Here is a 57,671-nt window from a genome sequence, read left to right as displayed (position 1 = left end):
CGTCAGTAGCGTCGCGCCGCTTTGTTTAGCTTCTTCAATAGCCCCTAAGACTTTGCCCAGATGCTCTTTGGAGATCAGGGCACCGATTTGGGTGTCCATATCCATTGGGTTACCCACAATGAGCTTTTCAGTTCGTTCTTTTAACTGACTAACAAACGCATCGTAAATCGCTTCATGAACGTAAACACGTGTGCCATGGGTACACACTTCGCCTTGGGTATAGAAGTTTGCAACCATCGCAGCAGAAACCGCATTGTCTAGCTTGGCATCATCAAAGATCACCATCGGAGATTTGCCGCCCAGCTCCATCGTGACTTGTTTTAATGTCTTGGCACTATCCGCCATAACAAGTTTGCCTGTGCCCGATTCACCCGTGAATGAGACTTTTGCAATCTCCGGGTGTGCCGTTAGCATTTGTCCGACACGGTGGTCTCCCTGCAAAACGTTAAACACGCCATCTGGTAGACCTGCTTCAGAGAAAATTTCCGCTAGTTTTAAAGCAGTCAGCGGTGTTTCTTCCGACGGTTTAAAGATCATGGCATTACCTGCCGCCAAAGCTGGCGCCGATTTCCACATTGCAATCTGGATTGGGTAATTCCATGCACCAATGCCAGCACAAATGCCGAGTGGCTCACGACGTGTATAGAAAAACTGATTCTCACTCAGCGGTTGCTGCTCACCCTGCATTCCAGGTACTAGACCAGCAAAGTATTCGATAACATCGGCGCCTGTAACGATATCTACTTCAATCGCTTCCTGAAGCGGCTTACCTGTATCAGCTACTTCCAAGGCGGCTAACTCATCATTGCGCTCACGCAAGATTGCAACAGCTTTAAGGAGAATGCGGCTTCGCTCCATTGGAGTCATTGCAGACCAAACTTTAAAGCCTTGCTTGGCTGATTCGATCGCTCGCTCTAAGTCTTGAGGGCTCGCCTGACCAATAGTAGCGAGCGGCTCGCCATTGGCAGGGTTGTAAGTTATAAAGCTTTCACCCGATGTTGCGTTACATGCGCTGCCATCGATGTATAGTGATTTCATATCCATTTGATAGTTCTGACTTTTCGTTATTTTTGAGAATAGAAAGTAAGTTGTTTGTCCAGATAATCATTGATGATCAATCTGGCTTTATCGGCATCTATGCCATCTGGGTTCATTGTCCCGCGAAGCCATATCCCATCGATCAAGGCAGCGATACCATGAGCAATAATTTCCGCCTGATCTTTTTCAAACAGCGCTTTCAACTCAATTCTCAAGTGAGAGAGAAGTCGCTTTTCATTGACGCGTTGAAGGCGTTTGAGCTCAGGTTCGTGAACAGAATAGGACCAGAATGCTAGCCATGTTTTGGCCACTTTGTTTTCAGCTTGATAGCCCACAAAGTTGCCATCAATGATGGCGTTAATACGCTGTTGATGGGCATGTTTTGGTAGCTTACTCAAACGCTCGGTCACGGTAGTAGAAAGCTGGCGAAGTACCTCTCTCATGGTTTCATGAAGTAAACCCTGCTTTCCGCCAAAGTAGTGATTAACAATGCCCGTCGATACGCCTGCTTCTTTGCTAATCAGTGAAATACTCGCAGCGTGCAAGCCGACTTTATCAATCACTGCCATGGTGGCTTGAACCAGTTGAGGCTTCCTGATGTCTGGCATCCCTACCTTAGGCATTACCGCATTTCCTTTTTTAATTGAACGTTCAATTAAATATAAAATGCCTGAAAATTAGTTAGTACTCAAACTATTTTTCACAAAACCGATACATTAAACCTAAATTTTAGAGAATTTTGATTAATAATTCGATCGATCATTTTAGTCAAAACCAATCAATCCACAAAGCAGAAAACACATCCAACCCGCAGAACAGCCAACAATTAAAATCATAAATATCAATCACATAAGAAAATTCCAAATACTTAAACACTTAGGCACAAGGCTCTAATTAAACGCACAAAAATCACTCATCCAACGCTATGACTTTTGCTATTCTCCAATTTATTATTTAGAGCACTAAAGATAAGAATTCTTTCGTTCTGTAAAAATCAAGCTGGTGAAATAGGCATCAACTTGAAACTAGTCAATCAACATTTTATTTACTATTTTAAGAACAGTTTACTCATTACATGGGGCTGAAAAGGTATGAGGTTGTTTTTACTGGCTTTTGTTCCATTTCTTGCACAGGGTTCCTTAATCACCGTAAAAGGGACACAAGACGTATGGCCACCTTACTTTCAAGAAGCGCCAGACACAGGAAAGGCACAGCTAATTCTGATTGATATTTTTGAACATTCAGGTTTTCAACTCGACATTAAGCTGCAACCTTGGAATCGAGCCTTGAAGAGCGTGCGAACAATGGAGAACGACGTCATTTTGGGTGCGTGGAGAACAAGAGAAAGAGAGCGCTTTCTTTATTTCAGCCAACCTTACTACTGGAATGAAATAGTGGTACTGAGTCGACATAAAAACCGACTGCAGTATAGTGGTCATAAAAGTTTAACTGGGCTCACCATTGGTGTTCAGAGAGGCTACCGATACAGTGACGATTTTGAACAACTTACCAATTTCAAAAAGTATGAAGTCAGCAGCGCAGAAGAAGGCATCGAAAAGCTGATAAAACAACGCGTTGACGCCATATTAGTCGACAAGAACGTGCTGACCTACACATTAGAAAAGGCTCGGCTAAACCGCGGCCTTTTCCATATCAGCACGATTCATTTCAGTTGTATTCCTTTACATGTTGCGACAAGCAAAGAAAATAGCGCAGCCAGAAAGCACATAGATAAAATCAACATCACGCTATCAGAAAGACAGGTGACAAGCCCCTGCATGCAAGTGAGTCGTTGACTCAGCGCAAACGGCTTAATCTAACACTAAACTTCGTTGAATGTGAGAAGGCAATCTTCCAGAGTTATAGCGCCAATGAATCGCACCTAGTACAGAGACATCATAATATCTAGCGACCCAAGCTTTCCCTTTGATACTGTGTAGGAACGAGGTTGGTAACACTTCGACGTATGACCCAGGGTTGTAGTTTACAATCCCGGCCTTTTGGGCAATGGCCATAGACTCGTGAAAACTGTGCATCCCGCCTCCAATTAGATAGCCAACAATCGCCAGCATGTATTGTTTACATAGTTCAGCATTCCAAGTGTGCAAACCACCAAACGCGCACGCTGCTTGAAGCAATGTACCTGTTGTTCCCGAAATACCTGCCCCAAATAAGAGGTTACGAACATCAACATCATCATAGTAGCTATCCGCGGTAGCATGAGCTTCTCTATTAGGGTCTCGCTCAAACATATCGACACCTCGGTTGCGGCTCTGGGTAACGGTTCCGACAATATCCTGACTCGACGCAGGAACAATTCCCCCTACTGTGCTTGCTGGTGCTGCTGATCCAGATTTTTTACGACGGCCACGATAGCGGCTGTCATCAAACCAAGCTTCTCGAACTTTGTTAGCTAACACCGCGTATTTGACTTCTTCAGGCCCTTTGAGTTTTGGCAGAATTTTACGCCCAACCGCATCATGAATCGCGAGCTTCTGCTCCAGCGTTCCATTATCTAGTGCTAGGATCAGTTTTTCCCAAATGACCGAGGCGGAAATATCTTTGGCTTTTTCCTCACTGATTCGGCCAAATCCCATTCTTCCACCAGTAAAGAAATAATGACCAATCTGTGCTTTGACCATTTCAGTGACACCCTCAGAATCATTACGTTTATGAGCCTGAAGATACTGCTTAATACCAGTTGAAACCTTATTCACTGCATCTTCTGTATACTCTGCAACGTTCAGTGCCATTACACCAAGCACCGACTGGGCTTCTGCACGGCGTGCCTGGCTTATGTTTGTGTCATAAGGCTTTAATCGGAATTTTCCCTTACCCGCATTGAAGCCGGTGTGTTCACCTGTTTTGGCATAAACGACTTTAGAATCTAACGTTACTCCCCACGGTACATAGGATTCCTCTCGACTGCGTGGAAGCCTACCGTCCAGAGTCGTCTTTTTTATGTATCCACCTTCGCTATCGAAGTCTCGTACTAAAAATTCATACATGCTTTTTATTACTCCACTCTGGCATATCAATTTACCAATATACGAGTAGACCTTACCGACTGCCAAATGATTTCAGTCTTAAATCAATGATGAGAGATGCATTCAATAATTGGTTGAATTATTCGTGCTACTTACAGAGGCAACTATAGCTATGAGCTTACACCCTCCCTGAAAACCATAATAAAATTATAAAGTTAATAATTAGCACTCGGTATTTTGGGTATAGACTCACACCTCATCCCTTCTTGACATCACTCTGTCAAAACTTCAGCGCAGGTCGATAGGAAACTTGGCAACATTGCATATGGAACTCCATACCCAAAAACAATTGTTGTATAAGGACATAAAATGATAAAACACACTGCGTTGTTCGCAGCTATGTTGGTCGCAGGTTCTGTTGCGCCAACTCATGCAGAAACCGCACAAGTTGAAGCGTTGGCACCCCAATCTTGGGTCGTGACTGGATTTGTTTTCAAAAATGATGCATCTGAAAGTGACATTCAGAACGTTGAATCAAAATTGAATCACCAAGCTACTGTCTTGAATCATTTAAAAGGTTTTAAAAATTATACTGACCATGATCTTCTCTATACCCGCTACCAAGCGGCGGGCTACACATTTTTGGTGGGTCCGTTTCCTTCTGATTTTTCTTACATTAAGAGCTTCCAAAAACAAAATGCTAGCCTAGGCCTTATTGAACCGATAAAAGCAGGTGAGGAAGAGCTCGATATTAATGTGGAATCAATCCTATTGTCTCGTTCAGAAACACAACCCGGCGATGCCTATATCAACAGCTTCTGGGAGCACGGAATTACTGGCACTGGTTACACTGCGGCTGTGCTCGACAGTGGCACCGATATTGAGCACCCTGCATTTGTTGATAAAAATGTGTTGGTGATGGGGAGTGAAGGAATTAGCGGAGAAGATTATAACTGGCCAATGAAAAGAGAATGGCTAAAAACAGCAGGCAGTCGACATCTAAGGAGTACTCACGGCACCGCTGTAGCTGGCGCAATGGCAGGGAATTCTTCAATCAGCCCTCATGACGGTATCGCCAAAGACGCTGATGTGATTAGTGGCTATGCGGGTTCGGCCTCAGATACCCTCTTGCCAGACGGGGATGGCGAGTTCGCACAAATACTCAGGGAGCTAAAATCCGCTAATCTGACCATGTCGAGTTTGTCTTACTTAACAAACTATAATGCCGTATCACTTAATTACAGTTTTGGTAATGGGCGGATACTCGCACCTGTAGAACAAAGCTCACTAAACCAGTGGCAAACGTGGTCTTTTTGGGCAAGATACTTCGATGCGGTCAGTTACGAAAATGATTTTCTACTTTCAAAATCTGCCGGTAATGATGGCTCAAAGTACCCTGACGGTAGTAGTGCTGAAGCGCCACAACCTTATTCCATCAGTAAACCCGGAGATAACTATAACGGCTTAACAGTAGCCAACGTAGACACCACCTTAACAGATGGCCCAACTGAAAAGACGACAGATAGAAGCCAACATTCAATACGTGCAACAAGCAGCCGCGGGCCAACTACTGATGGTAGGCGTAAGCCAGATATCGCCGCTCCCGGTCATGACACTCGAACCGCAGCGCCAGATCCCAACGCATACACTTATGAAGGGCCTTACAAAGACCGATTTTTAGAGGACGAATACAAAGAATATGACGAAGATACAATTACACGACTTGCGACAGGAACAAGTCTCGCATCTCCGCACGTTGCTGGCGCCGCGGTACTTGTAAGACAAGCACTAGAAGAGTCAAACAACCGCCAATACCAAAAATTCTCTCCTTTGGTAAAAGCCGTGCTAATCAACAGTGCAGATAACAACTCACGCAATGTGTTATCTGAAGATCTTCCTCAGTACTGTGATTCTAATGGCAACTGGTGCCCTTCTCGCGGCTGGGGTTACATGGATTTGACTCAAGCATACAGTGAATACGAGAACACTAAACAATTTGAGCTGCGCCCGTGGTCTAGATCGAAATCATATCGAGTAGCCAGCAATGACAAGAACTTTAAGGCAACTCTAGTCTGGGAACACAAAAATTTCGATGATGCCAGTAAGTTACTCTCCGTCGATATGACTCTATATAAGGACAACAGCAGATATGAGATACAGTCAGACCACAGCGAAGGGATTCACAATGTCTTACAGGTCCAAACGAAGCGCCGAACAGATCTCTGCATTCAAATTGAAGCTAGCGAAAGTGGAACATTCACTCCCTACACAATGTCATTAGCATCAAATACAAGGTTGATACCTGTCCGGTCATGTGACTAGGTATCGTAGGTTATTTAAAACAGACAAAATGCCGAGCGTCAGAGTTCGGCATTTCGTTCATCAGAGCCAACAAAATGTCTAACCTTTAGTGAAGCATCAACTCATCATTTTCCATAACTTTGCTAACTAAGCCAGTCATCTGATATTTTGTACTAGTCAAAGATAATACCAACGATAGAAATTTAAGCACGATCGTTATTCCAGATTTGAACTCGTAGTTAAACAATCATAACGATCAAAGCCATTACTGCGGGAGCACATATTGCTGTAAAAATACCACACAATGCGAGAGCTAAAGAGCTATACGCTGCATCTTCATTTCTTTTATCTAAAGCTTGTGCAGTCCCCAATGCATGAGCAGCAGCCCCAATTGTAATGCCTCTCGCAATTTTCCCTTTAATCCTCAACAGATGAAAAATAGGGTAAGCGGTCATTGCTCCTATGAGACCAGCAAATAAAACAAGGACAGCACTGACAGCAGCATCGCCATCTAGTTGATAGGTTGTTGCCATCGCGATAGGGACTGTAACCGACTTAGTCAAGACACTAACCACTAATGGAATATCGGCACCGAGCGATAATGCTATGAGCCCTCCTGACAACATCGAGAATATTGCCCCAAGGAAGCATGCCCCAAGTATTAACCGAGCCTTTTTCTTTATTGTGCTTAGCTGAGAAAAGATTGGGTAAGCCATCACTACTATTGCCGGTTGCAACAAATAACCCAGTAGTCGATTATCTTCATAATACTCGGAATACGGAACATCCAATAAAAGTAAAACAGCAATAATGAATGAGACACCTAACAAAAGAGGATTAAGAAGTGGGTGCCCCAATTTCCTACATATCTGCTTAGCAGTTACATAGGTAATCAACGTCAAAATTAACCACATTAATCTTTATCTCGCTCAAAAGTATTGATTGAAATCGCCATAACCACGAGAGTCAGCATTGTTCCACCACACACGCTGGCTAACAGTATGCTCAAGTTAGACTCAATTAAGTCCCATTTGATCATTAATCCGACAGATACAGGTGTAATCAGTAATGGAATGTTTTTTACTAGCAAGTTACTAGTGAAGGATAGCCTAGCAGAGTCACATACCCCTGTAGCCAAGAAAGCTAGTAATACCATCATCCCAATAACGCCTTCAGGTATTGGTATACCACTAACTGAGGTAATGACATGACCGAGAAATAACGATATAGCTACCCAAACGATTGAATAAAGGATATTTTTCAAAACGACATTCCTGATGTTTGAATATTCGAAAGAGCAACTTTAACATCAATCCCACCCAAACTCATACGCAACATCATTAACTACCTAACAGGAATTACAAAAACCATATGCAATACAACTCACTCTGGACATATCCATCTTTTCCGACTCCAGTTTACACAGCTCGGGCTGCAGTTTTAGCTCAGATTTATCTCTGCTCGGTTTAATGATTCAATATACTGAGGTGTATTTGATAAAAAAACATAACCTGATTGCAAGATTGCGTTAAGTCCGTTAACTCCTACTCGTCTATCAAAAGCTCACACCACCACACGCTTTTTGGCCTTTAGATATCGCCACTTTACAATTTTCAGGCAAAAAAAAAGAGCCGCAAAATGCGGCTCTTGTTATTTTGAACTTTCCGAAGTGTTGAATTACTTCTCTTTACCGAAAACGTTGTTCTCTTGCTCTTGTACGCGGATGAAAGTCGTACGCTTGGTTAGCTCTTTAAGCTTTGCTGCGCCTACGTATGTACACGTTGAACGCACGCCACCAAGGATATCTGAGATAGTACCGTGAACACTGCCACGGAATGGCAATAGTACGGTTTTTCCTTCAGCTGCGCGGTACTTCGCAACACCGCCTGAGTGCTTGTCCATCGCTGACTGAGAAGACATGCCGTAGAACTTCATGAATGTCTCGCCATCTTTTTCGATAATTTCACCGCCTGACTCTTCATGACCAGCTAGCATACCGCCAAGCATAACGAAATCCGCACCGCCACCAAAAGCTTTAGCGACATCACCAGCACAAGAACAGCCACCGTCACCGATAATCATACCGCCTAAGCCGTGCGCAGCATCACCACATTCGATGATTGCAGAAAGCTGCGGATAACCAACACCAGTCTTAACGCGGGTAGTACATACAGAGCCTGGGCCGATACCTACCTTAACGATGTCTGCACCAGCTAGAATAAGCTCTTCACACATGTCGCCAGTCACAACGTTACCTGCAGAAATTACCTTGTCAGGGAATGCAGCACGTACTTTTTCTACGTATTCGACTAAATGCTCTGAGTAACCGTTGGCGATATCAATACAGATAAAGATAAGGTCATCACTCAGGTCCATGATGTCCTTTGTTTTTTGGAAATCAGCTTCTGAGGTGCCCGTTGAAACAAACACATTGTTCAGTGTGTTCTTGTCTGCTGATTTTACGAATTCAGCCCATTGCTCTACTGTGTAATGTTTATGGATAGCCGTCATTACGCCATGTTCAGCTAGCGCTTTCGCCATTGCGAAGCTGCCTACCGAGTCCATGTTTGCTGCAATTACTGGCGTGCCAGACCATTGACGACCGCTATGCTTAAATGTAAAATCGCGGGTTAATTCAACTTGAGAACGACTTTTAAGAGTAGAACGCTTCGGGCGAAATAGTACATCTTTAAAGCCTAACTTAAGTTCTTGTTCGATACGCATGATAAATTTTCCTGTAAGCAAATTTACGTGTCGTGCGTTTTCGGTAAACGTTGGCAGACGTTTTACTGAGTTTCGGACACAAAAAAACCGGAGCGTTGGCAGACGCTCCGGTTTTCAGCATTATAGGTCGTGATTTATTTCTCGCAAGACTGATAATTGCATTTTTTTTGTGATACCATTTTGAAGTCTTGCAAACCTAATTCCCTACCATACGCACCAAACCTCAAACAGTTCATAGTAAACAAAGACTTAACTACAATAGCCTCGATTATCAAAACCAGAAAGCAATCGTTTACCGAAACCGTTAACGTCGTTAATTTTTGTAAAACGTCTCTTAAAGGCATCTTAATATCTATTTTCCGTTAACCAAATGACGTATATGAGGAAGCAAATCACTTGCACAAAGTCCACGTTCGCCGTTTTTTTCAGCATCCACGTCAGCTGCCAGACTATGAACCATTACCCCTTTCACTGCCGAACTGGTTAAGCTTTCACCTTGAGCTAACAAACCAAGGATGACACCAGTGAGCACATCTCCCATTCCGGCGGTCGCCATTCCCGGATTTCCAGCGTTGCAAACATACGTTTGTTGACCATCGTAGATTAGCGTGCCTGCTCCTTTTAGCACGACGACTCCTCCGTACTTCTGCTGTAGCCTTTTTACTGCGAGGAATCGTTCAGACTCAATTTCACTGACTGAACAGTTAAGTAACCTCGCAGCTTCCCCCGGATGAGGCGTTAAAATTCGCTGCGCGTCTTTGTGGACATGGCTAGCGAGTAGATTCAGTGCATCAGCATCATATACCTTGGGGACTGGTTGTTGAGTTACCGAATGAAACATCTTCAGCGCGCTAGAATCAGTGCCAAGACCAGGGCCTATAGCAATGCAATCGCACCACTGTTCTAGCCTCTGCTCATTCACTAAACCCTCTTCCCATGACGACGCCATGACTTCAGGACAAACCGCCAAAGATGCCAGCGTATTTTCTGGATGTGTGAGCAATGCCGTGAGACCGGAACCACTCCTCAAGCATGCTTGAGCGGAAAGCAAAGCTGCACCGCCCATTCCTCTATTACCGCCAATGATTACGACTTTACCGTGTATGCCTTTATGTGAGGTTTTTAAACGCGGTACAAAAGGCTCACAATCGGATAAATTATTGAGAAGCAAAGCAGAAGGAGTATTTTGCTGATCAAAGATATCTTCTACGCCTAACCCGTTGAAGTGAATGACTCCGGTATAGTCGCGAGCTTGTCCAGTAAACAAGCCTTGTTTAAGCCCAATGAACGACACCGTGTGGTCGGCTTTTACGCACGCCCCCAATACCTGACCACTATTACTTGATAAACCAGAGGGTAGATCAACGGCAACAATTGGTGCGTTAACCCGATTTAACCTGTTAATGAGGTGGATTCCATCCGGTCTGACGGAACCACTCAACCCAGTTCCGAAAAGTGCATCGACAATGCAGTCATAATCGACCTCAGACGATAAGTCCGGTTCATTAGTATCGCCACCAGCAGCACAATAATCTTGATAAGCCGTTAAGGCATCACCTTTTAATTTTGTTTCCTCAACGACCTGCCAAAGTGTTACTTGCAGTCCAGCTTCCAACGCAAGTTTGCCGACAACATAGCCATCACCACCATTATTCCCACCACCACATACAATCAATACTTTTTGGCATTCCGGATACTGATGCATCATGACATCAAATACCGCCTGACCAGCACGAGTCATCAGCTCATACATGGGGATCGATTTGGCTCTCGCCGCATCAACCTCACCATTTTTGACTTGTTCTGCTGTGTAAAGAGGGGTTGGTGAAGGCATTGATTCTCCTAAGATAAAAATAAAGCCAGATAATTTCTGGCTTTATTGCTGAAGATTGACGTCGAACTATTTGTGCTGATTGAGTGATACCAGTGCTTCCGCAGTAGCATCCTGAATCGATAAAAACAGTGAACGAATTTCGCCTGTCGGCGTTCTCATTGGATTAAGTGTAATATTTTGGTACATGAATTCCGCCTGCTGAGTCACAGGTCGTACGTTTCGACACTTAAAAAGATATGGGCGCTGTTGCCACGTAATAAAGCTTCGACAACCTAAGTCATACACAGGTTTGGTTTTCAGTTTAAACCAATCTTCTGGGATCTCCGGAAACAGTTCAAATAGCGACTTATCTATCGCATCGTGAGCCTGAACGCCACTATGGTGAGTCATAAAGCCATTCCAGACCTGAACCTTGTATTCACGATCCACAACAATCAACCCTAGGTCAACATTTTGCACCATATCCACCATCCAGTGGAATTGCTCAAACTCTGCAGGAAGATTTATCATTAAAAGTCCTCCATCAAATAAGACAACTTGTTGTCGAGCAAAGGAAGGGACTCATCAACAAACATAAACAATAAATCGCATCGGATTGAGGTGCCATCGATGTTGTAGCTGACCTCAAATGTCATAGTCTTTTTAAACGACCCCGTTGTGGACTGAATCACTGAATCAATTGAAATATGCTGGCCCAAGAGCACGGGGGAGCTCTGGAAAAAACGGACTTCCGCTTGCTTACCTAAACCATTCAAAAATGAACCGACAAGAATATTTGAGACATCCATTAGAAGTTCCAGTTCTTCCAACTCCTCACTGTCTGCCGGAACCTTCATAAGCTTCTTAAGGTCGCAAACACTTGAATCACTCAACAGCACTAAAGCTTCACCAGCAATACCTTCACCACTGAACCCCTGACACACCCCTGAGACCTGATCATTTTCCGCTAAGTCACGCAGTGCCATGTGAAGCTCACTCACTTCAAAGATATTGACGTTCGGCAAGGGCAGATGAACAAATACATCAAAATGGCGAGCCAGAGCGTCGGCCGCACGGCCGATGGAAACGTTCGCCACCTCCATGTAAATATCGCGTCTGCGAAGTATGGGTAAATCGACAGTAACGGGCGTCACTATTTGCGGTTGGCTTGGTTTTTCAACCAATTCTTTCAGCACAGCGTTCAGAGCATCTTTATCAATCGGCTTTTGGATAAACGCTTTTGCACCGAGCGTCATCACTCGCTCTTTCGCTTTGGGTTGGATGTCACCAGACACTACGACAACTTGGATATCGATACCACGCGTGCCTATTTCTTCGAGGGTCCCAAAACCATCCAATTCTGGCATGGTTAAATCAAGGAACATTAATTTGAAATCATTTTGCTCTAACTGCTCTAAGGCATCCAAGCCATGAACAGCAAAAGTAATATCTGCATTCAATGAAGCAGGTAATGAACGCGCCATTTGCTTTCGAGCTAACGCGGAGTCGTCACAAATAAGGACAGGAAAAGACATGCATATACCTACTGCTATTCGTGTTGCTAATAATTTCAGTGTAACAGATAGTTAGCTCATCAGGCATGAATCTAAAGAGATTAAACGTATCTATTTTGAGAACTCCGAGCAGACACACTAATGCTGCCAAAAGACGCTGAACCTACTACCAACAAGTTAAACAAAACAACAACCAATAAAGCCTGAAATTATTCTTCTCCACTAGCTTTCAACTGAAACGAATCTTCATCAAAACCTTCATCTTTGTACTTAGAAGCAATCTCTTTGAAGGTACTTTCTATACTAAGAAAAACATCGACAATCACTGGCTCAAAATGCGTTCCAGAGCCCTCTGCGATAATTTCCACCGCCTCATCATGAGGAAATGCAGGCTTATAAACCCGCTCAGAAATCAATGCATCATATACATCAGCCAGCGCCATCAACCTCGCACTCAATGGGATATCTAACCCAGAAATACCCTCCGGATAACCGCTGCCATCCCATTTTTCCTGATGGCTATATGCGATTTCTTTGGCAATAGTTAGAAAGTCACATTTGAAGTCGATTGAGTCTTCAACGGTCATTAATACGGCTCGACCTAGCGTTGTGTGGTACTTCATTAAATCAAATTCTTCATCAGTCAATCGAGCAGGCTTGAGCAATACGCTGTCAGGGATACCTACTTTGCCAATATCATGAAGTGGTGCCGATTTGTACAACAGTTCAATCGCTTCTGGCGTCAAAGACTCCGTGTAATGACCTGTCCGTACCAACTCTTCCGCCAACGCTCTAACGTAGTGTTGTGTGCGGCGAATATGATTCCCTGTTTCGTTGTCACGCGTTTCGGCCAACGATGCCATTGCCCCAATCGTCGCATCTTGAAGCATTTCTAGCTCTCGAGTTCGCTTTCTAACTCGCTCTTCAAGCTCTTCATTTTGTTCTGCCAAGGCATCCATAGCTCCTCTCAGTCTCAAATGAGTATTGATGCGAGAGATAAGAATCGGTGGACTGATAGGCTTGAGAATGTAGTCAACGGCTCCGGCAGCAAAACCACGTTGTTCATCCTCTATTTGCGACTTAGCTGTCAAAAAAATCACCGGAATATCATGAGTTTCTGGGTCCGAAGTTAATCGTTCACAGACTTCATAGCCGTCCATTTCAGGCATCATGACATCCAGCAGAACAATATCAGGTTTCTTCTGCTTGCAAATATTTATCGCTTGAACGCCCCCCGTCGCGACCAATACGCGATGGTGAGGTTTAAGTAAGCCACTGAGTAACACTCGGTTCTCAGCATTATCATCGACAACTAAGACGCTGGTTAGGTGGTCATCCATTGTTCCCCCCAAACACTTTATCCATATCTAACGGATAAATGCTGGCTGCTTTTCTCAAGGCGACACTAGCAGACAAAAAATCACAATCGTGAATACACTTGCAGCAAGTGTCGAACTCCTCCGACCCTAGTAAAGTATTGAGGTACAAATAATGCTCGTCAAGGTAATCGATGGCGCGAGCGTCAAGCTCCTGAAGAAGCAAGTCTAATTGATGGATAACTTTTACACTGTCATTGTCGAGCTTGTCCTTGGTATTCAATGGTTGTGGGCGATTGAGTGCATCACAAATAGCGTTGAAAAACGGCATGAGATAGTCGGACATCTCACTCTTGAGTTGCTCCAGTGACTCTGTGCGTTCACCTCGGCCTAGCTCTTGCTCTAACCTTGACGCAATGTCGGACAAGCGAATTGCCCCAAGATTGGCGGCAGTCCCTTTAAGCGTATGGGTGATCAATGTTGCGTATTCAAAGTCTCCTTTGTCTAAAGCGATATCAAGCCGGTTATCATAATCGTACTCTTTGTCTACTAGCTGTGAGAGTAAACGATGATAGAGTGCTTCATTACTGGCAACCCGCAATAACCCATTTTTAGTATCAAGTGATTCAATCTCTTGGAGGCTTGAAGCGACCGATTTAGCGCCTTCTTTAACCAATGTTTCCTCCGTTCGCTCCGTACTTTCAATACTGATTGGAGTAAAATTTTGCGTGAAGTCATTTTGGCAACAACGCTTGATAGTAGAAAATAGGTGTTCAGGGTCGATGGGTTTAGATACATGATCATTCATGCCTATATTCAAACAGCGCTCTCGCTCTTCAACCATGGCGTGGGCAGTCATCGCAATCAGTGGAATGTCATCATAGCGCGCATCACTGCGAATGCGCGTGCTGGCTTCATAACCATCCATCACTGGCATTTGCAGATCCATAAAGATGATTTCAAACATCTCTGAAGTGCCAATCCTTTTTTCCAGAGTCTCTATCGCTTGGGCACCGTTATTTGCAACGGTAACCGTAATACCCTTCTCTTCCATTAGCTCAACAGCGATTTGCTGATTTATCTCATTATCTTCAACGAGCAACACTCTTAGTCCGTCCAGCTCTTTATCTCGTTTATGTCTTCGGGATTGCACACCAGGCGTTGAGTGGTTGTTGGTTGGCCCAAACAAATCCATAATCAAGTCAAACAGGTAAGACTGCCCAACTGGTTTTGAGAGAAAGCCCGCGATATCCAGTTCTTCTACTTCGCTTGAAATATCGTCTTTATCATAGGCTGTCACGATCACGATTTTTGGCTGATGCTCTCTGATGACTTGCTGACGAATTTGTTGGCTGGCCTCAATGCCACTCATAGTGGGCATCTTCCAGTCCATAAAGACCAGATCGTATGGCTGCCCTGCATCGGACGCTTTCTTAAGCTCTTCCAATGCAAGCTCACCACTACTGACAAACGTCGGCTTACACAGGAAGATGTCGAGCAAGTCTTCCATAATTAAGAGCGCGTGTTCATTGTCATCAACAACCAGCGCATGAACATGATTGAGCAAATCCGGAACAACGACTGGCGTGTAGCCACTATCCATCACTGCGCCAACCGAGATGTTGAAGCGAAAAGTACTACCCACATTGAGTTCGCTATCTACGGAAATCTCGCCGCCCATCAATTCGACTAATCGACGACAGATGGATAATCCGAGCCCCGTACCACCGTATTTTCGCGTTGTACTTCCATCCGCTTGCGTGAATGCATTGAACAACTTACTCGACTGTTCTTCACTCATACCAATGCCGGTGTCTTTAACCGAAAAACCTAACTCGATTTTGTCGTCTAGCGATCGGATCACTTTGACTGAAACCGAGATTTCGCCCTGCTCAGTAAACTTCACGGCATTGTTCACTAGGTTGATAATGATTTGCCCCAACCTTAGTGGATCGCCATACAGGGTTTTAGGCACATCTCTTGGTATGTCAAACAGCAGCTCCAGCCCCTTCTCAAATGCCTTTTGTCCGGTCACCATGGAGACATTATGAAGAACGTCATCAAGGTAAAACTCAATCTCTTCAATGGAGAGTTTGCCGGCCTCAATTTTGCTGAAATCAAGAATGTCATTAATGATTCCTAGCAATAGAGAAGCCGAGTTGTGGATTTTAGAGATGTAGTCGTGCTGCTTGGGCGTTAAATCGGTCTTTAGTGCCAGATGTGACATACCAATAATGGCGTTCATCGGTGTGCGAATTTCATGGCTCATGTTGGCAAGAAACATAGACTTAATCTCAACCGCTTCTTCTGCTTTTGCTCGAGCTTCGTTGAGTTCATCTTCGACCTGCTTTCTTGATGTGACGTCTCGAAGAAACATAGCAATCCGGCACTCGTCATCGAAGAGAAACACTGTCATACCAAGATCTATTGGAATCGGTTTATCTTCACGAGTGTAAGTCTGCACCTCAAAGAAAGCCCCGCTGACCTTGTCTTGGTCTTCAATCGTGATGTCTTGAGAAAGTAGCTCAGATAGCTCCAATGGAAGCTCTGCTCTTAACAGCTCAAACAAGTTCTGACCTGTCGCCTCTTCAACACTATAACCGTATGTTTCTATCGCCGTTTTATTCCACAAGACTATCCTTTTATGCGCATCTAAAATGACAACGCTAGAAGGTGCACCTTCAATGATAGTACGTGATAATGCTTCGCTAGCTTGCAGGTCCCGTGTCCGACGCTCAATCTCCTCCTCTAAACCTTCTTGATGAATCGCCAGCTCTCGGTTCTTAATTTGTAACTCATGCATGAGATCATCGCGTGTTTTCTCAGACAGCACATTTTTAATATTGAGGAAATCATTTTCGCTGAGCTGCTTGTTTGCATTTAACGTCCAAACAAGCTCATCTTCTGACTGAGAAATTGACAGTAAAGGGATCGAAACACGTGGCAGACACTCGCTACCCTCAGCGGACGACCACAAGGTCTGTATGCCGTTGTCGTGTATTTTCACTTTGAGCTCAATGGAGTCCAGTACAGAAAACAACTGAAACAGTATTTCACCACAGAGAAACACCACTTGGTCGCGGTAATGCCTGTCGTAGCCCATGATATCGAGTACTGAGATCAGCTTTCTCCGTAACGCGATGCGAGACTCGTCATCATTCGTAAAACGGAACGCGTGCGGGCTATTCATCTGTATACCTCACAGCAATCGCCGTCGCATCATCATAAGGCTTACTGAACGACTCAATGAACTTTGACGATAGATACTCGACCGTTTCATTACTAGCATTGGATAAGAGTTCAGAGTTGATATTTTCTTTGACTCCATCGGTTGTGAACATGAACACATCACCGTCGGCGAAGGCAAATTGGAAGGGATGAAGCGTAGGCAATAGCTCACCGACTATGCCCGGTTGAGCAGGGAACGAACGTTTTTCGTTGGCAATCTGGCGAACCAGCGTGTTGCCTATTCCAACACCAAAAGCTGACTTTTTAGCAGCGTCAAAGAAAACAATTGTGATTGCTGCACCGATTGAACCAAGAAACGATCTGTGAATCTCAGTAATAAGCCATTCCACATCTTCACATCCATGCCCTTCAAGGAAACCTTCTATGCCGCGTGCTAACTTCGCTGCTTTGCTTCCATGCCCGAGAGCATCAATGATGACGACAAGTAAATCATCGCTGAATTCCTGTATAAAAAAACCATCTCCAGTTTCTATTTCCCCGAAATACGGCACAGTTCGAGAGCTGTAAGCAAATCCCATCCTACTCTCTCCATTTCACTACTTGAACTCGGGTTCCTTTCCCAACGGCAGTTTCTATATCAAACTCATCCACCATTCTCTTTACGCCTGGTAAACCAAGACCTAGCGAGCGGCCAGTCGAATAGTTTTCTTCAAGTGCTTTAGCAATATCCTCAATCCCTGGACCGTTATCCTGTGCAATCACTTTGATGCCGAGTTCATCTTCGCCTTCTAACTTCCAAACAGATATCACCCCAGACTGCGCATATCGAATTATGTTAGTCCCCAGTTCAGAGACGACTGTGGAAACCTCGCTGACAGAAGGCGTACTAAACCCAAATTGTTTTGCCAATGTATAGACTGCAATTACCGAGCTCATCACATCGGATTCCGAACGCACCTCATAAGTTTCGATAATATCTTCAACTATATTAAAAGCCGTCATTTCCTAGCGCTCCAAAACTGCTAAACCATCATCAATATTGTTTACACAATTCAATTGCTCTGTTTTATATGAAATATTGACCAACGCCATCGCAATACCCGGTCGTATTCCAACGAACAGACAGATACGTCCCATCACCTCAACAGCACTGACAATCTCCATCAACGAATCCATGTCTTGCCTGTCGAGCGTTTTTACACCGGACAGATCAATCAAAACACCTTTCACCGTACTCGACATAACGATCGTATCAAGCAGCTCTTGTCGAAATTCATCCAATACCTTTTTACTCAGGTCTACTTGAATGGTGGCAATTAGCGCGTGCTTCAATCGGTTTATCGAAATCGACTTATGCATAGTTAGGCCTGTTAATTACTCATCTGAGAACTTCTTCAGACCTTCGACATTGAGGCCCACTATTTTGAATGCATTTTCAAGTGCATCACGCAAGGTAGCATTCGTTTTGACTTCGCCGACATTAATGCCTAGTTGAACCATGGTTTGCGCAATTGAAGGAGACACTCCTGACACAAGACAATCACACCCCATTAACTTGGTCGCCTTGGTGATTTTAATGAAGTGATTCGCCACTGCTGTATCAACGACAGCGACACCGGAAATATCCATGATGAATATCTTGGCTCTGTGTTCGGAAATCTTATTGAGCACAGCCGTCATGATGTCCTGAGCTCGTTTGGAATCGATAATACCGACAATAGGTAACATCAGAATATCGCGCCATATCATGGTAACAGGCGTCGACATGGCAAGGAGTGCTTCACTTTGTTCAGCAATGCGTTTATTGATCAGCCGAGAATAAGTATCGACTACAATCGTGGTATCTAGGTGAAGCAGCTTAGTAAAGGCAGTCACTAGCGAGCTGTATTCATCACTGTATAGGCTGCCGTCATACATACGTTTAGTAAAAATCACCATCGAGATATTCATGCCTGCGAAATACGTCGGCAGAGGCAACCCGACTCTCGCATGCACTTCACCTACATCACGACGCTGCTTGACATAAACATCGTCCACTTTAGCTTCAAAAAATGCGGTCCAATAATGCACCTGTGAATCTTGCACGCGCTTGAGCTTTTTCTCATCGCCAAAAAACTGTACGTATTCGGGCTGTTTATCAAGCCAGTCGTAGAAATGGCGTACATAATCGTCCAACTTGGGCACCATCATGCTGCCAAATTTTCTAATCAATGCTAGATCGGCCTCATTGAGATCATGAAGTTTGAGTAAACTTTGTGCGCTGGTATAACTTCCTGCCGAAGAGCTAAGCGACATTCCCGCCTCCTTGCGTTTAAGTACTTTTGTTCGAGAATGAGCCAAAACCACTAACCCAACCTATTAGTATTAGGGTAGTCAATAAAAACAACTTGTGAGCTACAAGTTGAATAAGAACATAAATTAATAACAAATCAGTCAATAAATGATTGAGTAATTCTCTCAAGTTTTAAAAATTGTACTTATACTGATTGAGAAGTAACGAGCCATTATCATTATCTTGTCGATGCGAGGTTAACTCGATGCGCGTAAATGAACCAGTGACCCAGAGAGAAGTCACCTACCCGCCGGAATACAATTTGTTGTCCGTCACCAAGACCAGCAGCCATATCACCTATGCCAGTAAGGAATTCTGTGATGTAGCTGGATATACCTTGGATGAACTTGTTGGACAACCTCACAATATCGTTCGCCACCCTGACATGCCTCCTGAGGCATTCAAGGACATGTGGGATTTTCTCAAGTCAGGTAAATCTTGGATGGGACTGGTTAAGAACCGTTGTAAAAATGGCGATCATTACTGGGTTGATGCGTTTGCCTCTCCCATTAAGGAAAATGGAAAAATCGTCGAATATCAATCAGTGCGCCTTAGCCCGAACCGTCAGCATGTTAAGAATGCAGAAAAGATCTACGCTCAGTTAAAAGCAGGAACAACACCCTTTCAGCTAAAAATGCCGCGCACCCGCCTATGGCAACGCTTAGGAGGTGCCTTTTTAGGCTCTGCGATCATTTCGTCAATCATTGGGGCATTTGCACCCGGTGCTGCTGTTTGGGCATTGTTTTTATTGGCCACCTTGTCTGGCTATGTTCTCACTCGTCGCTTAGAGGATTTATCAGAACAAGCGCGTAAAGTGTTTGATAACCCATTGATGGAGCTGGTTTATAATCAGAGAGTCGATGATATTTCTGAGATTTCGCTAGCTTTGAAAATGCGCCAATCAGAGATAAACGCTGTTGTCGGCCGGATTCAGGACTCCAACGAGCAAATCGCAACCGCAGCTCAGTCTTCTGCTAATAATTGTGATACCACAGCAGAGAACCTTGTGGGGCAAACCTCTGAAACCGAGCAAGTGGCGGCTGCAATCAACGAAATGCACTCAACCGCAAACGAAATTGCGCAAAATGCTCAGAGCGCCTCGGATGCGACTGAACGAGCTAACTCAGCCGTTGTGGAAGGCAAATCCTCAGTTGAACAAACAGTTTCATCCATGAACGAGCTTTCTCAGCAATTAGGTGTGGCTTCGGATGTTGTTCAGCAATTGTCAGAACATGGCCGAACCATAGGTGAAGTACTGGTGGTCATTCAAGGCGTAGCGGAGCAAACAAATCTGCTGGCACTGAATGCGGCGATAGAAGCAGCACGGGCCGGTGACCAAGGGCGAGGCTTTGCGGTAGTGGCTGACGAAGTTCGCAAGCTGGCTCAGCGAAGTCACGAATCAACAGAAGAAATTCAGAACATTATTAATCTCATTCAGACCAGCACCGATAAAGCGGTTCAAGCCATGGAAGAAGGAAACAAGTTGTCTGACATCTGTGTTGACTGCGCAAATACATCTGGTGATAAGCTGGACGCACTATTTGGCCAAGTCACAGATATTTCCGATAGAAATAGTCAAATAGCTACAGCGATTGAAGAAATGGCCAGGGTAACCGAAGACATGAACTCAAGCGTTCAATCTATCAGTGAAGTATGCTCCGCCACCAACATCCTAGCAAGCGACACACGTGATGAATGCGAAGGGTTAGTCAACAACCTGGACTCGCAAGGTAAGCTGGTCAATCAATTCCGTAAGCTCTAAACGCAAAAAGCCTTCCAATCGGAAGGCTTTTTAATACTGCAACGATATATTCGTTTACTTCGCCATGCGAACCAGTGACTTACCAATTAACCATTCTAGCTCTTTGGCACTGTCTGCACCGAATTGCGCTTCAGTCGTTTTGTAAAGACGCTCAATCCCGTTCATTGCAAACTCGTGCGTACTTTGAGATGTCACAATATGGTGGAATAGCAGACGTAGAATCGCTAGGAATTCAGCGTTGTCTAACGCTTTTACCCAGCTGTCTGAGAAATCTTGCAGACTGTTGTCAAAATTCAGATGTTCTACAAACATCTTAAAGATTCGACCATCTAACGCTGCCGTGAAATCTGTCTTTTTTGGAAAGTGGTGGCTGATACCTGTTCGCGATACACCTGTCTGTTGACTTAGGGTTGTGTATGACATCTTGTCATAACCCAGACGCAAAAGTTGATCCACTACTGCGTCCATAATCTTCTGAATCGTGATTTCAGTATCTTCTTTACTACGCTTTGGCATGTTCAGGCTCTTCTCTCTGTAAATCCATCTAACTCAAACGAGTCAATAATGACGCCTATTAGATATCTTACATGACACCTGCTTTGGCCTCAGAGGATCCCTATGGGAACCTAATGAAACCATCGTACCATATAATACGAACGGCGTCTTAGATGGAGCACACAATGTCGTGTAAGATAACTTTTCATAAATCACAACATCAGCTCGATTTATAAAAGCAATAAGCATTATCTTTCATTTATATAATTTGGCTCACGATAATCATACAAATCGAACTTGCTTACAACTAACTGCACACCATCCTGACTCGATAATGACATGATATTTCGCAACAACATGACTAACGTCACATTATTTGACAGGTTTATCAATTCTCACCCATTTGTTTAACGCTCTTATAACATAGCATCTTGTTCAGAGCCCATTTTGGGAGCTGATGTATTTTTATGGATCACCTTCAAATAACCCGATAAAATATCCATAATTTTTGTAAGAGGATTGTCGTAATGAGCACAGAACGAGAACAAGCTGACGTATGTGAAGCATGTGGTTGCGCTGGCGAAATGGGCTTTATTATCAAAGAAGGGGACGATGTCGCAGAAGTGACGATTTTTGCCCAAGGTAAAGCCCTTCTCGAAGCGGAGCTGAAAAAGTACATCGATTTAGCAAAACAGGTCTGCGAAGGCGTAGAGTATGAAATGTCTTCTATTGAAGAAGACTCGAGTGAACTAACAGCTCGATTCAAATTCGAAGTCAGCGCGGAAAAACTGATTTTTGAACTAAAGACTCGCTCCCTAGCTCGCTAAGCTAGTAAAAATCCACCTGCATAGCAGGTGGCTTTGGTTGGCCCCCTATAAGGGGGCTCACTGCTATTTATCTAACCCTAGAAGCATTTGTCGCTCCTCTTCTTCTTTCCCCACACGATCTTGGTGCCTGACATATCTACGTATAATTTCCTCGTTCATCCCTACCGAATCAACAAAGTAACCTCGTTGCCAGAACTTATTACCCCAGAGCTTTTTCTTTCTCAAATACGGAAATTTGTTAAACAACCTAATCGCTGTACGACCTTTAACAAACCCCATGTAATTTGAGATACTCATGCTCGGCGGAAGCCTCACGACTAAATGGACATGATCAATTTGGACGTTAAGCTCGACAACCTTGCATTTCTTCATATTGCTGTAAACGTAGATACTTCGATACAGCTCTTTGCCTAAATTTCCTTTCAGAATCTTTAGTCGATATTTAGGTGTCCAAACAATATGATATTGGCACCGATGATAAACGTGTGAAGCGGATTCATATCTGCTCATGTTCGTTATTTCCTTCATTTGTTGGTTGCAAACGAGGACATCTTGAACATGAGCGTTCTTCGGGCAAAGCCCAAAAGAACGATCACCACCTTCTAAAGAAGGTGGTTTAGGGCCAGAAAATAAAAAGCGGACATTCAGTCCGCTTTTTTGTTCACTCCATCATCTCTTTATTGACCCTAACCAAACTCCTAATTAATACTTAGAACAAATCATTGTCTGGATTGTCCTATGAAGCACTGGCTTCTGCCTTCTCTCGTTGTACTGCTGTCTGCACCTGCTCTCAGTGAGCCGATTGATCATTATCGTATTCTCAATCATCTGGATAACTACGGGAATCTAGACCTGCGTAATAAACCTTATAAAGAGCTGCCATCGGGTTTGGTTGTAAAAGGTAACCTCAATATTGCCAAAACCAGCATTAAAGAGATTCCTCAAGGAGTGGATATTCAAGGCAGTCTAGACGCTTCAAACAGTCAGCTAAAAAAGATAGCAAAAGGCGTCAATATTAAAGGCTATGCCAACTTACTTGCGTCACAAATCGTTCGATGGCCAGCAGGGATCAAAGTCGGTGGATACGTAAACCTAACAGATACCCCCTTAACCAAACTCCCTCCCCGCTTTAAAGTGAAAGGAGACTTAAGTGTGATTAGAACACCACTGGAATCGTTACCGGAGGGTTTAACAGTTGAGGGAGATCTCTATATTGGCGGGTCAAAAATTACTGAGTTTCCGGACAAGATGACAGTCAAAGGCAACATATTCTTAGGTGGAAACCGAATAACCAAGTGGCCTTCTCAACTCGACCTCGGCGGTGCAGTAGCACCTTAACCAATAGTAAAAAGGACGCTAATCGCGTCCTTTCTAATCTATTTAACTTTGGTTTTTAACCGGATTGGCGTAGCTTGCGACCAAATAAGACTGAGCGCCTTCCGGAAGCTGGTTAAGTTTACCTGCCAAAACGTCTTTAACCTGCTGTTCGACTTGCTCATCACCTGCCGCCAATTCATTAATTGGGAACAGCTTGTAGTTATCGTGTATCTGACGATCAATTTCTTCTGCCAGAGCTTCCGGTGATTCGAACTCATCACCAATCACGTCACCAAATGCGACATGGATACGGCCTTTGTCACCTACGATTCCCTGAATAATACTCTCAATATCTTCAAATTCGCCTTTTTCATACGTACCGCTTGTAGCTTTTTCAAAAAGCTCACGCGCTTTAGCAATATCACAAGGGTCATTCTCATAAGAGATAGCAACAGGGACAATTCTTAGCGACTTGATGTACTCAGCGAACTCTAACTTCTGCTTACGACCTTCAACGTGGAACATTTTTAGGATCGCCGGATCAGTAAAGTCATTGCCATCTTTAGCACGACCTTCTTTCTGCGCAATCCAGATAGAGTTCCCCGTATCCAACGAATGTTTGATGTAGCCCGACAAAGTACCTAGCGCCTTCATCATTTCACGAGGGCCTTTTGCAGAGCGCTTTACAATAAAGCTCTTGTTTAGCTTCATCAATTCAGTCGCACAAGGTTTTTTCAGTAGGTTGTCTCCAATAGCGATACGCACTGTTTTATGATCACTCTGGTGTAGACCGTAGTTGACCAACGCTGGGTCCATGGCGATATCACGGTGGTTGGAGACAAATAGATAAGACGTCTGCTTATCCAGCTTATCTAAACCTGAGTACGTTACGCCCTTAGTTGTTGAATTCAATGTCTGCTCAAGGTACTTCTTCACTTCCATCTGAATCGCTTCAACGGAGTTCAGTTTAGACCACTTCATCTTGAGGTAGACTTTAACGATTGGTGACATCAACGCTTTAAACCAACCTGCATGGTTTGCAAATCGATGTTGTAGAATCGCACTGATGAATTCTTCATCGTTAATCAGGCGGTCAATCGCCGCTGGAATTTCTTCGTCATTGTATGGACGAATTTCAACAAAAGGGTCGTTTTTAGAAGTCATTTCTTATTACATCTGAGAAAAAGCTGGCCTATTCTACGCGGAGATGGGGGGATTAACAGCTATACTTCTCTCATAATCAAAAAGGTCAGACCAGCATAAAATCACCGTTTCTGTAGAAAGTCGGAGTTAAGTTGGCTTTTTCTGCAAGAAACGTTAACCTTAGCGCCCCTTGAGCATACAAGAATATGAGCAATTTCATGCACTACGCAATCTCGCATAACAAGAGTGACTTTCAGTATCTAACCATGACTCCACGAAAAAAGAGTATCAAGCACATGTTACTCAAGGTGGAACAAGGTTTAGCACTAATGAAACTTGGAAAGTCTGAGTATGCGATTGAAGCAGGTCAGACAGTTTGGATTCCGTTTGACGTTTTGTGCGCATTGACCTTCTTCCCTCAAACTCAAGTTCAGCAAGTAGAAGTCTCTTGTCGCGTCACAACGTCTCTGCCAAAACAAGGTGGATTCGTTACCCTTAATGAGTTGACTAACGCTTTGTTAAATAGACTGAAGGTGATGGACGAAACTCATGATGCCCAACGAGATATTCTGACTGTATTACAGGCCGAGCTGTCCGCCTTAAAGCCTCAGTTAAAAGAGAGCAGGCTAACCCGATTAATTAGCCAGTGGTCACCGAATACCGACAGCAAACTATTGGCAGAGCAACAGCTCGTATTGACGGTTCGTGAAGCCTATAAGCGAATGAAGTCTGGTAAGAAGCGAGAGCAGATCATTTCAGACCTGTTCGACAACAATGAGGCGATGTACTCACAAATTGAACATGCAATTCTGGGTAAATAGCAGAAAACTTAACTAAGTTACTGGCTGATTGTCGATTTCGTAACTATAAATCTATAAATATCCTCTATATTTGTAGATAAAATAGGAAGGCGAATATGAAATTCAGCCATAAGATTGTGGCAGCATCCTCTCTCCTCTTACTGGCCACTGTAACGTTGCTCACCCTACAGCAGTACTACACCGTTCAATCCGAAATTAAATCTCAGGTTACATCGAGCGTAACGGAAATCGTTGATGGCGTTCGAGACACCACAGCCGCTGAGATTGATGGCCGAAAAGCCATCGCCAATTACGCGACCAGTATGCTGGAAGCCAACCTGTCTCCCGATGCTATTTCTACCGTCATCACTCGCCCCATAGTAAAGGACACATTCCTTTTGGTCGGTTTGGGATTCGAAAAGGATGGCTCTAATATAAACAATGACCCTTCTTGGAATCCCGGCTCCAGCTGGGACCCCCGAGCTCGACCTTGGTATATAGACGCCAAAAACGCAGGCAAACTCATTATCACTGCCCCTTATGCCGACTCTGCGACTGGCGAAATTCTGGTATCCATTGCGACTCCTGTAAACGACAACGGTAAGTTCATCGGCGCGATCTTCTACGATGTTAGCCTTGCGGGTTTGGCTGATGTTGTAAACAAGGTACAGCTCTTCGATGCAGGGTACGTATTTATCGTTGCAGGTGATGGCACAACCATCGCACACCCCCAAACCGACTTAAACGGCAAACCGATGAAGGATTTCTTGGGTGACGCCGGTATTCAGGATGACCCGCAACAGGTTTCTATTGATGGCAAAGACTACACGCTAGATTTCTCTAAAGTTCCAGGAGAAGACTGGTATATAGGTGTCGTTCTCGATGAGGAGATTGCATACCAATCCTTAGCAGATTTGCGTAACAGTTCAATTATTTACACTGTCGTTGCGTTAGCCATTAGTATCGTCATTCTCCTAGTATTGATGGCTGCGCTAATGCGCCCACTTGGTACACTAAACGCAGCGATTCAAGATGTTGCATCAGGTGAAGGGGATTTAACTCAGCGCTTAGATACGAGTACAGACCAAGAGTTTTCTTCACTTGCAGAAAATTTCAATACTTTCACCAGCACACTTCAACAGCAAATCACTCAGTCAAAAGCGATTGGTGAAGAGATCTTACGTGGCTCCGAAATGACATCCATGGGTCTACAAGAATCTGCTGCTGCAATGCAAGATCAATTGAGAGAGCTCGAACAACTTGCAACGGCGATGCATGAGATGGCAACAACCTCAGGTGATGTTGCCAATAACGCTCAGGGGGCAGCCTCTGCTGCGAAAGATGCCGACGAAGCTACGGAAGTGGGTACACGTGTTGTAGGCGATACGACGGCTTCAATTACAGAACTGTCGCAGCGCATTGATGAAGCAGTTGAAGAAGTGAAAACTCTGGAATCAGCGACAGACAACATCGAAACCATCTTGAAAGTGATCAATGACATCGCCGACCAAACCAACCTACTGGCACTTAACGCAGCAATTGAGGCAGCACGTGCTGGTGAATCTGGCCGAGGCTTCGCGGTAGTAGCTGATGAAGTTCGAACACTGGCTCAGAGAACTCAAGAATCTACGACAGAAATCCGCAATATGATTGAACAACTGCAGTCTGGTGCAACTGCAGTGGCAAATGCGATGAATATGAGTAAGGAAACAGCCAGCGGTGCCGTACTTCGCGCTGAAGAAGCCAACACTGCCCTAAACAGCATCCGCGATGCAATCCAGAGCATTAGCGATATGAACATTCAAATCGCTTCGGCCGCGGAAGAACAAAGCTTAGTCGCCGAGGAAATAAACAACAATACGGTCAAAATCAAAGACCTGTCTGTTCAGGTGGCCGATGCAGCAGAGAACGCCAACATTGCCATGCAGGCGCAAACAGAAAACATTCGCGAACAGGATGCCATTCTCAACAAGTTTAAAGTGTAAATGCTCTCGCCCTCCCAATTGGGAGGGCTTTTTTATTCCGCCACCAGCATCAAACTTTCTACTCCGGGCACTGTTAGGTTTAGCGTCCCCTTCTCAGCTTGATGTTTTTCACAGGAAAGCAAATCTAACCATTCGCCACTTACTGCTATTTGTACTTTCTGCGAACGTTTCGATTTATTAATCACCACGATACCTTCCTTTCCTCGCGCAAATACCAGTAAGTCTTCCGATGCTTCAATAACCTGCATCGTTTTACCATGCATTAAGTTATAAAAACGAATACGTGCAATCATTCGCTCATCGTTCCAAGCATCTACCCAGCGCGGCTTTCCATCCACTCCAGTCAAACCACTAGTATCAAGATCGGTATAAACCAATGGAACGCCACCATCTCTACCTAAGATGTAGCTGTACGCTAGCCATTCTGTTTTGTCTGGCATCACTAAATTAGCAAACACATCGTTGTTAGGTATGTCGTGAGTAATTGCAAAAGTAATGGCTCGATTCTCAGAAAGTGCTTGGCCGAAACAATAAGGGTTGACCAAGCTCTTGAGACTTCCTTTGGCTTCAAATGCATCAAACATGGTCTGAAACAGAGGAAAATCATACGCCCCCAAACGTGTTTCAGCCAAAAACGGTTCAAGAAAAATGTCATACTCGGGCTTGGTAGCTCCACCGTCTGTGATGATTTCACCAAAGATATGAATACCTTCACAGATATCTTTGCTCCAAACCTTCTGCAAATGCTCTAGTGTCATGTGCTTAGCCGCATCGATTCGAAACCCTTTCACACCCAGTGCTTTCAGCGCCTTCAGGTAATGCTGTTGTTGTTCAACGACGCGTTTATGCACTCGCAGAGTTGGCAACCCCGGATCCGTTGGACCACCGGTAATGCGACCGTTTTGCACCTGCCACTTGTCTTGCCAATCTTCAATACCGAACGCTTCAACAAAATCATCCTCAATAAATAGAGGTTTGCTAAGATCGCCGAATAGTTTTATCTCTTCGTAGTAATCAGAGTCGCTTTGGTAGGATTCCAGAACGTCTTTCGCTGGATATTGAAGATCCAACCGTTGATGAGATTCGTTCGCCATGTGGTTAAACACCACATCCGCATACACATAGATAGAACGCTGATTCAGAACGTCGACCATGCGTGTAAAGTCTTGTGTGTTGCCCAACTGGTTATCAATTACACGATAATCTTGTGGCTGATAACGCTGCCACCACTTTGTACCTTGTGCTTGTTTTAAAGACTTCATTGGAGGAGAAACCAGCACAGATTTATAACCCGCCGCAACGATCTCATCAGCGCGTTGAGCAACTAATGCATACGGCCAGTCGAAGGCATGAAGAATGACGTTGGCTGTCTTAAAAGCGGTCATGTCATGTTCCTTAAATTCAATTTCCATAATCATCTGTTCATCCACAGATGAAGAGTTGAAACAATTATAATCACCCAAGACTTTTTTTCTTCACCCCTAGAAAGCGGAATGGGTGTAGTAGTTCTAAGGCGTAGAATTTGAACTATTTATAAATTTAATTATCCTCACTCGCTATAATGAAATATGAAGCAAGAAAAAGGCGTCAATCATGAAGAGTGTCCGCATAGACATAGTGTCAGATGTAGTTTGCCCGTGGTGTATCATAGGATACAAACGACTGGAGCAAGCTTTGATGACGCTATCAGACAGCATTGAGGCTGAAATACATTGGCATCCATTCGAATTGAACCCCGCAATGAAGCCAGAAGGCCAGAACCTGCGTGAACACTTAGCGGAGAAATACGGTACGTCACTAGAAGCTAGTATATCGGCTCGTCAAACTATCGCCTCGCTAGGTGAAGAACTCGGTTTTGAATTTAATTTCACCGATGAAATGCGCATCTACAACACACGTAAAGCCCACCAGCTTCTATTGTGGTCACAATCGCAGGATTTGCAGCTTGATCTCGAAATAGCCATGTTCCATGCATATTTTACCGATGGTAAAGACGTCAGTGACGAGAATGTGTTACTCGATATAGCGGAGTCATTTGGACTAGATCGAGAAATCTGTCAGGCCGTTCTGGAAGACAGTAGTTGGGAAGAGACGGTCGCCTCCACGGAACAACAGTGGCTAGAAGCTGGGATCAATGCGGTGCCTGCTATCATTATTGACCGCAAGCACCTGATTTCTGGAGCTCAGAATAGTGATATTTTGGTTGAAGCTCTAAGAGAAATCACTCATCAAAAGAGCGATATAGACTAAAAACTAGCTGTGTTGGCGAATCTTACCGATAACACCCCAAGCCAGTACAATCAACACACCAGCTACAACGCCAATTAGACCGTTTAGTATCGATGGAAACAAGGCTTTCGCCAGCGTCAGGTTGGGTAGGTTTAGTAAAACCGGCTCAATCCAGTGGTGGATCGCTGGAACATTGTGTACCACTATGCCACCACCGACTAAAAACATGGCCGCTGTACCGACGACCGCGAGAAACTTCATTAACTTTGGTGCGAACACAATTAAACCTTTACCGATTGACGCCCTGATACCCTGCCCTTTTGAAATACGATTGAGATAAAAACCGAGATCATCCAGCTTAACAATGGCAGCAACTAAGCCATAAACACCGATTGTCATTAAGACTGCAATCAGGCTGACAACAATAATTTGCGTCAACATGGAGTGACCTTGAACGGTGCCGAGTGCAATCACAATGATTTCAGCGGATAAGATAAAGTCGGTGCGAATCGCACCAGCGACTTTCCTCTTCTCATAATCCTCAATGGAGCCTGTCGGTTCCTCCCCTTCGACTTCTATTTCTTCACCTGAATGGAACAACTTCTCCACTAGCTTTTCAGCACCTTCAAAACACAGAAACAATCCACCGAGTAGCAACAAAGGCATAATCAACCACGGCGCGAGTGAGCTCATTAATAATGCCGCAGGTACCAAAATTAATTTGTTGCGAAAAGAGCCTTTAGCAACGCTCCAAACGATAGGGATTTCACGTTCCGCCGCCACACCAGAGACCTGCTGCGCATTAAGCGCTAAATCGTCGCCCAGCACACCAGCGGTTTTCTTTGCCGCCACTTTGGACATCAAAGCAACATCATCCAACACCGTAGCGATATCATCTAACAGGGTTAACAGACTCGCACCCGCCATTTGTTTTCTCTTAGAAATAAGACATGTAACCAAATGTAACATTGACCACATCGAACTTAAACCGAATTCTCGTCAGTAATCCGTCAATAACAACACTCCGGTTATTGGCTGAACTTATATTGATTGCTTCCCCAAAATGGGCGTTTTATGCTGTTGCCCACATCTCATAACAAACATAGGCAAAGTAATGCACAGCTCTTACTCTTACCCTATCGGAACACCTGGTCAAAAATGGCAAGACGCCGAGCGAATAGCCTGGCGCGAACAAACCACCATTAAACGTGAATACCAACAAGAAGTGGTTCCAAAGATTCAAGCCCTACAAGAAAGGTTCGATATCGAACAGTATGGTGCGCTCTCCTACGACCCAAGCCGCTACCCACTTTTTTGCATTAAAAGTAAGAATTGGGACAGTGCAAAACCCGTTGTTCTGGTGACAGGCGGTGTTCATGGCTACGAGACCAGCGGCGTTCATGGTGCACTCAAATTTGCTGACACTCAGATGGAAAAATACGCTGAGCACTTCAACATCATCGTCGCACCATGTGTCAGCCCATGGGGTTACGAGACGATCAATCGCTGGAACCCACTAGCGATTGACCCGAACCGCTCTTTCTATGAGAACAGCCCAGCAGAAGAATCCGCCAATCTAAGAGCACTTGTGGCATCAATAGGACAAGAAGTACTGGTTCATATTGATTTGCATGAAACTACAGACACAGATGAAACTGAGTTCAGACCTGCTCTGGCTGCGCGTGATGGCATTGAGTATATCGAAGGTATGATTCCTGATGGCTTCTACACGGTAGGTGATACTGAAAACCCTCAACCTGAGTTTCAGGCAGCGGTGATTGAGTCAGTTAGAAAAGTGACTCATATTGCTCCCGCTGATGAAAAAGGCGAAATCATCGGTTCAGCCGTTGTACAGGATGGCGTCATCAATTACCCGATGGTAAAACTTGGCCTGTGTGGCGGTGTAACCAACTGCACTTACGGCACCACTACTGAAGTCTACCCTGATAGTCCTAAAGTAACCGACGAAGAGTGTAACGATGCTCAAGTTGCGGCCATCGTAGGCGGATTGGATTTCGTAATCAAAAAGCTATAACAACTTACTCTTATACTGCTCCGGGGTCTGCCCGGAGTATTTCTTGAACATCGCGATAAACGGACTGGCTTGGTTGTAGCCTAACGTCAAAGCGACTTCTTTCACCGAATGACCCTTTCTCAGTAAATCCATTGAGTATAAATAGCGTACTCTCAGCCTCCACTCAGTAAAGCTCATCCCCAACTCTGACTGACAGTGCCTTGCCAAGGTGCGCTCTGTGGTATGTACCTTCTCAGCCCACTCGGACAGGCTGGTATTATCAATCGGGTTTTCTTCTACTTCGGCCAATATTCTTGCTAGGTATTTATTATCTGAAGATGGCAGAAAATGATGCTGAGTATCTCGTGTCGCCAGTTGATCCAGTAAAACCTGCACTAAGCGTTTATCTTGCTCTGTTTGCGCCACATTGATCCCTCGCTGGCGAAAATCATCGATGATTGAGGACACGATAGGCGTAATTTTGATCAAACTGGTACAGTCGGGAAAGTGCGTGGTCAGATCTTGTGCTACGTTCAGTGAACAATACGACAGTGGTTTGCGATTGTAGCTGGTATGCATAACACCTGCGGGCACCCAGATAGCAAGATGCGGTGGTGCAAGAAATCGAGTGCCTTCCGCCTCCATTTCCAGAATACCACCACTAATGAGCTGAACTTGGCCCCACGGATGGCTATGCATTCTCGTTTCCGTGTTCGACAGGAACGCTTCAAAATTCATAAACACATCTGATGGTGCCTTATCTATTGATAAGGAAGGATGAAGGTGTTTGACCGATTTTCTCAAATTTGTCTTCCTATCGCGCTCGATGTCTTTTAAGAGATATCTACAATCATACAGACCTGTCAAACTCACTTCCACCGTTCACTTTGAGATTGAGATCACATGGTCTACTTACTTCCACTTTTTACTGTCTTTATCTGGGGAGGCAATGCCATCATCAATAAAATGGCCGCTTCAGTGATTGAACCCAGTGCTATGAGCTTCTTTCGCTGGTTTTTTGCCATGTTGGTACTCACCCCTTTCTGCTTACCTCAAGTCATCAAACAGTGGGCTGTAATCAAGCCTCACTTGAACAAACTTGCCTTCCTCGCTTTACTTGGCATGGTATTAAATCAATCTCTGGGGTACTACGCCGGCGTAACCACAACGGCTTCCAACATGGCGTTAATCACCTCACTGGTTCCGCTCCTTAGTGTATTTATGAGCGTACCGCTCCTCGGAAAAAGCATCTCACCGCTCAGTATTATCGGTGGCATTATCTCTCTGGCTGGTCTCTCTTTCATGCTAGGACAAGGAGATATGGTTTTCTTCCTCCACCAAAGCGTCACTGAAGGCGACGCCCTGATGGTGTTGGCAGCCATTTGCTACGCCACATATTGTGTGCTTATAAAGCGATGGAGAATGCCTTTGTCCAACTGGATACTCATCTATATGCAAGGGCTGTTCGCCGTACTCATACTGACTCCACTTTGGCTATCGAGTGAGCATTTAGCCCCAACGCCAGGTTCTGTTTCTCTGATTGCTTATGCATCCTTGGCAGGCTCTCTCCTCGCGCCTTGGATGTGGGTCAAAGCGATTGATGCTATAGGTGCGGACTCGAGTGCGATGTTCATGAACCTGCTTCCTGTTGTAGCGGTGGTTCTGGCAGCAACTTTACTGGGAGAGAACATTGAGAGTTACCACGTCATGGGCGGAATTATGGTGATCTCTGGTGTCATACTCTCACAAATAAAACGTGTGCGAAGAACGGATGAAAGTCTGCAAAATGTTAAGCAGGTATAGGTGGAGTCCGGCAAAAGAGTATATGTTTATATTAAACAACATCAATAAGACGTCAGAATAAGGCTAGACCTCACACTACAGGGAGGTCTTATGATCGAATTGGAGCATATTGAAGAGATATACGAAGATAATAAGTTTGCACTGCATGAAGAAGTACTCAATGAAATCGGCTCTTACGTCTTCGTTAAGAATCGCAAAGGAGAGTACCTCTACGCGAATCAACTCACTCTAGAACTGTTTAAAACCGATCTTGAGTCACTAAAAGGCAAAACTGACTACGACTACTTTCAGCCCGATCTTCTCAAAGATATTCTCCACACCGACCAATCTGTGTTCGAAACTGGTGAAACGGTGATCAATGAAGAACACGCTCGAGCTATTCCAGATGGCAAGTTAAGAGTTTACAGAGCTATTAAAAAGCCGATCATCAGCTCCGTAACTAACGAAGTTATTGGCTTGATCGGTGTTTCAACAGATATTACTGACATTGTTGAAATGCGTGAAAAGTTGGCTGAGCTGGCCAATACCGACGATCTTACTAAGTTGTACAATCGCCGGAAGTTGTGGCGCCAATTCTCTGAAGAGTTTGCTCATGCTCAAACCCACGATCTATCTCTTTCTTGCATCGTGATTGATATCGACCATTTCAAGCATATTAACGATACCTTCGGCCATGACCATGGTGACGAGGTCATCGTACAGTTGGCAGATATTGCTCGCTCTCATATACGTTCAACCGATTCCTGCGGGCGAATCGGCGGGGAAGAGTTCCTCATCGTTCTGCATCAAACGAACGCAGAGCAAGCACTCCAGATCGCCGAACGCCTGCGTTGTGACTTTTATTCTTTTCCCTTTTTTACTGACAACAACAATTTCAGCATCAGTTGCGGAGTCACCGAATTAACAGAAAAAGATAAGGATTTTTTTGATTTGTACCGTCGTGCTGATAAAGCGCTCTATGTATCGAAAAACAAAGGACGCAATCGCAGCCAGAAGCTCTAACCCTAATGATTAATGCTCGTTTATGTGAACATTTTCTTAAAACGAACTTTAACCAGCCAGTTTCGCTCACAAATCATTGCTTTGCCTCACGCAAACCGTAGAATTACTCCATTCCAACAGACAAGGACATTGTTAGTGAAAGCCATTAAGCGTCACCAGGAAATTATTGAACTGGTGCAAACTCAAGGTTTTGTCAGTACTGACGAATTGGTTGAACGATTTAACGTGAGCCCACAGACGATTCGTCGTGACCTCAATGAGCTAGCTGATGACAACAAGATTCGCCGCAACCACGGTGGAGCGACTATCACATCTAGTGCAGAGAACTCCTCGTATCAGACTCGCCAGATTTCCTATCAAAAGGAAAAAGGCCAGATCGCGCTGGAATTGGTCAAGCACATTCCAGATGGCGCGACTTTGTTCATTGATATCGGAACATCTCCAGAAGCCGTCGCAAGAGCACTACTAGGCAAACATCAGAATCTGCGTATCGTAACCAACAACATTAATGTCGCGACTATTTTGATGTCGAAGCCCGACTTCAAAGTGATCTTGGCAGGTGGAGAGGTTCGTGGCAAAGATGGCGGCGTCACTGGTGAAGCGACATTAGATTTTATTTCTCAATTCCGTCTCGATTTCGGCATTCTGGGTATTTCAGGGATCGATTATGACGGCTCACTGCTCGACTTTGACTATCATGAAGTTCGCGTCAAACGCGCCATCATAGAAAACAGTCGCTCCGTCTTCCTCGGTGTTGACCACAGTAAATTTGGTCGCAATGCTATGGTAAAACTCGGCACTATCGCTGACGTCGATCTAATTATTACTGATAGAAAACCACCTAAAGAAATTGAATCTTACGCAAAAGAAAATGACACCGTTCTTCAGGTGGTAAAATAGGAAAAGGCGCCATTGGGCGCCTTTTTCTATTTCGACTTATCAGTATGTTCAAAAATCCTTCAATCTCACTTTTAACATGAGAAAAATATTACATAACCCGATTGTAATTTGTTATAAGTAATAAAAAGTCGCGTTTATGGCACTCAATGAAAGAAATTTTACGTCTGATAGATGACTACCAAACCATTGATTCTATTGAATCAATGGGAAGGTTGCTTGAGCAGTTAAACCATATAGTTAACAGTGAGTATTTTGTACTTGGTGTATCGTTTGACCCGCATATTAAAAATGGTCGTTTTATCGTCGTAGACAACTTCCCCGCCGATTGCCGAGAAGATTCATGTAATTTGGGGCTGATGTACGTAGATCCTATTTGCAAGTTTGGCGCATCAAACTGTATGCCCAGTGTCTGGGAATCTTCCAAACAAATAGACATCCACAGTCAGGAGCTTTTTTCTTTGTCCCATATCCAGGGGATTGAACAAGGAATCAGCATTCCAATCCATGGATTAAATGGTGAAGTGGGTATGCTCAGTTTCGCGACATCAGATGTTATTGCCTACCCTACCCACACCGACGTATTGCTATTTGCTCAACTGATTGTTCCTCTTATTGTGCAAAACCTTTCGCGTTTATCTCACGCATCGCAGACCGAACATTCGCAAGCCATGCTGACTAACAGAGAGATTCAATGCCTAACTTGGGCGGCTGATGGAAAGAGCGCTTCTGAGATAGCTGATATTGTCGATTGCACTGAAAGAACCGTAAAATTCCATCTCAGTAATGCCTGTAAGAAGCTCGGAGCAACCAATCGCTGCCAAGCAGTGACGAGAGCGCTATTAGGTGGGCATATTAAACCGTACCAGTAACAGAAAATAGTATTTCTCAATTTCAACACAAATAATCGAAGTTAATTTGATTAGTTATGTCTATATTTTCTGCTTTAATCTACCAAATCGTATCAATTTTAACACAAAACCTGTCCGATCGGACAGTTACACTATCCTATTGTTTTTAATATCATTATGCGACTGAGTTACGACACGTCAGTTGGCTCAGACTGATGAATACGTCCTAAATACAAATTAAACAAAGTATTCACACTAAAAAAAGCCCCAGACCTTTGGTCTGGGGCTTTTACCTTTCAGATGACTTGTCCTAAGTTGTGTTTAATTCATCACTTCGATATCAGTTTCAGGGACACAACAACAAGCTAGAGCAATACCCATGTTCATTTCATGATCTTGTAATCCTGGTACATCTGGTTGGTGAACTTTTCCTGATTCAACCGTCACCTTACATGCACCACACAAACCAGCGCGGCAACTGTGCGCAATCGGAATACCTGCGTCCTCAGCTTGTTCCAACAGTGGCTTTTGGTTATTACCGACAAACAGTTGGCCGTTAACACTGATCTGTACTTCTTTAAAAGGTTGTGTACTGGTTTGCGAAACACCAAATGCTTCTTGGTGGTAACACTCTTCTGGCAGGCCTTTCTTCAACAAAAGATTCTTAGCTTTCTGCATAAAACCATCAGGCCCACATACGAACACCTGACGCTGTTCAAGATTTTCAATCTGTTTTAGGTGTGCGGTCGTTAAACGCCCTTTTAAACCAAACCAGTCGATAGGTGGCTGAGACAACGAAATCAGCACTCTCAAGCCAGGGTGTTTACGTTTGTAGGTATCTAACTCTTCTTTACAAGGTATATCTTCTACACTGCGGCACTGATGGTAAAAGATAACATCATCCGCTTGATCGTAATCAGATAAGTATCTCAGCATCGACAGCATTGGTGTCACGCCACTTCCCGCAGACAAAAGTAAAATGGGTTGGTCGTGTTTATCTCCAAGATGAAAACTGCCATCAGGGTTTTCGCAAGCTAACGTATCGCCGACTTTCAGATTGTCGTTGAGCCAGTTGGATACTCGCCCGCCGTCAATACGTTTGACAGAAATAGCCAACCGTCCAGGCCTTGAGGGACTAGAAGAAAGCGTATAACGACGCGCAACTTTTTCACCATCAATATCCAATGAAATCGGTAAGTGCTGGCCAGGTAGATAGACAGGAGCGGTGCCGTGTTCTGGTTCTAACCAAAATGTCACAAAGTCACGAGCAATCTCTTCACGTTCAACACACGTCATCACCAATTGTGCCGGAGTGTTGTCTGGATAAAATTCTTTCTCTTTGTATTCGAGAACTTCAACAACGTCTCCCTGACGAACCATGCCTTCGTTCTTAGCGACTAGATTTTGACCGAAGAAAACGCCACCTCGCTCGTTCGCGCGAAACTGAGACAGTGTGTTGAGTGGCTCTTTGCTTGGCCTGAATTCACCTTTATCGACATCAACCGTTGTCAGGATGCAGCGTTCACACGCTTTAACCGCTTCAAACTCCACTTCCCCAATACGGATTCGCTTCCAGCTGTCTTCCTCAAACGCCTCAGTCGTAGAAACAATCAGGTTGGCACGGAATTGGTCCATAGAGTGGTGTTCAGGGCTGCGACGGTTGAGCTCATCCAAAGAACCCTGACCAATCACAAGCATTGGGTAACCGTCGGCAAAACTGACGTTGTGCCCAACTTTCTCTCGCACACGGTTCGATTGTTCACCTGAAAACAACAACTCTACTCTCTGTTGTAAGACATCGCTGAACCAGTCGTCCGCTTCGTCCGTTGTGGTATACGCGGTGAAATTATCTTTCCATACCTGAGCAGGGGCTTCCTGCATTTTAAAATCTGAGTACTTTAAGCGAAGCGGCGGTTTGCCTTCAGCAACAAAAATTAAACCGTCTGGCGTCAAGCTTGACTGAACTTTAACCATATGCGGATACTTACGTGCCGTCACCATAGATCCATCGGACAAAGCAAGCATAAAGCGACGGTCAAACATCAGGCCTTGCTTTTCTACCCAAGCAGAAGATTGACTGATACCGCCTAAGGATTTAACTGGGAAAACGTTGATTTGAGAAAGAGTTGGAGATGACATTGCTAATCCTGAGCTTTGTTATTTGCTGCGATTATACCCGACTCTCTAACGAGATGTTTCATGAAGATGTCAGTTCCAATCATAAAATTCACTTCAAACTTTGTGAATCCGATAATTAACTCGAAACCTCATCATAAAGCGTATCGAAATATGTCTTTGTCTTGAAAACTGTTAACACCCCACTCCCTTATGTAAGAATCCATTAAATTAACTTGTTCTAATATTCCAGCTCGCTAGTATGGATTTACCGCATTATCCCAGGTGCGGTACTCCAAACATTGTTGTGTTGTATAACGGATTATGAAAATCCGATATTTCAGGGTTAACGGATTAGCCCTTTTCTTTCATCCAACCCACTTCAAAAATAAAAAACAGATGCATTAAAAGGCACTTTGCACTATCATCCTGTCGCCTAAGCGTAAGCGTTTGCCTTCACAGTTTTCGTTGATGCTTAGGCTCCAATCAGACAACTTATTATTATGGTGGGAGCAATAATGACAACACTTACGATCACTCGTCCTGACGACTGGCATGTTCACTTACGCGATGGTGATGTTCTAACAGATACCGTCCGCGACATCAGCCGCTACAATGGTCGAGCGCTAATCATGCCAAACACAGTCCCACCAGTTACTGACACTGAAATGGCACTCGCTTATCGTGAGCGCATCATGGCAGAAAAACCAAGCGAACAATTTGAGCCCTTGATGGCGTTGTATCTGACGGATAACACTTCACCCGATGAAATTCGCAAAGCGAAAGCTTCAGGTAAAGTGGTGGCAGCCAAGCTCTACCCTGCTGGCGCAACAACCAACTCTGATTCTGGTGTGACTTCTGCTAAAAACATCTACCATGTGCTTGAAGCAATGCAGGAAGTCGGCATGCTGCTTCTGGTCCACGGCGAAGTGACGACTCATGATGTCGATATTTTTGACCGTGAAAAAGAGTTTCTAGATACGGTTTTGGCACCCATCGTCAATGATTTCCCAGAATTGAAGATCGTACTTGAGCACATCACAACGGCGGATGCGGCAACTTTTGTTAAAAACGCCAACGATAATGTCGCAGCAACCATCACAGCTCACCACCTGCTATATAACCGCAACCACATGTTGGTTGGTGGAATTAAACCTCACTTCTATTGCCTGCCGATTCTTAAGCGCAACACCCACCAAAAAGCGCTGATTGAAGCTGCAACCAGTGGTAGCAAGAAGTTTTTCCTAGGTACAGATTCCGCTCCGCATGCAAAAGGGATGAAGGAAGCAGCGTGTGGCTGCGCTGGTTCATATACCGCTCACGCAGCGCTAGAGCTTTATGCAGAAGTGTTTGAGCTAGAGGGTAAGCTAGAGAACCTTGAAGCATTTGCGAGCCACAATGGCCCCGACTTCTATGGTCTACCGCGTAACTCAGATACCGTGACGCTCACTAAACAAGAGTGGGCAGTGGCAGAGTCAATGCCATTTGGTCAGGACATTGTCGTACCTATTCGCGCTGGTGAGACCATCGACTGGTCAGTAAAATAACAGAGCCATAGATGAATCAGGCCACCAATAGGTGGCCTTTTTTGTTGTTGTACTAGGCTGCTGACGTTTCCATTTTCTGCCGGAAAACAAACCAATCAATCACACCAAAGAGCACGATAGTCACCGCTGCTAGCGGGAAAAAGACTGCAACCATAGCGAGTGTAATTGCACCCACCTTCCAGATACCATCACTTTCAAAGCGAGGCGGAATACCGACTCGAGTCTTGCCTGACGGCCTTCTGATCCACCACATCACAATACCAGTAATGGAAATAACGATGAACGCCACACAAAACAAAACATTGAGTATCTTGTTAACCACGCTGACATCCCCTTGGTGCAAAGACACTCCTGCTGCCATAAATTTAGCGAACAAACTGTAGTCTTCCCATGTCACATCCACCAACACTTCACCTGTGTACTGGTCTATGTGAGTGGTTTTGTCTTTTCTCGGGTCGCTAATGTCACCCGCCATAGAATTCGCTGCTAACGTATACACACCCGTTTCAGACTTAGGTAAAAAGAGATTAAACTGAGTAAAACCAAGGCGCTGGGCTTGCTCGACTATCGAATCGATACCAATACTCTGACTGATATCATACGAGCTATGTTCATGATGAGCATGATCTTCGCTGCCATGAACATGCCCCGCAGATTCAGGTAACGGAGCCTGTTCTAAGTTCCATGGCATTTCTTCCTCACTGCCGTGATTGAGATCAGCGTGAGTCAGCTGTGACTCTGGCTTATCACCCCAAGTATAGTAAGTGGGAAATGTATTCCACGCCTGAACCATCTTGCTACCCCAAACGCCAGCCCAAGCCAAACCTGAAATGACGAAAAACAGTAACACAACGGACAATACTCCCCCCAAGTTCGCGTGCAGATCGCGCATCAAGATACGTGTGCCCGATGTAACGCGCACTTTCAGAAATCCTGCTTTGCTTGCGTTGTCCCTTGGTAACCACAAATAGATACCCGTCACCAACAGTAAGATACTCAAGCTAGCAGAGACTTCGATTAAGTAATCACCCCATTGGCCAATCAACAAGGTTCCGTGGATTTCATTCGCAAGCTGATACCAGCTGTCACTGCGATCTATTTCACCTAATACCTGACCACTATAGGGATTCACGGTGACAAACACCGAAGTGCCATCCTCCAGACGCACACTGAACTTATTGACCAGGTTGGCTTCAGCGGCAGGGATATACTGAGTAACCTGCCCAGATGGGTAACTAGCTTGAACGCTCTCTAGTTGCTGCGAGACCGGAACTTTTGAAGATTCAGGCATGACAACCAATTCATCTTGGTATCGGGCTTGTTCGATTTCATCATCAAACAGCATGACAAGCCCTGTCAGGCTGAGCATAAGCATAAATGGGATGACATAAAGGCCAGCATAAAAATGCCAGCGCCACGTCATGAAGTAGCGTGATTTGGTTCGAGCCTTCTCTGAAGATAGGCGTGAAGATTCCTTAGGTGAAGTCTGAGTTTGACTACCCAACATTACAATTTCCTTTTTATTGCGCGCAGCAAAACCCTTCGGATTCAACCCGAATTGATCATTCAATGGTATTTGCTGAGCGTAGACTTTACAGTGAGGCGCTATGCCTTATTTAATAATTCTATTTTTATATCAAGCAATAGACAGGGGTGGCGCACGCGGGAGTGCAAGCTGATAGCGAACGCTTAGAGCCAAAAAAGCATACGCTTCATCACTCACATACGACTGTCGTGTAAAGTAAGGTGGTGTTGGAAGTGAATCCTGATGGAAAGAGGAAAAGTGACTGAATGGACAAGGCTTACCGTGCTGAGTTTCTGGCTTGCCTTCTTCGACCTGAACCAGCTCGAAACCATTAATGGTACATAACGTTGCCCAAACTCCTGCGTTTGAGCCGTGCGCATTTATGACCGGCATCAGAGAAACGAGCAGCCAACTCAGGGCACTCGCCAATAACATCGTCCGGTTAAAATTCGTTGCGCGTAACATGATCACTCTCGATTTGTTAGCTGTAACTATATAACGTGAAGTTAACAAACTCAGCCAGTTGTGCTGCAAAACATAAGCTTAGTCATAACTTTTCTACAAAAAGAACAATAACTAACCGAAACGAGTCCTACCAATCATGTGACGTTATTCACGAAAAACTCACTAGCCAATTCGATCTAGGAAATTTTCCTAGTCCACCTAGGAGCATCTCTCAAGCCACAACGCACCGCGATGAATACACTTAGCGCCATCGATTTACTCCTGACTGCCTGTCAGCTAAATCAACCGAATTTTTTATTTGCTTTGCCCAACGGGCTAAGCTGGGCTCTAAGGATTCACTATGTTGAAATTTCTAGAACAAGTGCGCAAACCAACACTGGACCTGCCAGTCGAAGTTCGCCGAAAAATGTGGTTCAAACCCTTCTTGCAATCTTACTTGGTTGTATTCATCGGCTATATGACCATGTACCTGATTCGTAAGAACTTCAATATCGCTCAGAACGATATGATCTCTACTTACGGTCTATCAATGACTGAACTAGGTATGATCGGCCTTGGCTTTTCGATTACTTACGGCATTGGTAAAACTGTGGTGTCTTATTATGCCGACGGCAAAAACACCAAGCAGTTTCTGCCATTCATGTTGATCCTTTCAGGCCTTGCCATGCTGGGTTTCAGTATGAGCATGGGAGGCGGTAGCATCAGCCTATTCCTCATGATTGCGTTTTATGCGTTAAGTGGTTTCTTCCAGAGTACAGGCGGCCCTTCTAGCTACTCAACCATCACCAAATGGACACCACGTAACAAGCGCGGTTCATACCTTGGTCTGTGGAACATGTCGCACAACGTTGGTGGTGCGGGCGCTGCAGGTGTCGCTCTATTTGGCGCGAATTACCTATTCGATGGTCACGTGATTGGTATGTTCATCTTCCCATCTATCATCGCTTTGATTGTAGGTTTTATCGGGATGCGTTTTGGTAGCGACTCTCCAGAGGCCTACGGCTTGGGTAAAGTGGAAGAGCTGTTCGATGAAGCTGTCAGTGAAGAAGACAATGCCGCGGAAGAGCAGCAAATGTCTAAGCGAGAAATCTTTGTTGAATATGTACTGAAAAACAAAGTGATCTGGCTACTGTGTTTCGCCAACATTTTCCTTTATATCGTGCGTATTGGTATCGACCAATGGTCAACGGTTTATGCCTACCAAGAGCTTGGTCTATCTAAAGAAGCGGCAATTTCTGGTTTCACCTTATTCGAAGTGGGTGCACTGGTCGGTACATTAATGTGGGGCTACTTGTCAGACTTAGCTAACGGTCGCCGTGCGCTGGTTGCTTGTGTATCACTTGGCTTGATTATTGTGTCACTCGAGTTCTACCAACATGCCACCAGCGAGTTCATGTACCTAGCGTCACTGTTCGTATTAGGCTTCCTTGTATTTGGTCCTCAGTTGCTGATTGGCGTTGCAGCCGTTGGCTTTGTACCGAAGAAAGCCATCAGTGTCGCTGACGGTGTGAAAGGCACATTTGCGTACCTGATCGGTGATAGCTTCGCGAAACTTGGTCTAGGTATGATTGCAGACGGCACGCCTATTTTTGGCCTGACGGGTTGGCAAGGCACTTTTGCTGCGCTGGATACTTCTGCGGCTATCTGTATCGGCTTACTTGCTTTTGTAGCCATCGCTGAAGAGAAGAAGATTCGTAAAGCTAAGAAACAGCTCGCTCAAGTAAACGCTTAATACCCCCAGTTAGCGCTATCTAATACTCGCTGTTCGCCTGAATCAGAGAGATATAGATAGCGCTTTTTTTAGTTCCAAACGCTATTTGCCTATTGATACACTTAACGGTACCTTACCCCGCATTCTGCCTTGCTTTGGATAATTGCCATGATTAATGTTGCTCTCGTTGATGATCACGTCATCGTCCGATCCGGTTTCGCCCAGCTTCTGAGCTTGGAAAGTGACATTAACGTTGTTGGTGAATTCAACTCTGTGTCCGATGCAAAACAAGGCTTGCCCGGTAGTGGCGCCAATGTGTGCATTACCGATATATCGATGCCCGATGAAAGTGGCCTCACTCTACTTGAGTCGCTACCTTCTGGCATCGCCTGCGTTATGCTGAGTGTCCATGATTCTCCCGCGATGGTAGAAAAAGCGCTTGAAGCAGGGGCTCTTGGGTATTTGACTAAACGATGCAGCCCGGAAGAGCTGGTTCAAGCGGTACGAACCGCGTCCACTGGGGGCTGCTATTTAACCCCAGAAATCGCCTTGAAGTTGGCCTCTCCTAAAAAGTCGACCGCTTCATTAAGTCAGCTAACTAAGCGTGAGAAACAAGTCTGTGAACTGCTTGCGACAGGCATGGATGTTAAGTTAGTGGCTAGCCAGCTCGGTTTGAGCCACAAGACGGTTCACGTCCATCGCGCCAATGCCATGGACAAACTCGCGGTCAAAAACAACGTTGAGCTGGCTAAGCTGTTCAGTCAGGAAATCCCGCTCTAATGCGCAACTACCTAATCACTTCTGCCTGTGCTTGGTTCATTACCCTGTGCAGTTGGTTTTGCTTATGGGTCATTTCTTATTACTTCGTTAATGATGCTGAGCTGGCTATTCTCTTTTTCCCCTTCGCTTTGCGACTGGGAGTCACCCTACACACAGCCAAGAAGCACTGGCCTGCAATTTATGCGGCCGAATGGCTGCTGACGATCTCTCTAGCGCTATTGCTAGACCAGCCTCAATGGCTTACCGTTTTAGCAGCCAGTGCCGCCAGTATTCCAGTTACTGCTATGGCGGTGCGATTTAACTACGGGGCGCAATCGCAGCGATTGCTGGTTCAGGCAGCTGTAATTATTGTGTCATCGCTAATCAATGTTGCCGCCGTGAGTAGTCACGTTGAGTCACCTAGCTTAGTTTGGCTGGTTAGCGTCACTGGTGGGCTCATGCTGGTTCCGACCTGTTATCTGGTCTGGAATTACCTATTTCAAAGCACTTGGCTGCCATTGACATCCAATTTGATCAGTCAGCCTATTCAGTTTAATGTCAAGCCTATTGTTCTGTTCGTCATCATGTTTTCTGTCAGCATCGCGCTGCAAATTGGGCTTCCCGATGAACTGCGTCGTTTTGCCCCCTTCTGCCTTGCGATTCCTATCATCCTGCTCGCTTTTCGCTACGGCTGGCAAGGTGCCATGCTTGGTACCCTACTCAACAGTATCGCCTTGATTGCAGCACGCAGCGGCGTGTCACAAATCGAAGTCACCGACCTTCTATTGTCGATTACGGCACAGACCTTAACAGGGATATTGCTGGGCATGGCAGTCCAGCGCCAACGAGATTTGAACCAAAAATTGCGCCACGAGTTAAGTCGCAACCAAAACTTATCCCGTCAGTTGGTGAAGGCTGAAGAATCCGTGCGTCAGGAAGTCGCACGCGAATTACACGACGAAATCGGCCAGAATATTACGGCCATCCGCACTCAAGCCAGCATCATTAAGCGAGTTGAAAACCCAGAGATGAGCGCCAATTGCGCCACCACCATCGAATCTTTATCGCTGAATGTTTATGACACCACTAAAGGGCTGTTGACTCGCCTCAGACCCAAAGCACTGGATGACCTTGATCTGGTAGAAGCTCTGCAACAGTTAGTTCGCGAAATGGAGTTTGAGCAGCAAGGCGTTGACGTCTCGTTCAAACTGCAAGGTGGGCATGTATCTACGTTAAGCGATGCGACCAGTGCGACCTTGTATCGGATATGTCAGGAAGCTCTTAACAATGCGCAGAAGTACGCTCAGGCTAGCCGTTTAGAGATTGATATCAAACTGGGAGACGAAGTCGAACTCAAGATTCAAGACAACGGCATTGGATTCAAACTACAGGACAGCCAAAAAGGCTTTGGCTTAAAAGGCATGCAAGAGAGGGTGCAGGCCCTCGGTGGGCGATTTAATATTCGCAGCTATAGCCAGCATGAATCAGAGCAGCATGGTACTTCTATTCGTGTCGAATTGCCGGGAATTTGAGGTGTAACTTATGTCAGATTCTATCGCTCAACCTAATCACACTACCCACGAAGTGAAATCGACTTACCAGTACTGGCGGCTGCATATCATGGTCGGTATGTATCTCGGCTATGCTGGCTTTTACTTCACCCGCAAGACATTTAACTATGCGACACCTGCTTTGATCGCAGACTTAGGTTTAGACAAAAGTGACATAGGTTTGATGGGCACGTTCTTCTATCTGACCTACGGCTTGTCTAAGTTCGTTTCCGGTATCGTTTCCGATCGTTCTAATCCGCGCTACTTCATGGGGCTTGGATTAATTGCGACAGGCATCATTAACATTCTGTTTGGCTTATCAAGCTCACTCTACGCGCTGTTCACGCTTTGGGTACTCAATGCCTGGTTTCAGGGCTGGGGTTGGCCTTCCTGTTCAAAACTGCTGACGACATGGTATTCACGCTCTGAACGCGGTTTCTTCTGGGCTATCTGGAATACCGCCCACAACGTTGGCGGAGCCTTAATCCCTCTTGTCGTCGGTTACATGGTACTGCATTACAGCTGGCGGGAAGGCTTTGTTATTCCGGGGATTATCGGTGTCATCATCGGGCTTTTCCTTTGCTGGAGGCTAAGAGATAAACCGATCACTATGGGGCTACCCACCATTGGCCGATGGAAAAACGACAAGCTTGAGCTAGCACAAGAGAATGACGGTATTGGCCTGAAACCCCACCAAATTCTGCGTACTTATGTCCTAAACAACAAATATATATGGTTGTTGGCGTTTAGCTACGTGTTGGTGTACATCGTCAGAACAGCGGTCAATGACTGGGGTAATCTATACCTTACCGAACAGCACGGTTTCGACTTGATCAACGCAAATGCCGCTTTATCCTTGTTTGAAATCGGTGGCTTCATCGGTTCTTTGGTTGCGGGTTGGGGGTCAGATAAATTGTTCGGTGGAAATCGTGGTCCAATGAACCTGATTTTTGCGATGGGAGTTTTCTTGTCAGTGGCCGCTTTGTGGCTAATGCCAGTGACGAATTTTGCTTTTCAGGCCGCTGGATTTTTTGCCATTGGATTCTTTGTGTTTGGACCACAAATGCTAATCGGTATGGCCGCTGCAGAGTGTTCGCACAAAGACTCAGCGGGTGCAGCAACGGGTTTTGTCGGGCTATTTGCTTATATGGGGGCGGCGCTGGCAGGCTACCCTATGGCTATCATTATGGAGTATTTCCACTGGACTGGATTTTTCGTCACAATTTCGATCTGCTCAGCGGTTATTGGACTGTTACTCCTGCCTTTCTTGCAAGCTCAGTTCAGCAACAGTCCAAATCAAACACCAGTTTAGCCGAATAGCTTACTCCAGATGCTTGGGTTACGTTTGTCGTGATATTCAATGCGAAGTTCATCGACCTGACGCAAAGACTCTTTTGCCGACGCCATATCACCAGCGTCCAATTGCGCTTCTACTTTATCCAACGCACCTGATAGCTTATTGAAACCCTCAAAGTAGATATCAAACTTCTCTGGTGGGTAGTCACCACGCTTAGACTGCTCGACCAGTTCAGACAGATTAGTCACCGCTGTCTTCATATCAGTAATTTCAGTTGCTTCAGCAGCGTGTTTAAATTCAACTTTCATTTGCTTCATTGTTGCTTTCAGGTCGAAATCTGACGCAAAAGCTTGTACCGATACCATCAGTACCAGAGCTGGAATTAATTTTCTCATTGTATTGTTCTTATCTTGGAATAGGAGGAGAAAGTGTACTGAATTCAGTCAGCACACTTGAGATGAAAATTGTATCAACTTATAAATTGACGTAATCCTCGATCGGTGCTCGACCACGTAGTTCAAGGAAATCGAGGAATTGGCGAGCAGAATACGTGATAACCCGCGTACTGTCGATACCGACATCATCCATCAAATCAGACACTAAACTGAGATTACCAACATCCTGGCAGAAATGAGCATCACTACCCGTGGTAAAATACACTCCCAGCTTTTTACCAATCTGGGCGATTTCGTGGCAGCGTTCTACACTTCCCACTCTGCTGTTGCCTTTTAATGTGGTGTTGTTGATTTCGATTGCTACGTTATGCTCTCTGGCACACGTTAGAACCGATTCAAAATCAAAGTCGAAGTTCGGATTGCCTAGATGCCCCAGAGCATCAACTCGACCGCCACGAATAGTATTGATGAGGGCTTCAGTGTGCTCTTCTTTACTAGAAGGGCGAAATACAGGCTCGTGAAAACTGGCAATCGCCCAGTCTAGATTCTTATCTGTTGAGGGATGGATGTCCACTTCCCCCTTCGTGTTTAGAATATTGGATTCAACACCACGAATGACGGCAACGCCTTCTATAAATCGAGGCAAGACCCGCTGATTAGAAAAAAACCAGTAGTGTGGCGCTCCCGGCATCGATTCTGCGTGATCAGTGGTGCAAAACATCTCCAGACCATGCTCTTTTGCCAGTTTAGCGTTTTCAATAAGTGTGCTGTAAGCGTGACCACTCGCATAAGTGTGAGTATGCGTGTCAACAACAAGCTTCATAATGTCAGCTTCCTAAATCTCCCAAAGTCTGGTCGATATTTTACCAGTCTAACTTCCTTGTTGCTCACATATTACTTTGATCAATGGCAGCGCCTTCTCCCATCCACTATTGAACATACTGACAAAGTCAGGATGAGTTTCAATTGTCACTTTAAGCAAGACTGAATTTTCCAGCGGCATGATCTGATAACTTTCCTTACTGCCAATCCACTTCTTAGCAGAATCACTGTCTATGTCTTGTATATGATCTGGGTTGAAGATAGCAATATGATGATATTCAATTACTTTGTGCTTCTCGATACGGTCAACAATAGCTCGAGTCCCACCTAGCTCTGGATCGAAGAAGGACACATTGCTCCCCTCCAACCATTCGCCTTCGAACTGGGATTGAGGTGAAAATACTCTCGCCCACTGTGAATACAGCTCAACTTCCGTAAGCACTTTCCAGATAGTTTCTGGCGTTGTCGCCACCTCAATCTGATAATTTAGCGTTAGCATCCTGTTTTTTCCTTTTCCCATCCTCTATTAGTTATAGTTGATTTAACGACATATTACTTTGTAAATCAGAAAACTAGCGCATTAGTCTTGCAAAGCTTAACGACAACTTTTGCATGATTCGTATATTGACCAATACTTATTAAGTAATTGGTTAATGGGCAAGACATGAAGAAACGTCGCTATTCGCTGAGTATCCATATAACAAGCTTGTTTTTAGTGCTGACTACCTTAGTCGGTACCGTGTTAATTGCGATTAGCTATCGACACTCTCAGGAATTGCTGACTGGCAGCGCTAAAGAACTTAGCAGTGAGAACAGTCGAAAACTTGAGTCCACATTCATGGTGCGAGCAGGCCCTATACTCACGACTCTCGATTTCATGGCACTGAGTGCCGTTATCGATGAACGTAAAGCTCCACTCAGAGCGAAACGATTCCTCTCTTCATTAGAGTTAATTTTTCAACGAAATCAGGGGCTAGTCGCCTTGTTCTATGCGAATGAGCACGGTGAGTTTACGATGCTTCGTCCACTGCGCGACAACAAATCTCGTGAACGATTTGGCGCACCACCCAAAGCCAGCATGATGATCAATTTCACAAAGGTCGATGGTTCAAATGAGTTCCATTATTTAGATGGCAATCACAAACGTATCGGATACAAAAAAACCAACGACAACGAATTCGACCCCAGAGTCAGGCCTTGGTTTACCAACGCCGATCCTGACGGAGATATCCGCCTCACCGAACCGTATTTTTTTTACTTTCTGAAAACCAACGGCGTGACCTTATCTCGCCGCTCAGTAGATGGCGGAAAAGTGGTAGCGGCCGATTTCACGCTATCTTCCTTATCACAACAAATTGGTGAGATTGGCTTTTCTGACAACACCAAGCTTATGCTCTTTGACAATCAATTCAGAGTGTTAGCTCAGCATCAGACAGGTGTCGATCTCGCTCTAGATAATGAACAAATTCAACAAAAACTTGAGAACAGTCTATTCTCCTCCATCCTCGATCGTCATAGCAGCCAGACACTTTATGAGCCCGTCGTCGACGATGGTAAAAACTGGGCGGTAACATTAACCCCAGTGGTGCTAAATGAACATGTGCGCCTTCTTCTCGCAGAGGCGACCCCACAAGATGATCTGTTAGCCAATTTACTTTCGATGCGTGACCGACAGATCACCGTTGCGATGGCTATGCTCGCTATTTGTTTTGTCGTTGTGTGGGTCGTGGCGAATAAATTGGCGACACCTTTGCAAAACCTTGTCTTGCTCACTGATAATATCGCTCGCTTTGATTTCAAAAAAACCCGCTACCCTAAAAGTGTCATCAAAGAAGTCGCCAATCTGACCGAGTCGATTGAGCTGATGGAGCATACTCTACATGATTTGCTGCGCTTGTTGCGCGACACGGCTAGTAATCAGGATTTCTCAGTTCTCGCTAAAACCATCACACACCAAAGTTACCTTGTCACAAAAGCAGAGACCATTGTTCTCTACACCTACTCGGAACAACATAAAACATTTGAGACTGCAGCGAACCACGCCATCATTCCATTTAAGATTGAACTAAATGAGTTTCTGACTGAGACGGCTTGGTTGGAGACCGATTTGCGTCGAGGCGAGATTATGCACCTCAATCGAAGTGATAATGCGCTCAACCGACATAAAGAGTATTTCTATAACTCTGACGTCTATTTCTTCCCGCTGCTCAACCGAGAGAAACGTTTAGTTGGTATTTTGCTGCTCGGGTATGAGCGCGCCATCACCAAAGAACAAAGCGACAAACATGCATTCCTCAAAGAGTTGCTCAGCTTTGCTGAAATCGCCAAAGAAAATATCGACCAGATGCAGCAACAAAAAGACATGTTAAATGCCTTCATTGAGCTGATTGCTTCAGCGATTGATACCAAGTCACCCTACACTGGTAGCCACTGCCAGCGTGTCCCTGAACTGACAAAAATGCTGACTCAAGTCGCTCAGGACGATGACAATTACTTCCCGCAATTTGGTATGAATAAAAAACAGTGGGAAGAGCTTCACCTTGCTGCATGGCTCCACGACTGCGGTAAAGTCACTACCCCTGAGTATGTCATTGATAAAGCGACGAAACTTGAAACCATCTACGACAGAATCCATGAGATTCGAATGCGCTTTGAACTGCTAAAAACTCAAGCAGAAGTGGATTATTGGCAAGGTCTTTACCAAGGAGGTAGCGCGACCGAATTAAAACGCACCCTGACAGACACACACAAAACGTTAGATGAGGAATTTCAGTTTATCGCTCAATGTAATGTCGGTAGTGAACAAATGGAAGAATCTGCCATTGAGCGGCTCAACAACATAGCAAAAAGACAGTGGAAGAGAACCTTGGATGATCAAGCTGGTGTATCTTGGGTTGAAAAACAACGCGCTGGTGACGCATTGACGTTGCCAGTGATGGAGCCACTATTAAGTGATAAGCAGGTTCATCATATCCCATGGAAACAGGGAGAGAGTCCGCAGGATGTCTGGAAAGAACACTTTATCCTTCAACCCGGAAACCTTAAATATAATCGCGGAGAGCTGTACAACCTCTCAATTCGCTACGGCACTCTAAACGATGAAGAGCGGTTTATTATCAATGACCATATCATTCAAACGATTACGATGCTTGGTCGTCTTCCTTACCCTGAGCATTTGAAAAATATTCCGGAAATAGCAGGCGGACACCACGAACGCATGGATGGGAAAGGGTATCCAAGAGGGTTAAACGAGGACCAACTGTCTATCCCAGCCAGAGTCATGGCCATTGCGGATGTTTTTGAAGCACTCACTTCCAGTGACAGACCTTATAAGAAAGCGAAGAATCTGGAGGAGTCACTCAACATCATGACTCACATGGCCACTTCAGGTCATATCGATCCTAAGCTTTACTTGCTCTTCTTAGAGCACGAAATTGATCAGAAATACGCTGAGATGTTCTTATCGCCGCAGCAAATCGTTCCTGTCGAACGAGAAGAACATATGCAAACCGTCAAAGCACACCTCAAAACCTTATTCTAAACCCACCGTAAGCGTTTCAATTATGTAAACAAATAGAGTTTTAACTCCATACAGATGCGCTCATCAGAATTCTAAATAAATCTCATAGAATCAATGACCTGAAGTTTTCGCTAGTCAATATTTAATCGATTGCCTTCACAAAGGTTGATGTATATCAAATACTCATAGACAATACGCTGCCGAATTGAGATTTATCTCTATAGCTCAAGAAGATTAAGGTTTTGGCTATCAAAGTAATAGGCATCACCGATTATCAATTTTGAAGTCCCGTTGATAGGGTTGGCTCTTCCAAAGGCCAGCATTGACGGCACATGATAACTACCTCGTTTCTAAGGGAAAGATGATGGTAATACCAGAAAACAGCAGCATCGTTATTTTTGGTGCTTCGGGAGACTTAACGTATCGTAAGTTAATCCCTGCTCTATACCACCTTTATGCGAGTAAGCAGCTTCCACAAAACTTCGCCATTCTGGGTGTCAGTCGCACAGAATACAGCGACGAGTCTTACCGCGAGAAACTGAAGCACTCACTTCAGGAAATGGAAAAAACTGAGCCTGCAACGCTAGATGCATTCATTAATCACTTGCACTACCAAGCGATCAATACCTCTGATACCGCAGACTACAGCAAACTGGTTACCCGTCTTGACCAACTGTCCGAACAGTACAACTTCGAGCAACGTAACACGCTATTCTACTTAGCTACTCCACCAAGCCTATACAGCGTTATTCCTGCAAGCCTTGCTGCACACGGTCTAAGTAACGAAGAGGATGGTTGGAAACGCCTAATCATCGAAAAGCCGTTCGGTTACGATCTAGAGTCTGCTCAAAAACTCGATAAAGAAATTCACGAACACTTCCAAGAGCACCAAATCTACCGTATCGACCATTACCTTGGTAAAGAAACAGTACAGAACCTACTGGTTTTGCGTTTCTCAAATGCGATGTTTGAACCGCTTTGGAACCGCAACTTTATCGAATACGTTGAAATTACCGGTGCGGAATTCCTTGGCGTAGAGGAACGTGGCGGATATTACGACGGCTCTGGTGCAGTACGCGACATGTTCCAAAACCACCTACTGCAAGTTCTCGCAATGGTTGGCATGGAGCCACCAGCACAAATCAACGCAGATTCTATGCGTGACGAAGTCGTTAAGGTTCTACAGTGTTTGAAACCTCTGGACGAAGAGTCGCTACGTAAAGACCTAGTTCTAGGCCAATACACCGCATCTGACGTTCGTGGCGAGCATCTACTTGGCTACCGTGAAGAAAACGGCGTCGCTGACGATTCACGCACTGAGACCTACATCGGTCTAAAAGCTTATATAAACAACTGGCGTTGGAACGGTGTACCATTCTACGTACGTACCGGTAAGCGATTGCCAACACGCGTAACAGAAGTGGTTATCCACTTTAAGAACACGCCGCACCCAGTGTTTGGTCAGAACGCGCCTGAAAACAAACTCATCATTCGTATTCAGCCGGATGAAGGCATTCAGATGAGCTTTGGCCTAAAAGAGCCAGGCGCTGGTTTTAAAGCCAAAGAAGTGAAGATGAACTTCTCTTACAATGATTTGGAAGAGACTCAGATGCTAACCGCGTATGAGCGCTTACTACTTGATGCTTTGAATGGCGATGCTACTCTATTTGCACGTACTGATGCGGTAGAAGCTTGCTGGAAGTACGTTCAGCCAATTCTCGATTTCAAACAAGACCCACAAGCGCTATTTGGTTACGCCTGTGGCACATGGGGGCCAAAAGAAGCAGACGATCTACTTCAACGCGCTAACAGAGCTTGGCGTTTCCCATGTAAGAACCTAACAGACACGGACTACTGCGAACTATGATCAACCATAAGATCTTCCCAACAGCAGAACAGGTAGTAGAAAGCTTAGCGAACGACATGAAAGCGTTCAGCGAACTTGGTCGACCTATTCACATTTCACTTTCGGGTGGTAGCACACCTAAAATGCTGTTTAAGCTGCTATCAACCGACAAATACGCTACATCTATCCAGTGGAACAACCTGCACTTCTGGTGGGGTGACGAGCGTTGTGTGGCACCTGACGATGCAGAAAGCAACTACGGTGAAGCGAACGCATTGCTATTTAGCAAAGTGAACCTACCAGCTGAAAACATCCATCGCATCCGTGGCGAAGAAGAGCCAAAAGCAGAAGCTGAGCGATTCGCACGAGAGATGGCGGATGTGATTCCAACGGAAAACGACACGCCTGTCTTCGATTGGATTCTGCTAGGCGTCGGTGCAGATGGACACACAGCATCACTGTTCCCAGGTCAAACTGATTATCAAGACGAGAACCTATCAGTATTGGCTTCTCACCCTGAATCAGGCCAGATTCGTGTTTCTAAAACAGCGAAAGTTTTAGAAGCCGCTAAACGTATCAGCTATCTTGTACTTGGAGCAGGCAAAGTTGAAATCGTAAACGAAATTCATACTACTCCGGCAAGCGAGCTGCCTTATCCAGCTGCGAAAATCCAGTCTAAAGCTGGTGAGACCGAGTGGTACTTAGATTCAGACGCAGCAGCAAAAATCGCGTAATGCGAGCGTCCATTTTTAGAGAAATTGGAGAGAAATAATGAAAGGTGATATCGGTGTAATTGGCCTAGCAGTAATGGGTCAAAACCTTATCCTGAACATGAACGATCACGGCTTTAAAGTGGTTGCTCACAACCGTACTGCTGCGAAGGTAGACGAATTCCTAGAAGGCCCAGCAAAAGGCACTAACATCGTTGGTGCTTACTCTCTGGAAGAGCTTGTAGAGAAGCTAGAAGCACCACGTAAAGTGATGCTTATGGTTCGTGCTGGTGCTGTTGTAGATGCGTTCATTGATAACCTAATCCCGCTTCTAGACGAAGGCGACATCATCATCGATGGTGGTAACACTAACTACCCAGACACAAACCGTCGCGTTGCACATTGTCGTGAAAAAGGCATCCACTTCATCGGTACAGGCGTATCTGGTGGTGAAGAAGGAGCTCGTTTTGGTCCTTCAATCATGCCAGGCGGTTCTGCCGAAGCTTGGGAAGCGGTTAAGCCTATCTTCCAAGGTATCTCTGCCAAAACTGACGCTGGCGAACCTTGTTGTGACTGGGTTGGTAACGACGGTGCCGGCCACTTCGTTAAGATGGTTCACAACGGTATCGAATACGGCGACATGCAGCTGATCACTGAAGCGTACCAGTTCATGAAAGATGGCCTCGGTATGTCTGCAGACGAAATGCAGGCAGTATTCGCTGACTGGAACAAGACTGAGCTAGACAGCTACCTAGTAGAAATCACAGCGGATATCCTTGGCTACAAAGATGAAGACGGTGAGCCACTAGTAGAGAAGATCCTAGACACTGCCGGCCAAAAAGGTACAGGTAAATGGACAGGTATCAACGCGCTAGACCTAGGTATTCCACTGACGCTAATCTCTGAGTCTGTATTCTCTCGTTGCCTATCTGCACTGAAAGATCAACGTGTTGAAGCTGAATCTCTATTCGGCAAGACAATCACGCCAGTTGAAGGTGACAAACAAGAGTGGGTTGATGCACTTCGCCAAGCTCTACTGGCTTCTAAGATCATCTCTTACGCTCAAGGCTTCATGCTAATGCGCGAAGCGTCTAACGAGAACGGTTGGGACCTAAACTACGGTAACGTAGCGCTAATGTGGCGTGGTGGTTGTATCATCCGCTCTGCATTCCTAGGTAACATCCGTGATGCGTACGAAGCAAACCCAGATATCGCATTCCTAGGTTCAGATGACTACTTTAAAGGCATCCTGCAAAACAGCCTGAGCGCATGGCGTAAAGTCGCGGCTAAGTCGCTAGAAGCAGGCATCCCAATGCCTTGTACTATCTCTGCACTGTCGTTCTTAGATGGTTACACTACAGCGCGTCTGCCAGCTAACCTACTTCAAGCTCAACGTGACTACTTCGGTGCTCACACTTACGAGCGTACTGATCGTCCACGTGGTGAGTTCTTCCACACGAACTGGACTGGTACAGGCGGCGACACAGCGTCTACTACTTACGACGTATAAATCTGCTTAAAGGGGCTTAGTACGGTATTTTGTAATACCCGAAACTCCTACTACAATTAAGACGTTATGGAGGATGTTAGCCTAGCTCACATCCTCTATTTTTTGAAACCTACAACAAGGAGTCGTGTGAGTTCTCACAACGGCATTGGTGAATAGCTTAACCTGGATGGTTTATAACAATCTAAATTGAGGTTCTTGAAATGACTATTAATAAGTACTTTGTCTTTGTTCCTTCTATTGAAGAAGCTAAAGCGAAAAAGGAAAGTGAAGTGGTAAAAACTAAGGAAGCTCAACGTCAGGCATTAGTAAAACAGGCGCAGCAACAGGGCGGACTGTAAAGGCTAGGTTTCAGTAAAAAGAGCGCCAGTTGTGGCGCTCTTTTTTTATTTTTGGCTCGTAACGTATTTTAGGAGCTCAACGACATGTTCTGGTGACTCCGCCCACGCCATTGCCGCAGCATCGACCTCTTTAAGCGGGTGAATCAAAGACTCATCGTGAAGCGTAATATACGGCTTATCAAGTGCCGCTAACATGCCTGCATCAAATGCGGCATTCCACTGACGATATTTGTCACCAAAACGCACCACGCCAATATCACACTGTTTGATAAGAGTAGACGTTCGAATGGCGTTGACTTTGGACGATTGGTGGTCACGCCAGAAGCCTGATTCATTCTCTCTCAGTACGTCACCCGCTGCATCGCTGGAGTCGTGATCGGTATTCGCAGAATAGAACTCAATATTCAGATCCAGCTTCTGAGCACCTTCCACAATACGCTCGCGCCAATCGGTATGAATTTCACCGCTAAGATAGACTTTCCAAATCATCACATTGTTTCCTTTTGATTGTTATTTTGAATTTGTTGCTACGACATCCGCACGAATGACTGACTGTTCAACCACTATATCAGCTAACTGAACTCGACTTGCCAGATAATGCTCAGTTTGTTTGTGCACAGCCAAAGCTTCTTGGCTTTGATAAATCTCGTACAGATGGAAGAGCTGCGGGTCGTTGAGATCTCTGATTACGTCAAATTGTACACAACCCAACTCATTCTGACAGGACGCTTTGGCGTTTTCATTCATGATAGTGATGTAGTCTTCTTCCCTACCTTTCTTTACTCGATTGGAGACGATTATACAGTACATAATTAGTTACCTTCCTTGATAAGGTTCATCATCATTGCAAAACAATTGCTTTATTGTATACAATTTAATTCAAAATAAAATACAAGGAAGTGTAATTATGGACAGACCCGCTCCATTTAATGGTATGAGACATATTGCGTTAGTGGTTCAGAAATTCGAAGAGTGTGAGGCTTTTTACACTGACATCATGGGTATGACAGTGTTGAGACGAGCAAGTGATAATCTGGTTTACCTGACTAACGGCTGCGATAATCTCTCACTTGGTCGCGCCCACTCACAACGGGTATGCTCGCCTATCAGCGTCGATCACTTTGGTTTTATTGTTAGAACTAAAGATGAGCTCCATCATTGGTATGAGTTCATGCAAGAGAAAGGAGTCACACTGCTCGACGCGCCTCATGATCACAGCGAT

Annotated in this window: 53 protein-coding genes (2 of these 53 cut by a window edge); 24 read left to right on the top strand and 29 right to left on the bottom strand. The window is 44.9% G+C overall.

Annotated elements, in window-relative coordinates:
- Positions 1–1,044, bottom strand: partial view of a betaine-aldehyde dehydrogenase gene (gene betB / locus FIU99_RS24525; RefSeq protein WP_006961213.1) — the 5' portion only. 417 nt of this gene lie to the left of the window's left edge; only the first 1,044 of its 1,461 coding nucleotides appear in the window; the start codon lies at positions 1,042–1,044; its stop codon lies off the left edge, out of view.
- 20 nt (positions 1,045–1,064) lie between these two features.
- Positions 1,065–1,661: a transcriptional regulator BetI gene (gene betI, locus FIU99_RS24520; RefSeq protein WP_006961215.1), complete on the bottom strand. Its 597-nt coding sequence runs from the start codon at positions 1,659–1,661 to the stop codon at positions 1,065–1,067.
- 468 nt (positions 1,662–2,129) lie between these two features.
- Between betI and FIU99_RS24515 the strand changes: the two genes are divergently transcribed.
- Positions 2,130–2,834 (top strand): ABC transporter substrate-binding protein, encoded by a 705-nt coding sequence (locus FIU99_RS24515; RefSeq protein ID WP_251768492.1) that lies wholly within the window; start codon positions 2,130–2,132, stop codon positions 2,832–2,834.
- Between the two features lie 15 nt (positions 2,835–2,849).
- Here FIU99_RS24515 and FIU99_RS24510 read toward each other — a convergent pair whose 3' ends face one another.
- Positions 2,850–4,046, bottom strand: coding sequence for a hypothetical protein (locus FIU99_RS24510; RefSeq protein WP_006961218.1), 1,197 nt, complete (start codon positions 4,044–4,046; stop codon positions 2,850–2,852).
- A gap of 348 nt (positions 4,047–4,394) precedes the next feature.
- Between FIU99_RS24510 and FIU99_RS24505 the strand changes: the two genes are divergently transcribed.
- Entirely contained in the window at positions 4,395–6,347 is a 1,953-nt protein-coding gene (locus FIU99_RS24505) for a S8 family serine peptidase (RefSeq protein WP_006961220.1), read from the top strand.
- Between the two features lie 218 nt (positions 6,348–6,565).
- Here FIU99_RS24505 and FIU99_RS24500 read toward each other — a convergent pair whose 3' ends face one another.
- From FIU99_RS24500 to FIU99_RS24445, 12 genes are all read right to left on the bottom strand, one after another.
- Positions 6,566–7,240, bottom strand: a complete 675-nt coding sequence (locus FIU99_RS24500; RefSeq protein WP_006961222.1) for an LrgB family protein — start codon at positions 7,238–7,240, stop codon at positions 6,566–6,568.
- Positions 7,240–7,590 carry a CidA/LrgA family protein gene (locus FIU99_RS24495; protein ID WP_157622143.1) on the bottom strand — a complete coding sequence of 117 codons (351 nt, stop codon included), beginning with the start codon at positions 7,588–7,590 and terminating at the stop codon, positions 7,240–7,242. Before FIU99_RS24495 ends, FIU99_RS24500 begins: the two co-directional genes overlap by 1 nt.
- Before the next feature lie 413 nt (positions 7,591–8,003).
- Positions 8,004–9,050: a GMP reductase gene (locus FIU99_RS24490; protein WP_006961226.1), complete on the bottom strand. Its 1,047-nt coding sequence runs from the start codon at positions 9,048–9,050 to the stop codon at positions 8,004–8,006.
- Positions 9,051–9,402: 352 nt separating this feature from the next.
- Complete coding sequence (locus tag FIU99_RS24485; RefSeq protein ID WP_006961228.1) at positions 9,403–10,884, bottom strand: bifunctional ADP-dependent NAD(P)H-hydrate dehydratase/NAD(P)H-hydrate epimerase; 1,482 nt, start codon at positions 10,882–10,884, stop codon at positions 9,403–9,405.
- A gap of 66 nt (positions 10,885–10,950) precedes the next feature.
- Entirely contained in the window at positions 10,951–11,394 is a 444-nt protein-coding gene (locus FIU99_RS24480; RefSeq protein WP_006961230.1) for a PAS domain-containing protein, read from the bottom strand.
- Positions 11,394–12,398 (bottom strand): response regulator, encoded by a 1,005-nt coding sequence (locus tag FIU99_RS24475; RefSeq protein ID WP_006961232.1) that lies wholly within the window; start codon positions 12,396–12,398, stop codon positions 11,394–11,396. Before FIU99_RS24475 ends, FIU99_RS24480 begins: the two co-directional genes overlap by 1 nt.
- Positions 12,399–12,586: 188 nt before the next feature.
- On the bottom strand, positions 12,587–13,717 hold the full coding sequence (locus tag FIU99_RS24470; protein WP_006961235.1) for a two-component system response regulator: 1,131 nt from the start codon (positions 13,715–13,717) through the stop codon (positions 12,587–12,589).
- The gene (locus FIU99_RS24465; RefSeq protein ID WP_152472600.1) at positions 13,710–16,883 is read right to left on the bottom strand and encodes a response regulator; all 3,174 of its coding nucleotides are present in this window, start codon (positions 16,881–16,883) and stop codon (positions 13,710–13,712) included. Before FIU99_RS24465 ends, FIU99_RS24470 begins: the two co-directional genes overlap by 8 nt.
- Positions 16,876–17,460, bottom strand: a complete 585-nt coding sequence (locus FIU99_RS24460) for a SpoIIE family protein phosphatase (RefSeq protein ID WP_006961239.1) — start codon at positions 17,458–17,460, stop codon at positions 16,876–16,878. Before FIU99_RS24460 ends, FIU99_RS24465 begins: the two co-directional genes overlap by 8 nt.
- Position 17,461: 1 nt before the next feature.
- On the bottom strand, positions 17,462–17,884 hold the full coding sequence (locus FIU99_RS24455; RefSeq protein WP_006961240.1) for an ATP-binding protein: 423 nt from the start codon (positions 17,882–17,884) through the stop codon (positions 17,462–17,464).
- Positions 17,885–17,887: 3 nt separating this feature from the next.
- On the bottom strand, positions 17,888–18,241 hold the full coding sequence (locus FIU99_RS24450) for an STAS domain-containing protein (RefSeq protein ID WP_006961241.1): 354 nt from the start codon (positions 18,239–18,241) through the stop codon (positions 17,888–17,890).
- A gap of 15 nt (positions 18,242–18,256) precedes the next feature.
- A complete protein-coding gene (locus FIU99_RS24445) occupies positions 18,257–19,177 on the bottom strand; it encodes a protoglobin domain-containing protein (protein WP_006961242.1) in 921 nt (306 codons plus the stop codon).
- 242 nt (positions 19,178–19,419) lie between these two features.
- Here FIU99_RS24445 and FIU99_RS24440 point away from each other — a divergent pair, with 242 nt between their 5' ends.
- Positions 19,420–20,976: a PAS domain-containing methyl-accepting chemotaxis protein gene (locus FIU99_RS24440; protein WP_039952130.1), complete on the top strand. Its 1,557-nt coding sequence runs from the start codon at positions 19,420–19,422 to the stop codon at positions 20,974–20,976.
- 54 nt (positions 20,977–21,030) lie between these two features.
- Here the strand turns inward: FIU99_RS24440 and FIU99_RS24435 are convergent, their stop codons facing one another.
- On the bottom strand, positions 21,031–21,492 hold the full coding sequence (locus FIU99_RS24435) for a TetR/AcrR family transcriptional regulator (RefSeq protein WP_006961245.1): 462 nt from the start codon (positions 21,490–21,492) through the stop codon (positions 21,031–21,033).
- Between the two features lie 506 nt (positions 21,493–21,998).
- On the opposite strand from FIU99_RS24435, the gene FIU99_RS24430 reads away from it, so the two are divergent.
- Positions 21,999–22,298, top strand: a complete 300-nt coding sequence (locus tag FIU99_RS24430) for a YfcZ/YiiS family protein (RefSeq protein ID WP_006961246.1) — start codon at positions 21,999–22,001, stop codon at positions 22,296–22,298.
- A 63-nt stretch (positions 22,299–22,361) separates the two neighbouring features.
- On the opposite strand, the gene tnpA is transcribed toward FIU99_RS24430, so the two are convergent.
- Positions 22,362–22,808, bottom strand: coding sequence for an IS200/IS605 family transposase (gene tnpA / locus FIU99_RS24425; RefSeq protein WP_039951144.1), 447 nt, complete (start codon positions 22,806–22,808; stop codon positions 22,362–22,364).
- 228 nt (positions 22,809–23,036) lie between these two features.
- On the opposite strand from tnpA, the gene FIU99_RS24420 reads away from it, so the two are divergent.
- A complete protein-coding gene (locus FIU99_RS24420; protein WP_006961247.1) occupies positions 23,037–23,636 on the top strand; it encodes a hypothetical protein in 600 nt (199 codons plus the stop codon).
- Between the two features lie 42 nt (positions 23,637–23,678).
- Here the strand turns inward: FIU99_RS24420 and FIU99_RS24415 are convergent, their stop codons facing one another.
- On the bottom strand, positions 23,679–24,779 hold the full coding sequence (locus FIU99_RS24415) for a 1-acyl-sn-glycerol-3-phosphate acyltransferase (protein ID WP_006961248.1): 1,101 nt from the start codon (positions 24,777–24,779) through the stop codon (positions 23,679–23,681).
- A gap of 197 nt (positions 24,780–24,976) precedes the next feature.
- On the opposite strand from FIU99_RS24415, the gene FIU99_RS24410 reads away from it, so the two are divergent.
- Together FIU99_RS24410 and FIU99_RS24405 are read left to right on the top strand one after the other, a co-directional pair.
- A complete protein-coding gene (locus FIU99_RS24410) occupies positions 24,977–25,579 on the top strand; it encodes an AraC family transcriptional regulator (protein WP_039952132.1) in 603 nt (200 codons plus the stop codon).
- Positions 25,580–25,674: 95 nt separating this feature from the next.
- Positions 25,675–27,543 (top strand): methyl-accepting chemotaxis protein, encoded by a 1,869-nt coding sequence (locus FIU99_RS24405; RefSeq protein WP_006961251.1) that lies wholly within the window; start codon positions 25,675–25,677, stop codon positions 27,541–27,543.
- A 32-nt stretch (positions 27,544–27,575) separates the two neighbouring features.
- Here the strand turns inward: FIU99_RS24405 and FIU99_RS24400 are convergent, their stop codons facing one another.
- Positions 27,576–28,928, bottom strand: coding sequence for an alpha-amylase family protein (locus FIU99_RS24400; protein ID WP_064487012.1), 1,353 nt, complete (start codon positions 28,926–28,928; stop codon positions 27,576–27,578).
- A 208-nt stretch (positions 28,929–29,136) separates the two neighbouring features.
- Here FIU99_RS24400 and FIU99_RS24395 point away from each other — a divergent pair, with 208 nt between their 5' ends.
- The gene (locus FIU99_RS24395) at positions 29,137–29,793 is read left to right on the top strand and encodes a DsbA family oxidoreductase (protein ID WP_040121751.1); all 657 of its coding nucleotides are present in this window, start codon (positions 29,137–29,139) and stop codon (positions 29,791–29,793) included.
- Positions 29,794–29,796: 3 nt separating this feature from the next.
- Here the strand turns inward: FIU99_RS24395 and FIU99_RS24390 are convergent, their stop codons facing one another.
- Entirely contained in the window at positions 29,797–30,699 is a 903-nt protein-coding gene (locus tag FIU99_RS24390; RefSeq protein WP_152472599.1) for a DUF808 domain-containing protein, read from the bottom strand.
- Between the two features lie 187 nt (positions 30,700–30,886).
- Here FIU99_RS24390 and FIU99_RS24385 point away from each other — a divergent pair, with 187 nt between their 5' ends.
- Entirely contained in the window at positions 30,887–31,807 is a 921-nt protein-coding gene (locus tag FIU99_RS24385; protein WP_152472598.1) for a M14 family metallocarboxypeptidase, read from the top strand.
- Here the strand turns inward: FIU99_RS24385 and FIU99_RS24380 are convergent.
- Entirely contained in the window at positions 31,802–32,590 is a 789-nt protein-coding gene (locus tag FIU99_RS24380) for a helix-turn-helix domain-containing protein (RefSeq protein ID WP_039952136.1), read from the bottom strand. The two genes, FIU99_RS24385 and FIU99_RS24380, sit on opposite strands and share 6 nt — an antisense overlap.
- A 99-nt stretch (positions 32,591–32,689) precedes the next feature.
- On the opposite strand from FIU99_RS24380, the gene FIU99_RS24375 reads away from it, so the two are divergent.
- From FIU99_RS24375 to FIU99_RS24360, 4 genes are all read left to right on the top strand, one after another.
- Positions 32,690–33,589: a DMT family transporter gene (locus FIU99_RS24375; protein WP_152472597.1), complete on the top strand. Its 900-nt coding sequence runs from the start codon at positions 32,690–32,692 to the stop codon at positions 33,587–33,589.
- A gap of 90 nt (positions 33,590–33,679) precedes the next feature.
- The gene (locus FIU99_RS24370; protein WP_006961258.1) at positions 33,680–34,591 is read left to right on the top strand and encodes a GGDEF domain-containing protein; all 912 of its coding nucleotides are present in this window, start codon (positions 33,680–33,682) and stop codon (positions 34,589–34,591) included.
- A 135-nt stretch (positions 34,592–34,726) separates the two neighbouring features.
- Positions 34,727–35,491 (top strand): DeoR/GlpR family transcriptional regulator, encoded by a 765-nt coding sequence (locus tag FIU99_RS24365; RefSeq protein ID WP_006961259.1) that lies wholly within the window; start codon positions 34,727–34,729, stop codon positions 35,489–35,491.
- A 146-nt stretch (positions 35,492–35,637) separates the two neighbouring features.
- Entirely contained in the window at positions 35,638–36,360 is a 723-nt protein-coding gene (locus FIU99_RS24360) for a LuxR family transcriptional regulator (RefSeq protein WP_006961260.1), read from the top strand.
- A 300-nt stretch (positions 36,361–36,660) separates the two neighbouring features.
- Here the strand turns inward: FIU99_RS24360 and FIU99_RS24355 are convergent, their stop codons facing one another.
- The gene (locus FIU99_RS24355) at positions 36,661–38,478 is read right to left on the bottom strand and encodes a hybrid-cluster NAD(P)-dependent oxidoreductase (protein WP_152472596.1); all 1,818 of its coding nucleotides are present in this window, start codon (positions 38,476–38,478) and stop codon (positions 36,661–36,663) included.
- A gap of 494 nt (positions 38,479–38,972) precedes the next feature.
- On the opposite strand from FIU99_RS24355, the gene pyrC reads away from it, so the two are divergent.
- Positions 38,973–40,001 (top strand): dihydroorotase, encoded by a 1,029-nt coding sequence (gene pyrC, locus FIU99_RS24350; RefSeq protein WP_152472595.1) that lies wholly within the window; start codon positions 38,973–38,975, stop codon positions 39,999–40,001.
- A gap of 52 nt (positions 40,002–40,053) precedes the next feature.
- Here the strand turns inward: pyrC and FIU99_RS24345 are convergent, their stop codons facing one another.
- Together FIU99_RS24345 and FIU99_RS24340 are read right to left on the bottom strand one after the other, a co-directional pair.
- Positions 40,054–41,508 carry a PepSY domain-containing protein gene (locus FIU99_RS24345; RefSeq protein ID WP_152472594.1) on the bottom strand — a complete coding sequence of 485 codons (1,455 nt, stop codon included), beginning with the start codon at positions 41,506–41,508 and terminating at the stop codon, positions 40,054–40,056.
- 129 nt (positions 41,509–41,637) lie between these two features.
- Positions 41,638–41,991, bottom strand: a complete 354-nt coding sequence (locus tag FIU99_RS24340) for a hypothetical protein (protein WP_021456747.1) — start codon at positions 41,989–41,991, stop codon at positions 41,638–41,640.
- 340 nt (positions 41,992–42,331) lie between these two features.
- Between FIU99_RS24340 and uhpT the strand changes: the two genes are divergently transcribed.
- The 4 genes from uhpT to FIU99_RS24320 all read left to right on the top strand — a co-directional run bounded on the left by uhpT (position 42,332) and on the right by FIU99_RS24320 (position 47,323).
- Positions 42,332–43,723, top strand: a complete 1,392-nt coding sequence (uhpT, locus tag FIU99_RS24335) for a hexose-6-phosphate:phosphate antiporter (RefSeq protein WP_095570861.1) — start codon at positions 42,332–42,334, stop codon at positions 43,721–43,723.
- A gap of 147 nt (positions 43,724–43,870) precedes the next feature.
- Positions 43,871–44,482 carry a transcriptional regulator UhpA gene (gene uhpA / locus FIU99_RS24330; protein ID WP_006961266.1) on the top strand — a complete coding sequence of 204 codons (612 nt, stop codon included), beginning with the start codon at positions 43,871–43,873 and terminating at the stop codon, positions 44,480–44,482.
- Positions 44,482–45,993, top strand: coding sequence for a signal transduction histidine-protein kinase/phosphatase UhpB (gene uhpB / locus FIU99_RS24325; RefSeq protein ID WP_099607820.1), 1,512 nt, complete (start codon positions 44,482–44,484; stop codon positions 45,991–45,993). The genes uhpA and uhpB overlap by 1 nt, the downstream gene beginning before the upstream one ends.
- A gap of 10 nt (positions 45,994–46,003) precedes the next feature.
- Positions 46,004–47,323, top strand: a complete 1,320-nt coding sequence (locus FIU99_RS24320; protein WP_006961268.1) for an MFS transporter — start codon at positions 46,004–46,006, stop codon at positions 47,321–47,323.
- On the opposite strand, the gene FIU99_RS24315 is transcribed toward FIU99_RS24320, so the two are convergent.
- From FIU99_RS24315 to FIU99_RS24305, 3 genes are all read right to left on the bottom strand, one after another.
- The gene (locus tag FIU99_RS24315; RefSeq protein ID WP_006961269.1) at positions 47,320–47,703 is read right to left on the bottom strand and encodes a cytochrome b562; all 384 of its coding nucleotides are present in this window, start codon (positions 47,701–47,703) and stop codon (positions 47,320–47,322) included. The genes FIU99_RS24320 and FIU99_RS24315 overlap by 4 nt on opposite strands.
- Before the next feature lie 79 nt (positions 47,704–47,782).
- Complete coding sequence (locus tag FIU99_RS24310; RefSeq protein WP_038161713.1) at positions 47,783–48,526, bottom strand: phosphatase; 744 nt, start codon at positions 48,524–48,526, stop codon at positions 47,783–47,785.
- Between the two features lie 48 nt (positions 48,527–48,574).
- Positions 48,575–49,024, bottom strand: coding sequence for an SRPBCC domain-containing protein (locus FIU99_RS24305; protein WP_006961271.1), 450 nt, complete (start codon positions 49,022–49,024; stop codon positions 48,575–48,577).
- Between the two features lie 165 nt (positions 49,025–49,189).
- On the opposite strand from FIU99_RS24305, the gene FIU99_RS24300 reads away from it, so the two are divergent.
- The 5 genes from FIU99_RS24300 (at position 49,190) to FIU99_RS27415 (ending at position 56,449) form a co-directional block, all read left to right on the top strand.
- Positions 49,190–52,066, top strand: a complete 2,877-nt coding sequence (locus FIU99_RS24300) for an HD domain-containing phosphohydrolase (RefSeq protein ID WP_152472592.1) — start codon at positions 49,190–49,192, stop codon at positions 52,064–52,066.
- 343 nt (positions 52,067–52,409) lie between these two features.
- Positions 52,410–53,912, top strand: a complete 1,503-nt coding sequence (zwf, locus tag FIU99_RS24295) for a glucose-6-phosphate dehydrogenase (RefSeq protein WP_006961274.1) — start codon at positions 52,410–52,412, stop codon at positions 53,910–53,912.
- Positions 53,909–54,625 (top strand): 6-phosphogluconolactonase, encoded by a 717-nt coding sequence (pgl, locus tag FIU99_RS24290; protein ID WP_152472591.1) that lies wholly within the window; start codon positions 53,909–53,911, stop codon positions 54,623–54,625. The genes zwf and pgl overlap by 4 nt, the downstream gene beginning before the upstream one ends.
- Positions 54,626–54,662: 37 nt before the next feature.
- A complete protein-coding gene (gene gnd / locus FIU99_RS24285; protein WP_021456736.1) occupies positions 54,663–56,111 on the top strand; it encodes a decarboxylating NADP(+)-dependent phosphogluconate dehydrogenase in 1,449 nt (482 codons plus the stop codon).
- 200 nt (positions 56,112–56,311) lie between these two features.
- Positions 56,312–56,449 carry a hypothetical protein gene (locus tag FIU99_RS27415; protein WP_006961277.1) on the top strand — a complete coding sequence of 46 codons (138 nt, stop codon included), beginning with the start codon at positions 56,312–56,314 and terminating at the stop codon, positions 56,447–56,449.
- 45 nt (positions 56,450–56,494) lie between these two features.
- Here FIU99_RS27415 and FIU99_RS24280 read toward each other — a convergent pair whose 3' ends face one another.
- Both FIU99_RS24280 and FIU99_RS24275 read right to left on the bottom strand, forming a co-directional pair.
- Positions 56,495–56,938, bottom strand: a complete 444-nt coding sequence (locus FIU99_RS24280) for a YtoQ family protein (protein WP_019275802.1) — start codon at positions 56,936–56,938, stop codon at positions 56,495–56,497.
- A 21-nt stretch (positions 56,939–56,959) separates the two neighbouring features.
- Positions 56,960–57,259, bottom strand: coding sequence for a putative quinol monooxygenase (locus FIU99_RS24275; protein WP_019275801.1), 300 nt, complete (start codon positions 57,257–57,259; stop codon positions 56,960–56,962).
- A 97-nt stretch (positions 57,260–57,356) separates the two neighbouring features.
- Here FIU99_RS24275 and FIU99_RS24270 point away from each other — a divergent pair, with 97 nt between their 5' ends.
- Positions 57,357–57,671: the 5' portion of a VOC family protein gene (locus tag FIU99_RS24270; protein WP_064486459.1), read on the top strand. 90 nt of this gene lie beyond the right edge of the window; the window shows 315 of its 405 coding nt (coding positions 1–315); the start codon lies at positions 57,357–57,359; the stop codon falls past the right edge of the window.

Origin of the sequence: Vibrio sp. THAF64, from assembly GCF_009363455.1 — a bacterium.
Classification (GTDB): domain Bacteria; phylum Pseudomonadota; class Gammaproteobacteria; order Enterobacterales; family Vibrionaceae; genus Vibrio; species Vibrio coralliilyticus.
The sequence above is the reverse complement of the archived record's forward strand: the minus strand, read 5'-3'. Positions and strand labels throughout refer to the sequence as shown.

Excerpts from the sequence above, each read along its gene's own strand:
- FIU99_RS24440 (WP_039952130.1), top strand. The coding sequence starts at position 19,420 with ATGCGCGTAAATGAACCAGTGACCCAGAGAGAAGTCACCTACCCGCCG.
- FIU99_RS24315 (WP_006961269.1), bottom strand. The coding sequence starts at position 47,703 with ATGAGAAAATTAATTCCAGCTCTGGTACTGATGGTATCGGTACAAGCT.
- gnd (WP_021456736.1), top strand. The coding sequence starts at position 54,663 with ATGAAAGGTGATATCGGTGTAATTGGCCTAGCAGTAATGGGTCAAAAC.
- FIU99_RS24345 (WP_152472594.1), bottom strand. The coding sequence starts at position 41,508 with ATGTTGGGTAGTCAAACTCAGACTTCACCTAAGGAATCTTCACGCCTA.
- FIU99_RS24305 (WP_006961271.1), bottom strand. The coding sequence starts at position 49,024 with ATGCTAACGCTAAATTATCAGATTGAGGTGGCGACAACGCCAGAAACT.
- FIU99_RS24465 (WP_152472600.1), bottom strand. The coding sequence starts at position 16,883 with ATGAATAGCCCGCACGCGTTCCGTTTTACGAATGATGACGAGTCTCGC.
- betI (WP_006961215.1), bottom strand. The coding sequence starts at position 1,661 with ATGCCTAAGGTAGGGATGCCAGACATCAGGAAGCCTCAACTGGTTCAA.
- FIU99_RS24395 (WP_040121751.1), top strand. The coding sequence starts at position 29,137 with ATGAAGAGTGTCCGCATAGACATAGTGTCAGATGTAGTTTGCCCGTGG.
- FIU99_RS24460 (WP_006961239.1), bottom strand. The coding sequence starts at position 17,460 with ATGGGATTTGCTTACAGCTCTCGAACTGTGCCGTATTTCGGGGAAATA.
- pyrC (WP_152472595.1), top strand. The coding sequence starts at position 38,973 with ATGACAACACTTACGATCACTCGTCCTGACGACTGGCATGTTCACTTA.
- FIU99_RS24340 (WP_021456747.1), bottom strand. The coding sequence starts at position 41,991 with ATGTTACGCGCAACGAATTTTAACCGGACGATGTTATTGGCGAGTGCC.
- zwf (WP_006961274.1), top strand. The coding sequence starts at position 52,410 with ATGGTAATACCAGAAAACAGCAGCATCGTTATTTTTGGTGCTTCGGGA.
- FIU99_RS24470 (WP_006961235.1), bottom strand. The coding sequence starts at position 13,717 with ATGGATGACCACCTAACCAGCGTCTTAGTTGTCGATGATAATGCTGAG.
- FIU99_RS24370 (WP_006961258.1), top strand. The coding sequence starts at position 33,680 with ATGATCGAATTGGAGCATATTGAAGAGATATACGAAGATAATAAGTTT.
- FIU99_RS24375 (WP_152472597.1), top strand. The coding sequence starts at position 32,690 with ATGGTCTACTTACTTCCACTTTTTACTGTCTTTATCTGGGGAGGCAAT.
- FIU99_RS24515 (WP_251768492.1), top strand. The coding sequence starts at position 2,130 with ATGAGGTTGTTTTTACTGGCTTTTGTTCCATTTCTTGCACAGGGTTCC.
- FIU99_RS24435 (WP_006961245.1), bottom strand. The coding sequence starts at position 21,492 with ATGCCAAAGCGTAGTAAAGAAGATACTGAAATCACGATTCAGAAGATT.
- FIU99_RS24280 (WP_019275802.1), bottom strand. The coding sequence starts at position 56,938 with ATGATTTGGAAAGTCTATCTTAGCGGTGAAATTCATACCGATTGGCGC.
- FIU99_RS24420 (WP_006961247.1), top strand. The coding sequence starts at position 23,037 with ATGAAGCACTGGCTTCTGCCTTCTCTCGTTGTACTGCTGTCTGCACCT.
- FIU99_RS24445 (WP_006961242.1), bottom strand. The coding sequence starts at position 19,177 with ATGTCGCTTAGCTCTTCGGCAGGAAGTTATACCAGCGCACAAAGTTTA.
- FIU99_RS24300 (WP_152472592.1), top strand. The coding sequence starts at position 49,190 with ATGAAGAAACGTCGCTATTCGCTGAGTATCCATATAACAAGCTTGTTT.
- FIU99_RS24455 (WP_006961240.1), bottom strand. The coding sequence starts at position 17,884 with ATGACGGCTTTTAATATAGTTGAAGATATTATCGAAACTTATGAGGTG.
- FIU99_RS24390 (WP_152472599.1), bottom strand. The coding sequence starts at position 30,699 with ATGGCGGGTGCGAGTCTGTTAACCCTGTTAGATGATATCGCTACGGTG.
- FIU99_RS24275 (WP_019275801.1), bottom strand. The coding sequence starts at position 57,259 with ATGTACTGTATAATCGTCTCCAATCGAGTAAAGAAAGGTAGGGAAGAA.
- FIU99_RS24405 (WP_006961251.1), top strand. The coding sequence starts at position 25,675 with ATGAAATTCAGCCATAAGATTGTGGCAGCATCCTCTCTCCTCTTACTG.
- FIU99_RS27415 (WP_006961277.1), top strand. The coding sequence starts at position 56,312 with ATGACTATTAATAAGTACTTTGTCTTTGTTCCTTCTATTGAAGAAGCT.
- FIU99_RS24310 (WP_038161713.1), bottom strand. The coding sequence starts at position 48,526 with ATGAAGCTTGTTGTTGACACGCATACTCACACTTATGCGAGTGGTCAC.
- FIU99_RS24385 (WP_152472598.1), top strand. The coding sequence starts at position 30,887 with ATGCACAGCTCTTACTCTTACCCTATCGGAACACCTGGTCAAAAATGG.
- FIU99_RS24360 (WP_006961260.1), top strand. The coding sequence starts at position 35,638 with ATGAAAGAAATTTTACGTCTGATAGATGACTACCAAACCATTGATTCT.
- FIU99_RS24500 (WP_006961222.1), bottom strand. The coding sequence starts at position 7,240 with ATGTGGTTAATTTTGACGTTGATTACCTATGTAACTGCTAAGCAGATA.
- FIU99_RS24510 (WP_006961218.1), bottom strand. The coding sequence starts at position 4,046 with ATGTATGAATTTTTAGTACGAGACTTCGATAGCGAAGGTGGATACATA.
- FIU99_RS24450 (WP_006961241.1), bottom strand. The coding sequence starts at position 18,241 with ATGCATAAGTCGATTTCGATAAACCGATTGAAGCACGCGCTAATTGCC.
- tnpA (WP_039951144.1), bottom strand. The coding sequence starts at position 22,808 with ATGAGCAGATATGAATCCGCTTCACACGTTTATCATCGGTGCCAATAT.
- uhpA (WP_006961266.1), top strand. The coding sequence starts at position 43,871 with ATGATTAATGTTGCTCTCGTTGATGATCACGTCATCGTCCGATCCGGT.
- FIU99_RS24415 (WP_006961248.1), bottom strand. The coding sequence starts at position 24,779 with ATGACTTCTAAAAACGACCCTTTTGTTGAAATTCGTCCATACAATGAC.
- uhpB (WP_099607820.1), top strand. The coding sequence starts at position 44,482 with ATGCGCAACTACCTAATCACTTCTGCCTGTGCTTGGTTCATTACCCTG.
- FIU99_RS24490 (WP_006961226.1), bottom strand. The coding sequence starts at position 9,050 with ATGCGTATCGAACAAGAACTTAAGTTAGGCTTTAAAGATGTACTATTT.
- FIU99_RS24320 (WP_006961268.1), top strand. The coding sequence starts at position 46,004 with ATGTCAGATTCTATCGCTCAACCTAATCACACTACCCACGAAGTGAAA.
- FIU99_RS24475 (WP_006961232.1), bottom strand. The coding sequence starts at position 12,398 with ATGTCTTTTCCTGTCCTTATTTGTGACGACTCCGCGTTAGCTCGAAAG.
- FIU99_RS24480 (WP_006961230.1), bottom strand. The coding sequence starts at position 11,394 with ATGATAAATCTTCCTGCAGAGTTTGAGCAATTCCACTGGATGGTGGAT.
- FIU99_RS24485 (WP_006961228.1), bottom strand. The coding sequence starts at position 10,884 with ATGCCTTCACCAACCCCTCTTTACACAGCAGAACAAGTCAAAAATGGT.
- FIU99_RS24430 (WP_006961246.1), top strand. The coding sequence starts at position 21,999 with ATGAGCACAGAACGAGAACAAGCTGACGTATGTGAAGCATGTGGTTGC.
- FIU99_RS24355 (WP_152472596.1), bottom strand. The coding sequence starts at position 38,478 with ATGTCATCTCCAACTCTTTCTCAAATCAACGTTTTCCCAGTTAAATCC.
- FIU99_RS24505 (WP_006961220.1), top strand. The coding sequence starts at position 4,395 with ATGATAAAACACACTGCGTTGTTCGCAGCTATGTTGGTCGCAGGTTCT.
- pgl (WP_152472591.1), top strand. The coding sequence starts at position 53,909 with ATGATCAACCATAAGATCTTCCCAACAGCAGAACAGGTAGTAGAAAGC.
- uhpT (WP_095570861.1), top strand. The coding sequence starts at position 42,332 with ATGTTGAAATTTCTAGAACAAGTGCGCAAACCAACACTGGACCTGCCA.
- FIU99_RS24410 (WP_039952132.1), top strand. The coding sequence starts at position 24,977 with ATGCACTACGCAATCTCGCATAACAAGAGTGACTTTCAGTATCTAACC.
- FIU99_RS24400 (WP_064487012.1), bottom strand. The coding sequence starts at position 28,928 with ATGACCGCTTTTAAGACAGCCAACGTCATTCTTCATGCCTTCGACTGG.